Raw genomic sequence first — 56,607 nt, 5'->3', positions numbered from 1 at the left:
CCTGGCGGCGCGCCTGGTCGGCCTTGTCGAACACGCCGATCAGCTTCTGCACGTGATGCCCGACCTCATGCGCGATCACGTAGGCGCGGGCGAAATCGCCGGCGGCGTGGAAGCGGTTCTGCAACTCCTGGAAGAAGTCCAGATCAAGGTAGACCTTCTGGTCGCCCGGGCAATAGAACGGCCCGACCGCAGTCGACGCTGCACCGCAGGCAGTCTGCACGCTGCCGCGGAACAGGTGCAGCTTCGGCTGCACGTACCGGGCGTTGTGTTCGGCGAAGATCTGGCCCCAGGTGTCCTCGGTGGCGCCGAACACGCGGCAGACGAAATCGATCTGCTGGTTCGCCGGATTGTGGCAGTCCACTGCCGTGGTGGACTGGATCTGGCCGCTGGTCTGCTGGGATGCGGTGCCATCGCCGGACAGGAACGGCGTGATCAGGTCGCGCTTGAAGACCAGGCTGAGGATGACCAGCACCACCAGCCCGCCGAGGCCAAGCCGGCCGCCGCCGCGCGGGGAGAGCCCGCCGCCACCGCCGCTGCCCTGCTCCACGTTGTCGCTCGAACGTCCCTTGCCCCAGTCCATCGTCCACCCCGCTCCCGCATCGTTGGCGGCGACGATAGCCGCTTGCCACCACACTCGCCACGCCACCGGCTAATGTAGGTGGCGACAGCCCTGATCGGACACCACCCCAGCATGCTCGCCCAATTGCCCGCCCTCGTGACCTTGCTCAACGTCCTCCTGCTCTCCGCCACCGCCTTTGCGGTGGGCAAGGCCCGCGCCACATACGGCATCAAGGCGCCGGCCACGACCGGCCACGAGGGCTTCGAACGCGCCTACCGCGTGCAGATGAACACGCTGGAGCAGACGGTGATGTTCCTGCCGGCGCTGTGGCTGGCCGCCACGCACGGCTTCGCCGGCTGGGCGGGCGTCGCCGGACTGGTCTGGATCGTCGGTCGCGTCTGGTACATGGCGGGTTATCTGCGCGACCCGGCCAAGCGCGAGGGCGGCTTCGCCGTGGGCATGCTGGCCTGGCTGGCGGTGCTGGTGCTCGCCGGCATCGGCGTGGTCCGGGCGATGCTGGCCGGCTAAGCCGCCGGCCTCGCCTAGTCGGCTGCAGGCACCACCCGCAGGCGGCCGATGCGGGCCCCGTCCATCGCCACCACCTCGAAGCGCCACCCGTCGGCAGTCACGCTGTCGCCCACCTCCGGCAGGCGGCCAAGGCGCTCGAGCACCAAGCCCGCCAGGGTGGAAAAACTGTCGTCCACCTGCAGGCGCCTGCCCAGCAGTTGCTCGGCGCGACGCACATCCAGACCCGCGTCGAGCAGCCAGGCACCGTCCTCGTCCTGGCTGGCCGCGGGGTCTCCCCCCAGCGCATCCGGGAACTCGCCCGCGATCACCTCCAGCACGTCGCTGGGCGTGACCAGACCGAGCAGGCTGCCGTATTCGTCCACCACCAGCGCTACCTGCAGCGGCGCACGCCGGAACTCCTCGATCAGGCGCAGCACGCTCAGCGACTCGAGCACCATCAGCGGCTTGCGCACCACCGGTTCCAGCTCGATGCGACCGTGGTCGAGCAGGCAGCCGAGCAGGTCCCGCGTGGACGCCACGCCCAGCAGTTCGTCCAGGTCGTCGTGGGCCAGCGGCAGCCAGTCGTGGCCGGCCTCGGCCAATTCGCGGCGCACGGTGTCGACATCGTCGCGCGGATCGATCCAGCGGATCTCCGGTCGCGGGGTCATGATCGAACGCACCGGGCGCTGGGCCAGGTCGAGCACGCCCTGCACCATCGAAAGCTCGTCCTTGCCGAACACCGCCACCGCTGGCGCGTCCTCGTCCATGCCGGCGGACGGCTTGGCCGGCTCGCCGTCTTCTTCCACGCCACCGGCGCCGAGCAGCCGCAGTACCGCCTGCGCGGTACGGTCGCGCAGATGCCGTGCGCTGCCGAGCAGGCTGCGCTGGCGGTTGCGGCGCATGGTCTGGTTGAACACCTCGATCATGATCGAGAAGCCGATCGCCGCGTACAAATATCCCTTCGGGATGTGGAAGCCGAAGCCCTCGGCGACCAGGCTGAAGCCGATCATCAGCAGGAACGACAGGCACAGCACGATGACCGTCGGTCGCGCGTTGACGAAGGCGGTCAGCGGCTTGCTGGCGCTGATCATCAGCACCATCGCGGCGACCACCGCGATCATCATCACCGACAGCTGGTCGACCATGCCGACCGCGGTGATCACCGAGTCCAGGGAAAACACCGCGTCCAGCGCCACAATCTGCGCGACCACCAGCCAGAAGCGCGCAGGTGGGCGGCTGCCGTGCTCGCTGATGCCGCCGGACTCCAGCCGCTCGTGCAGCTCCAGCGTGGCCTTGAACAGCAGGAAGGCGCCGCCGAGCAGCAGGATGATGTCGCGCCAGGACAACGCGAAGCCGTGCCACTGGACGATCGGCGCGGTCAGCTTGACCAGCCAGCTCATCACGCCGAGCAGCACCAGCCGCATGACCAGGGCGATCGCCAGGCCGCTCACCCGCGCCCGGTCGCGCTGCCCCGACGGCAGCCGGTCGGCAAGGATCGCCACGAAGACGAGGTTGTCGATGCCCAGCACCACCTCCAGCACCAGCAAGGTGAGGAGGCCGGCCCAGGCAGTGGGGTCGGCAAGCCAGTCGAATGCGAACATGGGAGGCGCGCGGGCGCCCGGGTCCTCCGTACAGGGAATCCACACTATACAGGCAGGGTCGGGGCGGCCATGACCGATGGCAGGGATTGCCGGAGCACGAACCGTCCAGCTAGCTTGGTCCCGTCCATGATCACCCCGGAAAGCCATTCGTGAATGCCGCCGCCGACGCACTGGCAGCCCCGCCGCCGTTGCCGCCGCACCTGTCCCGCCCCGTGTGCGCCCCGGGCGTGGGCGAGGCCCTGGCGCTGCTGGCGCTCTATTTCTGCCTGCAGCTGGTGATCGGTTTCGGTGCCGCTCTCGTCGCCGGCCTGGCGCTGGGAACGGGCCAGGGCGTGCACGTCGGCAGCCCGCTGCAGTCGGCCATGGCAAACCCCGACGTGCGTACGGCGGTGACCGCGGTCACCCTGCTGCTCGCCGCCGGCATCACCTTGTGGCTGGTACATCGGCGCTGGCCGAGCCAGTGGCGGCTGGCCCTGGCCAGGCAGGGCTTCGGCTTTGCGCCCAGCACCCATCCGGCGTTCTATTTCGCGGCGCTGGCGCTGGGCGTTGGAGTGCCGGTGATCGGCGGCCTGCTTACCCACTGGCTGGCCGGCGACCATCCGGTCACCCAGACCATCTCGCAGATGGGCCACGAGGCCGCGCTGCCGGGCCGGATCGCGCTGGCGGCGCTGGCCGTGACGCTCGGTCCGCTGGTGGAGGAGACGATGTTCCGCGGCGTGCTGTTCTCCTCGCTGCTGGGTTTCCGGCAGCGCAGGTCGACCCAGCGCGACCTCGGCGGCGCGCGCATCGCCGCCGCCATGCTGCTGAGCGCCGCACTGTTCGCCACGGTGCACCTGCCCGACCTGGGCTGGCACTGGTACGCGCTGCCCAACCTGGCCCTGCTCGGGCTGGGCTGCGCCTGGCTGCGCCTGCACTCCGGCTCGCTGTGGCCGGCGGTGCTCGCCCACGGCATCAACAACGCGCTGGCCGTAGCCAGCTGGTTTATCGTGCTTCACCCGGCCGCCTGAGCGCCGGGCGAAGCCTCAGGCACCGAAGCGCGCCAGCAGCCGGGCGGTCTCGAACACCGGCAATCCCATGACACCGGAGTAGCTGCCGTCCAGATGTTCGACCAGGGTCGCACCGCGCCCCTGTATGGCATAGGCGCCCGCCTTGCCGAACGGCTCGGCGGTGGCGACGTAGGCGGCAATGGTGGCTTCGTCCAGCTCGGCGAAGCGCACGCGTGACACGCACAGCTCGCTGTCCTCGTGCCGCTCGCCGACCAGCCACACCGCCGAGATCACCTCGTGCGTGCGTCCGGACAGCCGGCGCAACATGGCTGCGGCATCGGCGGCATCGGCCGGCTTGCCGAACACCTCGTCGTCCAGCACCACCTCGGTATCACTGCCGAGCACGATTGCCTGCGGGGCGCCGACTCGGACCAGCCCCGCATGCGCCTTGTCGCGCGCCACCCGGCTGACGTAGTGCCGTGGCGACTCCTCCGGCGAGCGCTGCTCGGGCACGTCCACGTGCACGACTTCGAAGGCGACGCCGAGCTGCTCGAGCAGCTGGCGGCGACGCGGCGATTGCGAGGCGAGGTAGAGCACGAATAGTCCGGACCGCCCGGGGGCTCAGAGGGTGAAGCCGTACTCGCAGAACTGCGTGTCGCGCACCCAGCCCAGCGATTCGTACAGCGCCTGCGCCGGCGCATTGTCCAGCGCGGTGGACAGGCTCAGGCTGGCCGCGCCACGCGCCCGCGCCTGCGCCGCGGCCTGCTGCAGCAGCGCCCGTCCGGCGCCGCTGCGGCGCGCCGAAGGAGCCACGAACAGATCGTTGAGCAGCCAGGTACGCACCGTGCGCACGGAGGAAAACAAGGGATAGAGCTGGGTGAAGCCGATCGCCTCGCCGTCCAGCTCGGCCAGCAGTACCAGCGACTCCTGCCGGGCCAGGCGCTCGGCGAGGAAGTCGCGCGCCCGCGCCAGATCGGCCGGCTGGCGGTAGAACTGGCGGTAGGCGTCGAACAGCGGCGCCAGTCGATCGAGATCGCGGGTGTCGGCAATACGGACAGAGAGCGTCATCGGCGGAAGGTCGTCGAGGAAACCGGCAGCATAGCCGCCCGGCGCCCGGCCGGCCTAGGCACGATGGTAGGGGTGTCCGGCGACGATGGTGGTGGCCCGGTACAGCTGTTCGGCCAGCACCAGCCGCACCAGCATGTGCGGCAGGGTCAGCGGACCGAGCGACCAGCGCTGGTCGGCCCGTGCCAGCACGTCGGGCGCGTGGCCGTCCGGGCCGCCGATCAGGAAGGCCAGGTCGCGACCGGCCATGCGCCATTGCTGCAGCTGGGCGGCGAGATCCTCGCTGGACCAGGTCCTGCCCCGGCCGTCGAGGGCCACCACGTGGGTGTCCCGACCGATCGCAGCGAGGATCGCCGCGCCCTCATCAAGGATCGCCTTCGCATCGTCGCGGCCCTTGCCGCGCGCCCCGGGCTTGAGCTCGACCAGCTCCAGCGGCAGCTCGTGCGAGAGTCGCTTGCGATATTCGGCGAAGCCCTCGGCTACCCAGCCGGGCATGCGCTCACCGACGGCGATCAGCCGCGCGCGCATCGATGCGGGGAATCAGCCGACGCTGGCGGCGCCGGCATCGGGCTCGCGATCGCCCACCGTCCACAGTCGCTCGAGCCCGTAGAACTCGCGGATGCGCGGCAGCATCACGTGGACGATCACGTCGCCGAGATCCACCAGCACCCACTCGGCCTCCTGCTCGCCTTCCACGCCCAGCGGCATCACACCGGCCTTCTTGGCGAACTTCACCACTTCGTCGGCAATGGACTTCACGTGCCGGGTGGAGGTGCCCGAGGCGACCACCAGCAGATCGGCGATCGAGGTGCGGCCGCGGACGTCGATCTCGCGGATGTCCTTGGCCTTCAGCTCCTCCAGCGCCTGGAGCACTTGCTGGCGCAGCCTGGAGGTGGAAACCGGTTTGTCGTTGCGGGCGGAATTAGCCAAGAGGAGAGGCCTCGGTGCGGAGAGCAGCGCGGGATCGCGCGCCGTCATTATAGCGCCCCGTACTGGCCGGGATCGGCCTCCGGCCCGGAATCGTCGGCCCCGGTGCGGTGCGGCTCGCCGGCACCCGCCCGGGGCCGGACACGTCACATGCCGCCGCCGCTCATGGCGTCGTCGTGCTTCATCGAGTCGTGCTTCATCGAGTCGCCCTTCATGGCGTCGTGCTTCATCGAATCGTGCTTCATCGAATCGCCCTTCATGGCGTCATGCTTCATCGAGTCGTGCTTCATCGAATCGCCCTTCATGGCGTCGTGCTTCATCGAGTCGTGCTTCATCGAGTCGCCCTTCATGGCGTCGTGCTTCATGCCGCTGTCCTGGGCCATGCTGTCCTGTGCGAATGCAGAGCTGGCGAAGCCTCCGGCGAGGCCGGCGAAAGCGAGACCGAGGGCGAGCTTGGCGAGAATTTTCATGCGACGTTCTCCTGGAAATGGATGTGCGACCGATGTCGCACATCGACCTTTCGCCAGAAGCCCGCCCGCGGTTACCTCGCAGCGATCGAACGACGTGGACGCAGCAACCGCCCGCCGCAAAGTGCATTCACGCCGATGACCAGCCCCACCGCCAGCGCATGCACCGCCAGGTCGGTCGCCGCCGCATCGAACTCGTGGCAGATCTCCAACAGGCTGGCCGAGCCGGCCGCGCTGGCCACGCCGATCATCGCCGCGGTCAGCACCGGGCGCAGTGGATACGCGCGGCGCAGCCACACCACCAGCACCGCCGACAAGGGCAGCGAGAAGGCCAGGATGAACTCCAGGCAGCCGCGCGCACCGGCCATCGTGGCGACCACCGTGTCAGGCGCCACCCAGCTGCGCAGGCAACCCACACCGCTGGCACCGATCCACAGCAACGCCGGCGGCAGTACCAGCCAGGCACGCGATACCGGTCGTCCCGGTACGCCCAGCGAGAACGCCACCCAGCCGGCCACCAGCGCGGTGAGCACGGCACCGACGCCGGCCCAGGCCAGGTCGGGCGCACCGCGCCAGCGGGTCAGCATCGGCGTGAGCCCGTAATGCCAGACCAGCAGTGCGGCCATCGCCGCCAGCAGCAGCGTCCAGCCCAGCGTGCGCCACAGCGGCGGACGCAGGCGCCGGACCGGCGCCAGGTCGGCACCCAGCGCGTGGATCAGCGACTGGTGGTTGGGCGCATCGGCCACGTCAGTGGTCTCCGTGGAGTCGGTTGCGCAGCGCCTTGAGAGCACGGTGCAGGTTTACCTTCAGGGCGCCGGTGGATCGCCCGGTCAAGGCCGATGCCTCGGCCAGCGTGTGCTCGTGCAGCCCGAGCTGCTCGACGGCCTCGCGCTGGCCCGGCGGCAGCGTGGCGATGGCCTCGCGCAGCGCAGCCGCGCGCTCGGCCTGCTCGGCGGCATCGTTGGCCTGCCGTTCGTCGGCGTGCTGTTCGACGGCCAGCGGCTCGTGCAGCTCGCGGCGACCGCGCCGGCCGCTCTGGCGCAGGCTGTCGATCGCCCGGCGCGTGGCGATGGCCGACAGCCAGGCATGGTACGAACGGGCCGGGTCGTAGGTGTGCCGAACCCGATGGATGGTGATCAGGGTCTCCTGCACCACGTCATCTAGCAGATCCGCCGGCACGCCCTGGCGCCGTGCCACCGCGCGCACCACCCCGACCGATTCGCCCAGCACGCGCTCGTACGCCAGGCGGTCGCCCGCCTGTGCAGCCGCCATCCAGGCGGCGCGGCGCAGATCGGCCTGCTGGTTGTCGCTGAGCGAAGAATCGTCCACGGCGCGGACGGCGTCCTGACACAAGGCAAGAACGCCATCTACGCCGATCACGAGGGCATTGGTCAAGATGGCGGACATCCACGGGCTCTTCGGACGGATCTTCGTGCGATTCGCTGCATCGCCCCGCGCGGTTACCGCGTACAGCACCGGCGTAACTTGCCCTCCGGCCCGGACGAATGGCCGGGGTACCCGTCCTGTGCCGGAGAAGCGCCGCATGTCCTCAACCCGGGAAATCGTGATGATCGAGCGCCGCCGCCTGCTGCGGATGGCTCTGGCCGGTGGTGCGCTGGCGACGATCGCCGGGCTGGCCGCGGTCCCGCGCCTGTTCGCCCGCGAGCGCAGCCCTGCCGCCGGCACCAGCCCCGGCAGCGCCAAAGAGATACGCCTGCAGTGCTTTGCCGACGATGGACGCGCGCTTGGGGCATGCACCGTGCAGCGGGTCGTCCTGAGCGATGCAGAATGGCGCCGCCGGCTGTCACCGATGGCCTACTACGTGCTGCGCCAGGACGGTACCGAGCGCGCCTTCAGTGGCGACCACGAAAAGCCCGCGCGGCCCGGCCTGTTCCGCTGCGTCGGCTGCGCCACCGCGCTGTTCGATGCCGCCACCGAATTCGACTCCGGCACCGGCTGGCCCAGCTTCTGGCAGCCGATCGCCGCGTCCAACGTGATCGAAAAGCGCGATACCAGTTTCGGCATGGTCCGCACCGAAGTGCGCTGCGCCCGCTGCGATGGCCACCTTGGCCACGTCTTCGATGACGGCCCGCGCCCGACCGGGCTGCGCTACTGCATGAATTCGGTGGCGCTGAAGTTCGTGCCGCATACTGCGTAGTCACCTGCGCCACACCCGCACGGGCGCGCGTGACCAGCTGCAGCCAGCCGTACTGCTCACCGGACCGCCGCAACCCATCAGGAAATCGCCGATCGCCCGGCCCACGGGCCGCAGGTACGGGCGATACCTGATCAGGAGCGCCAGCAGTATCGGCAGCAGCACTCCGGTCGGCTGGATCTCGAGCAGCCGCCGCGGGCCATCGACGCCGAATGCATCGATCATAATGCCGAGAGAGAGCCGCTCCGGATGCGCGCCCCAGGCCGACAGCAGGATCACGGCGACCACTACCAGCGCGTGGCGTCGCCACATCCTCGCATCCGCTTGCTTCATCACCGGCCGCTCCCTGGGTGGCAAGGGCATCACGTTGTGACACCAACCGGCTGACTTCCAGTGACACCCGCCAGCCCGGGGACCGTCGATAGACATCAAGCCATCCCGGCACGTCGAACACCCCCTCCGGCAGCAGATAGCGCGGCACCCGGCCCGCGGCCAGCAGGCGGCGGATGCGCGTGACGGACATCTCCAGCGGCGTCACCTCCAGCATCAGCGCGGCACCGGCCGAGTCGCCAGCCGGGTCGGCCGGGCGCGCGGCGATCACCGCCCGGAACCCCGACGCGCAAAAAACCCGACATGCACCAGCTCAACCGGGCGCCGGCAGCGATGCGATCCCGGCAGGCCGGCACGGCGATCGCCCCGGCCTCGCGCCGTGCATCGTGTCAAACATTGACGATGAGCTCGGGATCGCACCACATAGCGAGATCGGCACGTCGGTGCATTGCCGGGCGATCGCCATTGCTTCTCCACCCTCACGAAACCCTTACGCGCCGATCATGACCGGCGGGCCGCACCAGATCACTATCAGACCCGACGCCCGGATTATCCCGTTCGGGTACATGCGGCATATCATGGGAGCGGTGTCCCGGTGCCAGTGCGCGGAGGATGCAAGCCATGTCTATCGGATCCGACCGTCCCCACGCCATCAACTGGCAGGCCCTGGCTGACGCCTTGCGAGGTCCGCTGCTGCGGCCGGGCGACGCTGATTACGAAAATCGGCGACGGGTCTGGAATGGCGTGATCGACCGCCATCCGGCGGCAATCGCCTGCTGCGCCGATGCCGAGGATGTCTGCACTGCCGCCAGCTTCGCCACCCGGGTCCGGCTGCCGATCACCGTGCGTGGCGGCGGTCACAACGTGGCCGGACTGGCCGTGCGCGACGATGCGCTGATGCTTGACCTTGGCGACATGCGACATGTCGACGTTGACCCCCAGGCCCGCATCGCCCGGATCGAGGGCGGCGCGCTCTGGCAGGACGTGGACGCCGCCACCCAGCCGCACGGATTGGCAACTACCGGCGGCTTCGTATCGACCACCGGCGTCGGGGGTTACACGCTCGGCGGTGGCGTGGGATGGCTGATGCGACGCTGCGGCCTGGCAGTCGACAACCTGCTGGAAGCCGAGGTGGTACTGGCGGACGGTCGCTCGTTGGTGGCCAGCGAACAGCGCCATGCCGACCTCTTCTGGGGCCTGCGCGGCGGCGCGGGTGGGCTGGGCGTCGTTACCCGCTTTACCAGCCGCCTGCATCCGGTCGGCGAGGTGCTGGCCGGCGTGGTGTTCCATCCGATCGAAGCGGCGCCGTGGCTGCTGCGGACCTTCCGCGACGTCACGCCGAAGGCACCGGATGCGCTCACTGCGATGCTGGTAGTCACCAGCGTCCCGCCGCTGCCCTTCCTGCCGGCCTCGGCGCATGGCCAGCGTGCCATCGCACTGGCCTACTGCTGGAGCGGCGCTCCCGAGCAGGGGGCCCGCACAGTCGCCCCGTTGGCTGGATATGGCCAGCCCCTGGGACGGCACGAGGGTGTCGTGCCGTACGCTGTCTGGCAGCGGACTTTCGATCCGGGCGCGCCGGCCGGACACTGCTACTACTGGACCACATCGCAGCTCGACGATCTCGACGACATGCTGATCGAGGTGTTGCTGAGGCATGCGGAGGCTCCGCCCGACCCGCTGTGCGAGCTGCATATCCACCACCTTGGTGGCGCGGTGGCCAACGCACCGTCGACGGCTACAGCCTTTGCCCACCGCGACACCCCGTTCTTCGTCAACGTGATCGGCCATACCGCCGAAGCCGGCCGCTTCCCGGCCGTCCGCGACTGGACCTGCAGCTTCCGCACCGCGCTCGCACCCCATGCGCGCAGGGGCGTGCAGCCGAACTTCGCCGGGGAAACCGCCGACATCGATACCCGTGCCCATGGCGTCGTCGCGCAAGCGCGATTGGCCGAACTGCGCGCCCGTTACGACCCGCTTGGTCTGCTCGCCGCGTGGCGCGGCGGCTGAGCGTTGGCAATTGCGACCAGGGTCATCCGCGCGTCGGCGACGATCTCCTCGAAGCGCGCGGCGGCACCGGCCTGCCATGAGGAGGCGAAGGAAACGCCCAGGCCTTCGCGCACGGTCCGCACAGCCACCTGCTGTGCCTCCCGCCACTGTGGCATCAGCGGCGCGTCGGTCAATTCGCGCACGCGGGCGGCGGCGGCGAGGAATCGCGCCGCCTCCGGCAGGCGGCCGTCAGCGCTGCACAGGTAGGCGGTCCCCTCGACGCAGCCGGCTAGACCACGCCAGTGGCGCAGGCCGGCGAAGGCGTCGAGGTCGGCCAGCCAGTCGCTGGCCGCATCGGCAAACCGGCCCAGATACACGCGCAGCAGGGCCCGGTTGATCAGCGTGTACGCCAGCTGATAGCTGCCGTGCCCCGGTTCGGAAGCCGCCTGCAGCGCTGCGCTGAGGCACACCTCGGCTTCGTCGTGCCGCCGTCCCATGGCCAGCGCGATGCCGCGACCGAGCAGCGCCATCGATGCGAGCCACGGGTCGGCCTGCGCCTCGGCCACCCTGGCCGCCGCGGCCGCGCAGGCCTCTGCCTCAACAGTGTTGCCGCTGGCGGCCAGTTCGAATGCCAGCACCGCCCGCCCCGCTGCCGCCATCCAGTCGTCGCCCCATGCCGCGGCCAGCGCGACGCCCTCGCGCAGCAATGCCTCGGCGCGATCCTGCACCTGCGCGTGGTAATGCAACATGCCGCAGCCGATCAGCGCCTTGGCGCGTTGCCGGGTGGGTGATGGCTCGGCTGCGAGCGCCCGCTCCAGCCAGCCGGCAGGTTCGCGGTAATTGCTGCTCATCCGGAAGTACCAGCAGAGATCGCCGATCAGAGCAAGCGCATCCGCAGCTCGACCCGGCCGGGTCATGGCGTACTCGAAGGCCTCGTGCAGGTTGGCCCACTCGCGGCGGACCCGTTCGCACCACAGTTGCTCCCGGTCGCTGCGGATTTCCGCGTCGACCTGCTGCGCGAGTGCGACAAAGTGGGCCAGATGAGCATCGCGCAACCGGGCTTCATCACCGCGCTCGGCCAGCTGCTGGCTGGCAAACAGTCGCACACTGTCCAGCAGGCGGTAGCTCGGCGGATTGGTCGCGACGTCGACGACCAGCAGGGACTTGTCGACCAGCCCCTCCAGCAGGTCGAGCACTGCCTCGTCGCCCAGACCATAGACCGCGCCGATGGCGCAGGCACCGCCGAGCGTGCTGCCACCGGCGAACACGCTGAGGCCTTCAAGCAACGCACGCTCATGCGCGGACAGCAAAGCGAAACTCCATGCGATCAGCGCATGCAACGTCTGGTGACGCGCTGGCCGGCTGGAGCTGGCGTCCGCCAGGCTGAGCAGTTGTCCGTCCATCCGCGCCAGCAACTGCTGCGGACTGAGCAAGCGCAGCCTCGCCGCAGCGATCTCCAGCGCCAGCGGCAGGCCATCGACACCGCGGCATATCTCTGCCACCGCCGCGGCATTGGCCGGCGTCAAGGTAAAGCTGGATGCAGCCGCCCGCGAACGCACCAGCAGCAATTGCACGGCGGGCACCTGCGCCAGGCGCTCCGCCGCATCTGGCGAAGACCACTCGCCCGCATCGGGAACCGCCAGCGGCGGCAGCCAGCACAGCGACTCTCCAGCACAGTTCAGGCGGTGCTGGCTGGTCACCAGTACGCGCAACTCCGTGCTGGCCGCGAGCAGGGCGACGACCAGTTGCCCCAGCGGCGGAGCAATCCGCTCGCAGTTGTCGAATACCAGCAGCACTCGGCGCTGGCGTAGCAACTCGCACAGGCGTGCGACCAGTTCGTCCACGACTGCCGCGGCGGGCAGATCGAAAACGCCGGCCAGCCAGCGGACGATGCTCTCGCCGTCGGCCTGCAAGGTGCAGTCGAGTAGCCAGATCCCGTCCGGGAAATCCGCCTCGGCCCGACGCGCAACCTCCAGCGCCACCTGGGTCTTGCCGATCCCACCGGCGCCGGCGATGGTCACCAGGCGGCCGTCGCGCAGCAGCCGGGCAACATGCTCGATGGCCTCGTCGCGCCCGATCAGCGTCTCGGTCCGAGCCGGTACGCGCAGCCGTGCCGGCGGGGCGAAGCGCAGCGATGCCGAGGTCGTCGTCACCGCAGCAATGAAGCGGTAGCCCAGGCCGTGCACGGTCTGGATGCAATGCGGCCGGTCACTGTCGTCGTCGAGCGCCCGGCGCAGCTGCGCAATCACCCGGCTCAGCGTGGAGGGAGTCACGCAGCTGTGCCCCCAGACCGCGTCGAGCAGGTCGTCGCGACCGAGCAGTTGCCCGGGATGGGCCAGGAAATGCAGCAGCACGGCGAACGCACGCGGCTCGACGGCGATCTCGCGTCCGTCGCGGAGGATCCGGTGCGCCAGCGGCTCAACCACCACGTCCGCGAACGCATACGTCGCGGGTGGTTCCGTGTGCGCCAGGTACCTGCCGTCCACCATGCCCGGCCCCCGCCTGCATCGACTCACGGTGCTCCGCGCCGGGTCGATTCTCCCGATTCCCTCACCGAACCATCATGACTCGCCCCGCTCCCCGGGCACAGAGTCTACATGCCGGGCGGACCACACGCGCCACGCCCGACGCCACTACGGGAGGAACACCATGAGCACTCGCCTGAAAACCGCCGCCGCGCTGATCGCGCTCGGCCTCGTCGCCGTTACCGCCAGCCAGGGCGCGCGCGCTTGCGCACTTGGCGACATGCACCCCTGGAACAGTTCCCGCTGGGCGACGCCGCCCAGTCAGGCAGGACACCCGGCGGCCGGGCCGCAGGGTTCCCGCACCAGCACCAACCTGCTGCAGAGCCTGGTGCCGATCACCGGTCTGTACCGATTTACCTTCACGTCCCGGGGCAATTCGGGAATCCCCGACGGAGCCGTCATCGACCAGGGTTTCGAGATCTGGCACGCCGACGGCACCGAGATCATGAACTCCGGACGCCCCCCGATGACCCAAAGCTTCTGCATGGGCGCATGGGCCCAGACCGGACCGCGCAGCTATCACCTGAACCACTGGGCACTGAGCTGGGATGCTACCGGCACGTCCTTTGTCGGGCCGACCAACATCCGCGAGGACATCAAGCAGGCTGCCAGCGGCAATGCGTTCTCCGGCAGCTTCAGCATCGACCAGTACGGCACCGACGGCAACACGCTGCTGGGTAGCGTGAAAGGCACGGTATCCGCCACGCGGGTAACCGCCGACGCCAACTGACCATGAACTTCCCGCTTGCCCGGTCCGGGTCGCTCAACGGTGACCCGGACGCCGGTACGGGGCCAGCAGGGAGGGATCGTCAAAGACACCGCTGGGCAGCAGGTAACGTGGCTCCCGTCCTGCCGCGAGCAGCTCACGTACGCGCGTGGCGGACACCTCAAGTGGCGTAACCGGCAGTGCGACCACGCACCCGGCCGGACGACCTGACAGCATCGCCGGGTCGGCGACCCGGCGATGCGTAACGATGTTGGCCAGCGCATCGGGCCAGGCAGGCTCGTCGCCCGGCCGGGTGAGCACACCCAGGTGCGCCAGCTCGAACAGCTGTTCCCAGCGATGCCAACTGGTCAGCCCGGCAAAGGCGTCCTCGCCCAGCAGCAGGACAAGCGGCCGGGAGCCTTGCTCGGCGCGCACGACGGCCAGCGTATCGACGGTATAGGAAGGCCCTTCGCGATCCAGTTCACGGGTATCCAGCACCAGGCGCGATTGCCCCCGCAAGGCCACCCGCAGCAACGCAACGCGCTCGTCGGCGCCGGCTACCGGGGACGCGCGATGTGGCGGCACGCGAGCCGGTACCAGGCGTACCTCGGCATCCAGCAGTGCGGCCGCTTCCCAGGCCGCATTGAGGTGGCCGATATGCACCGGATCGAAGGTACCGCCGAGGATCGCCAGCGGTTTCATGCCAGCGCGGCGGCGGAACGCGGCTCGGCCATTGCGGCGATCAGCCGCTCGGCCTCGCGCCAGGCATCGCCATGCTCGCGGCCCTTGGCGATGCGGTCGATGCGCGCGGCCCGCGCCAGGCACTTCAGCCAGTGCTCGCGCGGCGCGCGGCGCAGCGCCTGGCGGAACAGCTGCTCGCGCGACTGCCACAGCCGCTCGGCCTTGGCCTGGGCGCCGAAGTCGCGGGCATTGGCCAGCCGTAGCGCCAGCTGCAGCTGGTTGACCACCCAGCCCATCAGCGGGATCAGGTCTTCACCCTCGGCACGCAGCCCCGCCAGGACGCGCAGCGCACGACCGCCGTCGCCGGCCAGCGCGGCATCGGTGAGCTTGAAGGCGTCGTAGCGGGCGCTGTCGGCAACCAGTTGCTCCATCTCGGCCGCATCAATGCGGCTCTTGCCGTCGTGCAGCACCACCAGCTTGTCGATCTCCTGCGCGGCGGCGAGCAGGTTGCCCTCCACGCGCTGCGCGAGCAGGGCCGCGGCGTCCGGTGTCGCGGCGAGCCCGCGCGAAGCGAGCCGCGCGCCAATCCAGCCGGCCCATTCGTGCGGGCGCGGCGCGTTGAACACCACCATGGCGCCGGCGGCATCGACCTTCTTGGTCCAAGCACCTTCGTGCTTGCTGCTCCACTCGGTGGCGGTGATCAGCAGGGTGACATCGGGGGGCAGATCCTCGCAGAACGCGCCGATCGCCTTGGCGCCCTCGACGCCGGGGCGGCCTGTCGGCAGGCGCAGGTCGAGCAGGCGCCGCGTGGCGAACAGCGACAGGCCGGCGGCGGAACGGGCCAGGTCATCCCAGTCGAAATGCTGGCCGGCCTCGAGCACCTCGCGCTCGGTGTAGCCGAGCTCGCGTGCGCGTGCCCGCAGCGCATCGGCCGCCTCCAGCACCAGCAGTTCCTCGCCGGCCAGCAGGTAGACACCCTGCAGCCGGTCGGCCGCCAACGCCTTGTGCCACTGAGCCGTAGCCAGCGGCATCGTTCAGGGCTTGCTGCTGCCGTCGGCGGCGGCAGCGTCCACATGGCGGGCTGCCGCCTGCAGGCGGAACAGGATCGACTGCACCATGTCGTCGACCAGGCTGCGCTGGATCTCCTCCACCTGTGCATCGTTGCCGATCGTGTTGGTGGCGTCGTAGCTGTATTCGCGCGACATCTGCACGGTCTGCTCGGGCAGCAGGACGTTGCCCGTGGCGTCGGCCACGCTGAACTTCACCGTGTACTGCACTGAATACTCGGTGATACGCGCGCCGCCGCTGATGCTGAGCGTCTGGGTGCGGAACGCCGCCACCGGCACCACCAGTTCGGCGATGCCCGGGCCGGAACCATCCTCGATGGTGATGCCGGAGTTGCGCAGCGCGCGAGCCAGGTTGCGCTGCAGATCACCGCCGTTGTTCACGGCGAGGTGGATGTGCTGCATCGAGGGCGGCAGGGCCACGCTCTGGCGCAGATGGAAGCCGCAGCCGGCGAGCAGCGCGGCCAGCCCCAGCAGCAACGACAGTTTCAGCAGACGGCTCATGCGATTCATCCCGCGACGATGTTGACGATCTTGCCGGGCACCACGATCACCTTGCGCACGGTCAGGCCCTCAAGATACGCGAGGACCTGCGGATGCGCGCACGCCATCGCCTCGGCCTCGTCCTTGCCGGCACTGGCCGGCACCTCGATGGTGGCGCGCAGCTTGCCGTTGACCTGCACCGCCAGGGTGAGCGAGTCGCGCACCAGGGCGGACTCGTCCACCGCCGGCCACGGCAGCGTCTCCAGCACGGTTTCCGGATGGCCGAGCACCTGCCACAGCGCGTGGCTCAGGTGCGGCGTGACCGGGTTGAGCAGCAGCACCATCGCCTCCAGCACCTCGTGGCGCACGGCACGGCCCTGGTCGCTCATGTCGCCGAACTTGCCGACTGCATTGAGCAGCTCCATCAGCGCGGCGATCGCGGTGTTGAACGCGTGGCGGCGGCCAAAATCGTCGCCGACTTTCTGGATCGTCTCGTGCAGCTGGCGACGCAGCGCCTTCTGGCCGGCGTCGAGCGCGGCCGGATCGACTACCGGATGATCCGGCTGCGACGCATGCGTGGTGACCTCGCGCCAGAACCGGCGCAGGAAGCGCGCCATGCCCTCCACGCCGGCCTCGCTCCACTCCAGCGACTGCTCCGGCGGCGCGGCGAACATCGAGAACAGGCGCACCGTGTCGGCGCCGAACTTGCCGACCATCGACTGCGGGTCCACGCCGTTGTTCTTCGACTTGGACATCTTCTCGATGCCGCCGATCGCCACCGGCTGGCCGTCGGCCTTCAGCAGCGCGCCGACCACGCGCGCCTTGTCGTCGCGCTGGATCTCCACGTCGGCCGGGTTGATCCAGTCCTTCGAGCCGTCGGCGTTCTCGCGGTAGAAGGTCTCGGCGATCACCATGCCCTGGCACAGCAGGTTGGTGGCCGGCTCGTCCGACTGCACCAGGCCCGCGTCGCGCATCAGCTTGTGATAGAAGCGGAAGTACAGCAGGTGCAGGATGGCGTGCTCGATGCCGCCGATGTACTGGTCCACCGGCAGCCAGTAGTTGGCGCGTGCGTCCACCTGCTCGGCCGCACCCGGCGAGGTGTAGCGCGCGTAGTACCAGCTCGACTCCATGAACGTGTCGAAGGTGTCGGTCTCGCGCTCGGCCGCACCACCACACTCGGGGCAGCTGGTCTTGCGCCATTCCGGATCGGCCTTGATCGGCGACTGCACGCCCGAGAACGCCACGTCCTCCGGCAGCAGCACCGGCAGCTGGTCTTCCGGCACCGGCACGTCGCCGCACTTTGCGCAGCGGATCACCGGGATTGGGCAGCCCCAGTAGCGCTGGCGGCTCACGCCCCAGTCGCGCAGGCGGTAGTTCACGCGGCGCTCGCCCTTGCCGTCCTTGCCCAGCACCTCGGCAATGGTGTCGAAAGCCTCGCGGTAGTTCTTGCCGTCCAGCACGCCGGAGTTCACCACGCGCATGTCGGCGCGGGTCTTGTCGCCGTACCACTCCTGCCAGTGGCTCGCGTCGTAGCTCTCGCCGTCGACCGCGATCACCTGCCGGATCGGCAGGCCGTACTTGTTGGCGAATTCGAAGTCGCGCTCGTCGTGGCCCGGTACCGCCATCACCGCGCCGGTGCCGTAGCCCATCAGCACGAAGTTGGCCACCCACACCGGCACCTTGTCGCCGGTGACCGGATGGATCGCGAACAGGCCGGTAGCCATGCCGCGCTTTTCCTGGGTTTCCAGCTCGGCCTCGGAGACGCCGCCCTGGCGCAGCTCGCTCAGGAACGCGGCCAGTTCGGGGTTGCTCTCCGCCGCCTTAACCGCCAACGGATGCTCGCCGGCGATCGAGACGAAGGTGACGCCCATCAGCGTGTCGGGGCGCGTGGTGAATACGGTCAGCGGCTCGGCCTCTCCCTCTACCGCGAAGTGGATCTCCAGCCCTTCGCTGCGGCCGATCCAGTTGCGCTGCATGGTCTTGACCGCATCCGGCCAGCCCGGCAGCGTGTCCAGGCCGTCGAGCAGCTCCTGCGCGTAGTCGGTGATCTTCAGGAACCACTGCGGGATCTCGCGCTTTTCCACCAGCGCGCCGGTGCGCCAGCCGCGGCCGTCGATCACCTGCTCGTTGGCCAGCACGGTCTGGTCGACCGGGTCCCAGTTCACCACGCTGTTCTTGCGGTAGGCGATGCCCTTCTTCATCAGCCGCACGAACATCCGCTGCTCGTGCACGTAGTAGTCCGGGCGGCAGGTGGCGAACTCGCGCGACCAGTCGATCGCGTAGCCCAGCGACTTGAGCTGGCCGCGCATGTGCTCGATGTTGGCGTAGGTCCACTTGGCCGGCGCGGTCCTGTTCTTGATCGCGGCGTTCTCGGCGGGCAGGCCGAACGCGTCCCAGCCCATCGGCTGCAGCACGTTCCTGCCCTGCATGCGCTGGAAGCGGCTGATCACGTCGCCGATGGTGTAGTTGCGCACGTGGCCCATGTGCAGGGCGCCGGACGGGTACGGCAGCATCGAGAGGCAGTAGAACTTCGGACGGCTGGCATCCTCGGTCACCTCGTAGGCGCGCTCGGCGGCCCAGTACTGCTGCGCCGCCGCTTCCACCGCCTGCGGCCGGTAGGCATTTTCGCCCGCCTCGGTGCCAGCGGAAGGGGAACCCTGTTCGTCGTTGTTCTGCATGTGTCCGGTGCCGTGGGTACGTGGTGTGACGAGGCCTGCGGCCGATCCGCGCCGCCGTCGCGATAGCCGGCCAGCCTAGCCCAAGCACCGAGGGCTCGCCAAGCCGGAAACGGTGCGGCTGCACTCAGCCGCCCGGGCAGCGGGCGTCCCCGGCCTCCAGGTCACGCGCCGCCCGGGCGATCTGGTCGGCCAGCCGGCCCAGCGCCTGCTGGTGCCCCTGCACCAGCGCGTCGTAACCCGCGCCTACCGGCTGGTTGAAGCGGCTGGCGCAGGCCAGGCTGCGCGGGGCGCCGTCCCCGTCGAGCAGGCGCAGGCTCCAACCGGCTTCCAGCAGGGCGTAGCCGCCTGGCTGCGAATCGAAACGGCGCACGTCGACCTTGATGCGGACCACGGGCTGCCCCTGGCGGGCCAGCCCGGACACGTCCGGATGCCCCAGCGCCCTGGCGATTCCGGCCGACAGCGCGCCGCGGATCTCGTCCGCCAGCGGCGCAATCCAGCGCTCGCCCTGCAGCAGCGCCACGCCCTGTCCACCCTGGCGCACCACCAGCTGCGGCTGGTCGTCCTGGGCGGGGATGCTCACCGGCAACAGCTCGAACGCCGGGCCCGAGCCGCCCTGCTCCGGCGCGGCGGACGCTGGCGGCACCAGCGTGTAGTAATGCGTCGGCGCGGAGGCGCAGGCACCGAGCGCCAGCACGGCGCCGAGCGCCACGAGGCGGCCGGACAGGTTGCGCAGGCGCGTCATGGCTTGCTCCCTTGCTTGGATGGTTGGGCTTCGGTCGGCGGCTTCGAGGGGGCCGGGTCGCTCTTGCGCCCGCGGATCAAGGCTTCCGGGTGGGTCCCGAGGTAGTCGCTGAACACCCGCAGCGAGCGCGCCATGCGCTGCAGCTCCTGCAGCGTGCCCTGCAGGTTCTGCTGCAGCGGCGAATCCGGCGAGAGCGCATTGTCGGTGGTACCCAGCGTCCGGCGGGCATCCTTGAGCGTGCCCTTGAACTCGGGCAGCACCTGGCCATTGACCTGCTTGAGCGTGCCGTCGAGATCGGCCAGGGTCTGGTCCAGGTGCTTGCCGATGCTGTCGAACGGGATCTTCTGCACCTTGTCCACGATCTCCGCGAGCTGCTCCTGCAGCTTGTCGAAGCTGCCCGGAGCGGTAGGGATCTGCAACGGGCGGACCGTCGGGTCGAAGGCGACCTTCGGCGCCTTCGGCAGGAAATCCATCGCGATGTAGAGCTGGCCGGTCAGCAGGTTGCCGGTGCGCGCCTGCGCGCGCAGGCCATGGGCGACCAGCTTGCCCATGATCGGCGCCAGGTCGGGACTGCCGTTCTGCTCCTGCGCCTGGGCCACCAGCTTGTCGTAGGCGCGACCGAGCCGCTGCGGATAGACCACGGCGCCCACGGTCACCGGGAAACTCTCGCGCTTGGCGTCGTAGTCCATGGTGATCGACACCACCCGGCCGATGTTGATGCCGAGGAATTCCACCGGCGCGTCCACCGCCAACCCGCGCAGTGACTGGTCGAAGCGCATGCGGATGTACTGCGGCGGACCATCCGGCGGCGCCATCGCGGTGGCCTTGTCGTCGAACAGCCGGTAGGACGCTCCCTCCTGCGCCGGGGTGGCATCGTGCGGACCGGCCGGATCCTGGAACGCCACGCCACCGGCCAGCACGGTGGCCAGCGACTGCGTGTTCACCTTCAGGCCGTTCGCCCCCAGCGAGACATCCAGGCCGCTGGCGTTCCAGAAGCGCGACGAACGGGTGACGAACTGGTCGTAGGGACCGTCTATGAAGATGGTGAAAGTGACGCCCTTGCCGTCCTTGTCCAGCTCGTAGGACGCCACGCGGCCCACCTGCACCCGACGGAAGTACAGCGGCGAGCCGATGTCCAGCGAGCCGAGGTCCTCGGCGTGCAGGACGAAGCTCTTGCCCGGCGCCCCATAAGTGACCGCCGGCGGGTTCTCCAGCCCCTTGAAGTCGTAACGCGTCTCGTCCGATGTACCGACATCGGCGCCGATGAAGGCGCCGGACAGCAGCGTGTCGACCCCCGATACACCGCCCAGCCCGATCCGCGGACGCACCACCCAGAAGCGGGTGTCGGCGCGGGCAAAGCCCTCGGCACTCTTGTCCAGCGCCACCTTGACCAGCACCTGGCTTCGATCCGGGCTGAGCCGGATGTGGGTGACCTTGCCGATCACCACGTTCTTGTACTTCACCGTGGTCTTGCCGGCGTCCAGGCCCTCGGCGGACTGGAAACTGATGGTGATCGACGGCCCGGCCTGCATCCAGCTGTGCACCACCAGCGACAGTCCCACCACGGCGGCGAGGATCGGCACCAGCCAGATCAGCGAGGCACCCAGCCGGCGCCGGTGCACTACCGGCTGCGGCAGCTCGTCGCCCGCGGGATTGGTTTCTTCAGTCATCGTTGTCCCTGCTATCCCAGATCAGGCGCGGATCGAAACTCATCGAGGCGAACATCGTCGCCACCACGGTCAGGCCGAAGTACACCACTCCCGGCAGCGGCTCCACCTGGCTCAACACGTTGAAACGCACCAGCGCGGTCAGCAGCGCCACCACGAACACGTCGAGCATCGACCAGTAGCCGATGAACTCGACCAGCCGGTAAAGCATCGTGCGCTGGCGCTGTGCCCACATGCTGCGGCGCTGGACGGATACCAGCAGCGTCCCCAGCACCAGGAATTTCAGCATGGGTACCACGATGCTCGCCGTGAAGACGATGACCGCCAGATCCGGCGAGCCCTTGACCCACAGCTCGACCACGCCGCTGAGGATGGTGTTGTCGTCCACGTCGCCCAGGCTCACCGTGCGCATGATCGGCAGCAGGTTGGCCGGAAGATAGAAGATGAACGCGGTAATCAGCCACGCCCAGGTGCGGCTGGCGCTGGCCGACTTGCGCCGGTGCAGGCGCGCGCCGCAGCGCGGGCAGGCCTGGTCGTGCACATGGCCGTCGCGGCATACCAGGCCGCACACGTGGCAGCCGATCAGGCCCAGCTCGTCAGCCCGCGGCAGCGCGCTCACCGCGACCGCTCCCGCGTCACGTCCCACAGCTGACGCAGGTCCACCGTGCCAAATACCGTGATCAGCAGCATCAGCGCGCCGTAGGCGAAGATGCCCGGATCCGGCACTACGTGGAAATACACCCGCGCCTTGACGATGGCGACCATCGCGCCGAGCACGAACACCTCGCTCATCGTCCACGGCCCGAGGTAATGCAGCACGATCATCGCGCTGCGGAAACCCGGCCCGCGCTCACCGCGCCGGGCGAACCAGAACACCCAGCCGAACAGCAGCATCTTCGCCATCGGGAAAAAGAACAACGTGAGCGCGGCGAGCACCGCGACCACTTCGGCATGCTGCTGCCACATCGTGACGATGGTGCCCCACAGCGTGGCGCTGCTCGGCCGGCCGTTGAGCTCGAGGGTCACGATGGGCCAGATATTGGCCTGCACGAAGACCACCATGGCGGTGAAGGTGAGCGCGAGCAGCTGGTCCGGCCCCAGCCGGGCATGCCGCTCGAGGATGTTGTGGCAGCGCTCGCAGCAGGCCACCTCGCCCCGCGACAGCGGGCGCCGACGGTACACCGTGTCGCAGTGCTCGCAGATCAGCAGCCCTGCCGTGGTGGATGGCGTGTTCGCGCCCATGCGTATGGTGCTGTTTCCCAGGCTGGTCATCGCGGGATTCTCGCAAATCTCGGCGCATGGCGCTGAACCGGCCTCGACCGCACCGGCCGGTCTCCATGCTCTTGATATGCTGCCGTCGGGCCCAGATCTGGGGCGCCATTGACCACCGGAGCGATACCGTGACCGACACCGCCCATCCACACGTCTTCGAAGTCACCGAGAGCAACTTCGAAAGCGACGTCCTGCAGGCCTCGCTCGACACCCCGGTGCTGGTGGATTTCTGGGCAACCTGGTGCGGCCCGTGCCGCACGCTGGGCCCGATGCTCGAGAAGCTGGCCGGCGAGTTCAACGGCGCCTTCCGACTCGGCAAGGTCGACGTGGATGCCAACCAGCAGCTGGCGGCGATGTTCGGCATCCGCTCCATCCCCACGGTGATGCTGGTCAAGGACGGGCAGATCCTCGACGGCTTCGCCGGTGCCCTGCCGGAAGGTCAGCTGCGCGAGTTCCTTGCCCGCCACGTGCAGCCGCTCGACGGCGAACCCGTCGCTGGGGGCGACGAGGCCGTTGCGGCGCCGACCGAGTCGCCGACCGAGGCGGTCAACCGCCTGCAGCAGGCGATCGCCGCGGCCCCCGACCAGCCGCAGCTGAAGCTCGACCTGGCGGTGGCACTGATGCGGCTGGGCAACGTGGACGCCGCGCAGGCCGAGCTCGATGCCCTGCCCGCCAACCTCGCCACCGACGCACGCGCCGTGCGCCTGCGCCATCAGCTCGATCTGGCTGGCGCCCTCGCCGGCGCGCCGACGATGGAGGCCCTGCGCCAACGGATGGCCGCCGATCCGGCCGACTGGGAAGCGCGCGACCTGCTCGGCGTACGCCTGCTGATCGAGGACGAACCGGCGGCCGGGCTCGAGCAGTTCCTCGTCATCCTGGAGAAGGCCCGCGACTGGAACGACGGCGCCGCGAAGAAGCGCCTGATTGCCGCCTTCGCCACCCTCGACGACGCCGAACTGGTGGGCCGCTACCGGCGCCGCATGGCTTCGCTGCTGTTCTGATCGCTGCACGCCGGATCGCACCGGCCCACGCGTGGGCCGATGCAAGGGCCCGCAGATCAATGCGGCTTGGCGGCCCCGGCGGCAGCACTTCCGATATTGCGATCGAGGAATCCGACCACCTTCTGGAACAGGCTGGCGCGGTGGTCCTCGCCGTAGAAGCCATGCCCCTCACCGGATTCGTACAGCCACTCCGGCTCGTTGCCGGCCTTCTGCAATGCCACGCGCATGGCCCGCCCCTGATCCGGCGGCACGCGGGTGTCCTGCCCGCCCACCACCAACATCACCTGCGCCTTGATCTTTGCCGCCTGGGTGTCGGGCGAGATGGCCGCCAGCTTCGCCGGATCGCTGCCCAGCACTCCGCGGAAGAAGCTTTCTCCGGCGGATGAATCGGTCGCGTCGCTCCAGCGTTCCAGCTTCGCCAGGTCGTAGACGCCAACGTATCCGATCGCGCAACGGTAGAGCCCCGGCTCCTTCGCCACACCTTCCAGCGCAGCGTAGCCACCGTAACTGCCGCCGAAGATGCAGATCCGGCCCGCATCGGCAATGCCCTGGGCAATCGCCCATTTCGTGGCATCGGTGACGTCGTCCTGCATCGCCCCACCCCACTGCCGGTAGCCGGCCACCTGAAACGCCCCGCCGTAGCCTCCCGAACCACGGTAGTTCACCTGCAGCACGGCATATCCATGCGTCGCAAGCATCTGCACGTAGGGATCGAACCCCCACCAGTCGCGGATGCCGAACGGACCGCCATGCACGAAAACCACCATCGGCAGGTGGTGCGCCTGTTCCTGCCCCGGGGGCGTGCTGAGGTAGCCGTGGACGGTCAGTCCGTCGCGGGCCTTGAACGACACCGGCTGCATTTCCGCCATGCGGTTCGGGTTGATCCATGAGCGGCTTTTCAGCAGCGGGGTGGTCTTGCCGCTCTTGCGGTCCCACAGGTAGTAGGTGCCCGGGTCCATGTCCGAACTGGCCAGCAGGATCGCCTTGCTGCCGTCCCGCGTGGTCGATTCGATGGAGACGCTCTCACCTGGCAGGGCCTTCGACATCGAGCCGATCAATGCGATGCTGTCGGCATGCGGCGCAATGGCCTGCACCATCGGCAAGCCCGGCATCGAGGCCACGCCGACGAGGTCCTTGTGGTCCAGGCTCCTGATCAGGTGGTAGAGCTCCACCGTGTCGCTGCTCCACACCGCCGGCTGCATGGCCTCGCCGTCCACCTTCCAGGGGCACAGCGCGTCGACCTTGCCCGGCGCGCCGCAGTGCATGTAGACCAGACGATCGTCGCCACTGAAGACGAGCGGCGTCGGCGCAAACGAGCCCAGCGGTGCATCGAACAGCAGCTTCCAGGGCTGGCTTTCGCCGGTGCGGTAGTACACCTGCCGATGCGCGTGCGCGTCGTCGCCGATGGCGAACCGCGCCACGCCATGGTGGTCGACCACAAATGAAGCATCACGCACCGGCGCAGTGCCTGCCGGCCGCATCGTGCCGTCCATCACGTTCATCACGTTGAGCTGGGTGAACGCGCCGTCCTTGTAGCTGTACCAGGACCAGACCCCGACCAGCACATGCCGGTCGTCGCCAGGAAGCGTATCGACCATCTCTGCGCTGGCCAGCTCGGACTGCGGTTTCTGGATATGGGTGGCGATGGACGATCCGCCGGCGCGATAGCCGAACAGCAGCTTGGCGCCCGTACCGTCGGCGTTCACCCCGAACAGCTCTCCGGTCGCAAAGGGCGCGTCCCACCCGGCCAGGTCGGTGGTCTCGTTGTAGATGATCCGCTGGTTGTTGGCCCACCACAGCTGGTAGACCTCGTTCCCGTCGCGCGGCTTGACGACGACGCCCTTGTGGGTGACCAGGTCGACGATCGCCAGCACCGGCTTGCCGTCGACCACGGCCTTCGCCGCGACATGCTGCCCATCGGGCGAGATCCGCAGGTCCGAGTATTCGGCATGACGCGCCAGATCCGCGAACGACACTGCCTCCGCCCCCGCCGAGCCCGCGGCCATCACCAGCAACACGCCCAGCATCCACCTGCCGATCCTTTCCATGATTTTCCCCTGTGGGCGCCTTGCACGCCGAGTGCGCGGAGTATCTCCACGCCGGGGCATTTCGCCAAGACAGTCGCCCACCCAGACCATACCTTTACGTATGGTTGCTGTAAGCTGCCGATCCCCTCCACTCCCCCGCCCCGGTGCATGCGCCCGAACACCTTCCGTCGCCTCATCAACCTGTGGCCCCCGTTCCTGGTCAACAGCATCCGCGTGCAGTCGATCGCGCAGGACTGGAGCGAAGCGCATGTGCTCCTGCGGCTGCGGCCATGGAACCGCAACTATGTGCGTACGCAGTTCGGCGGCAACCTGTTCGCGATGAGCGATCCGTTCTGGATGCTGCTGGCGATGCACCGGCTGGGACGCGACTACCTGGTATGGGACAAGGCCGGCGCGATCGACTTCGTGGCGCCCGGCCGCGCCGACGTCCACGCGGCATTCCGGATGCCCGACGCCGTGGTCGACGAGCTGCGCTCGGCGGCGGCCGGCGGCGACAAGGTGTTGCGCTGGTTCGAGACCGAGATCACCGCCTCGAACGGCGAGGTGGTGGCACGTGTCCGCAAGCAGCTCTACGTGCGGCTCAAGCCGGCCGTGCGCGGGCAGCGCGATGCAACGGCATGAGGTCCCGACTTGCCTGACCTCGAAAATGCAGGCCGGCTGAAAACGTCCTGAAAGAGTAGACGGACACAGTGGGAGGCTCTCCGGCAGGACGCCCCCACCCACCGTGGCCCATCCGACATGCTGAGTGCCCGCCCCGGCATTTCCCCGCAACGCGCGGTGCCGGCCCACGCCGAACGTGCCGGCCTGCTTTCGCTGCTCGTCACCCTGTTGTGGGGCGCAGCATGGATCGCTGGACTCATGCGCAGCGGCCTGGGCGAGCCGGACGAGGGCCGTTACGCCGAGGTCGCGCGGGAGATGCTCGCCAGCGGCGACTGGATCACGCCGCGCCTCGACGGCTTCCTGTTCTTCGACAAGCCCCCCCTGCACTACTGGGGAACGGCGGCCGCGTACGCACTGCTCGGCACCGAGCCCTGGGTGGCACGGTTGTGGGGCGCGCTGGCCGGCCTGCTGGCGATCGCCGCGGTGGCCTGGGCCGGGTGGCGGGTGTGGGGGCGCGCGGCCGGCTTCTACGCCGCGACGATCCTCGGCAGCAGCCTCTTGTTCGCGACGAGCGCGCACGTGGGTACGCTGGACCTCGGCGTCGCCGCCTTCCTGGCACTGGGCATGGCCTGTTTCGTGGTGGCGCAGTTCGATCCGGCGTCGGCGTCACGCCGCACGGCGCTCAACCTCGGCATGTGGGCGGCGCTGGCACTGGCGGTGCTTTCGAAGGGACTCATCGGCGTGGTGCTGCCGGGCATGGTGCTGGCGGTGTACATGCTGTGGCAGCGGGACTGGCGTGTGCTCGGGCGCGTCTCGCTGCTGCCGGGCCTGGTCCTGCTGCTGGCGGTGTCGGCCCCGTGGTTCATCGAGGTGACTCGGCGGCACTCGGAGTTCTTCGATTACTTCTTCATCCGCGAACACTTCACGCGCTTCCTCACCTCGGCCGACAACCGCGGCAAGCCGCCCGGCTTCTTCCTGCCGGTGGTGTTGCTGGGGCTGTTCCCGTGGACCGCGCTGGTGCCGTTCAGCCGCAGCGGCTGGCGGGCGATGTGGAGCGGCGCACCGGTGGACCGGCTGCTGCTGGCCTGGGTCGGCGTGGTGTTCGTGTTCTTCTCGATCTCGCACTCGCAGTTGCCGTTCTACATCCTACCGCTGTTCCCCGCAGCCGCCCTGCTGCTCGGCCGTATCGCCGCCCGACTGCCGCATGAGGCGCTGGCGCGGCGCATGCGCGTGACCGCCTGGGCGGCCGCCATCGCCGCGGCCGCCGCGCTGGCCGTGGCGCTCGCGCAGCGCCACGACCCGGCGCACGCGGGCATGCCGTCCGCGCTCGGCGGACTGGCCGCGGGCCTGGCGATCATGGCGCTCGCGGCGGGCTATGCGACCGGCCGGCTGACCCGGCACCGCCACCACGATGCGGCGATGCACGCGCTGGCCCTGGCCGGCATCGTCGGCTGGACGATCACCCTGCTGGCGTCGCAGGCCTGGGTCGGACCGCGCTCGGGCGAGCCGGTGGCGCGGCTGATGGCGCCGGCGCTCACCGTGGACACGCCGGTCTACATGGTCGGCGGCTTCGTCCGCGGCCTGCCGTTCTACCTGGAGCGCCCGGTGACCATCGTGGCGCAGGACCGCGACGATCTCACGCCCTTCATCGACTCCCGCCCCGGCGGCTACCTGCCGACGCTCGAAGCCTTCGAGGCACGCTGGCGTGCCTCCGCCCACGGCGTCGCCCTGGTCGACGCGCGCGCCATGGCGGTGCTGCAGCAACACCGGCTGCCGTACGTCTTGCTCGGCCGCCTGCCCACGGGGTTCGTCATCGCCCGCCAGCCCGCCCGGTGAGCGCGGTGCGTTCGCATGCAGGCCCGGCGTCGCCGGCCCCTGCCTTCCCGTCGAACCGCCGCCTGGCCGGATGGCTGGCGCTGTGGTTCGCCGTGGCGCTGGTGGCGATCTTCCAGCACGGTCCGGTGCCGATGTACTCCACCCGCACCCTCGCAGTGGCGTGGGAGATGTGGCAGCGGCACAGCTTCCTGGTGCCCTACCTCAACGGGGCGCCCTACAGCGACAAGGCGCCGTTGCTGTTCTGGCTGATCCACGCCGGCTGGGCACTCGTTGGCGTGAGCGATGGCTGGCCGCGCCTGCTCGAAGTGCTGCTCGGCGCAGTCCAGTTGTTGCTGTGCATCCGGCTCGCGCGGCGGCTGTTCCCGGCGCAAGCAGCAATCGCGTATGCCGCGCCGCTACTGTTGATGAGCTTCAGCTACGCGTTCGAGTTCGGGCTGCAGTCGATGTACGAGGTGCTGCTCGCCGACTGCGTACTGGCGGCCCTGCTGGCACTGCGCCCCGGCCCCGGCGAGGAACGACCGAACCTTCCCGGATTCGCTGTCGCCGTGGCGCTCGGGCTGCTGGCCAAGGGACCGGTGATGCTGCTGCATGCCGGGCTGCCGTGGCTGCTCGGCCCGCTGTGGCAGCCGTGGGCATCGCGCTACCGTGCACGCTGGTACGCCACCGGTGCGCTGGCGGTGCTGGCTGCATTGGCCGTGCTGCTGGCCTGGGCGCTTGGCGCCAGCGCGGTGGGTGGCGAGGTCTATCGACAGCAGTTGCTGTTCCACCAGACCGCTGGGCGGGTGGTCGATGCGTTCGCACACCGGCAACCGCTCTGGTGGTACCTGCCGGTGCTGCCGGCATTGGTGTTCCCGTTCGTGCTGTGGCCGCGCCCCTGGCTCGGCATCGTCGCGCTGCCGCTGAATCGGGACGACGGCCTGCGCTTCCTCGCCGCCTGGCTGGCGCCGGTGCTGCTCGGCTTTTCGCTGGTGTCCGGCAAGCAGGCGTACTACCTGCTGCCCGAGTACGCCGGCTTTGCCCTGCTGCTGGCGGCAGCGCTGGCGTACGCCCCGTCGAATAGCCCGCGCGGACTCGGGCCGTGGCCGCTGGCCCTGTTCACCCTGCTGCTGGGGATCGGGCTGCTGGCGCTGCCCACGTTGGTGGCACGCGGCGTGGTGCAGTCGCCGATGCTGCATTCCTTCGCCACCCACAGCCGCGGCTTCGGCGGGCTGTTCGTGCTGCTGGCCGCGCTGCTCGCCACCCGCGGGGCGGAGCTGGAGAAGATCGTGCTCTCGGCCCTGCTCGGCGTGCTGGCGATCAACACCCTGTTCACCCTGACCTGGTGGCACGCCTTCGACCTGCGCGAGGCCTCCGCAGTGCTGGCGAGAGCCGAGGCGGAGCATCGGCCGATCTTCAACAACGAGGGCTACAACGGCCAGTTCACCTTCGCCGGCCGGCTGACCCGGCGAATCGACGAGGCCGCCGGTCCGGTGGCGCTGCGGCGGTGGGCAGTGGCGCACCCGCAGGGTGTGGTGGTGACCTACCCCAGGACCGAAGCCGAGGCCCGCGCCTGCCCAGCGCTGCATGTGCAGCGCTTCCGCGGAGTATGGCTGGCGATCCGGGCGGCGTCGGCATACCTGCCGCAGTCCGCGACGCCCTGCCCCTGAGATCCACCGCAGTCCCGACGCCATCGCCTGCGAAGGGGCGATCCCAGCCGGCCCGCCTGCAGCGAAGAGGGCCCGGTGCGCGTGCGGCACGGGCCGCACGCCCGAGGGGCGGGAGAACGCATCAGCCGTTTTCCCGCTCGAAGCGGATCACCGCATCCAGCTCGGCCTCCGCCCGTTGCACCGCCTGGCCGGCGGCCTGGTTCGCCAGCCACCGCAGCAGCCCCAGGCGACGCAACACGAGGTAGGCCACGCCAACCACCGCCAGCGAGATCACCGCCGACAGCACCAGCCACGTCACGAACCCGGGACGGACGTGGTCCCACAGGCTCACGCCGGCGCGGTCGCCCGCGTATTGCGCGAGCATCAGCAGGGCGGGAATCCAGATCATGCTGCCCAGCACCGCGAACACCGGCGCCTCCACCTTGACCCGCCATGCTCGGAGATCGGCGATGCGCCGCTGGATATCCAGCACCGGCGCGGCATAGTCGATGCCCTGCACCAACGCCAGTGTCCGCGCCGCAACGATCACCGCCAGCGTGCCGAACACCTGCATGGCGACACCGCAGGCGATGGAGCGTACGTCGCCCCGATGCCCGGACCAGAAGCTGATCCCCCACAGCATCAACGCGATGCCCAGCGGCAGCTGAAACACCAGGCCCCAGGCCAGCGGCCGCAGTCGTCGCTGCACACGCTCCATCCCGCTGTCGCGATACAGCTGCAGGGACAGCGTCTGCTGCCGCGCCAGACGCTGGTCCAGCACCTGCCAGGCCTGCTTCATCTCATCCAGTTCCATGCTCATGCTCCGGTGGGGATCGCGGCGGTCATCCGGCCGCGCAGGGTCTGCTTGATGCGGCCGATCTTGGTGGCCACGTTGGTCTCGCTGATGCCGAGGATCTCGGCGATCTCGGCGTAGGAGCGCTCGTCCAGGTACAGCACGATCAGCGCCCGGTTGAGCGGGTCGAGCCGGGCGATGAAGGCGTGCAGCTCGGCGATCCGACCGTCCGGCTCGGGCGCCGGCTCGCCGGCTACGGTTTCCAGGTGGTGGACATCGAGCGGCTCCAGCTTCGCGCCCTGCACCGCCTCGCCACGGCGCAGGTGGGAAATCGCCACGTTCAACGCCACCCGGTAGAGCCAGGTGGAAAACTTCGCGCGGGCCGGGTCGTAACGGCCGAACGACCGCCAGGCCTGCAGGCCGATCTCCTGCGCCAGGTCGCGTCGATCCTCGGCATGCGGCGCGTAGATCGCCGCGACCTTGAGCACGATGCCCTGGTGTTCGCGAAGCAGGCTCTGGAAGCGGTCGGGGTCGGGACGGGTCATCGGTACGGGTCGGCGGTAGTCTCACGGGGATGATTCGCTGGCGCGGCGGAAAAATCACAGCCGCGTGCCGCCCTACAATCCGGCGTGATCCCGTCCGAGGAATGATCCATGCGACCGCTCCGCGTCAAACGTTATGTCCTGACCGGCCTGCTCACCTTCCTGCCGCTGTGGGTGACCTGGCTGGTGTTCAAGTTCGTGTTCGGCGTGCTCGCCGGGGTCGGCGCGCCGATGGCCACCCTGGTGCGCCGCGCGCTCGGCCTGGCTGCTCCGGATGCGGCGGCGGCGCTGGACCATGGCTGGGTGCTGGCGATCATGGCGCTGGTGCTGACCCTGCTCGGGCTGTACACGGTGGGCTGGCTGGCCAGCCGCATGGTCGGCCGTCGCCTGATCGATGCCTTCGACGGCCTGCTCACCCGCATCCCGCTGGTGCAGACCATCTATGGCGGCACCAAGAAGCTGATGGCGGTGCTGCAGCAGAAGCCCTCCAATACCCAGCGCGTGGTGCTGATCGACTTTCCCCGCCCCGGCATGAAGGTGGCCGGCTTCGTCACCCGGGTGATGACCGAGGAAGGCAGTGGCCGCGAGATGGCGGCGGTCTACATCCCGACCACGCCGAACCCGACCGGCGGTTATCTGGTAGTGGTCCCGGTGGACGAGTTGACACCGACCGACTGGAGCATGGACCAGGCGATGGCCTTCATCATCTCCGGCGGCGCCGTGGCACCGGACACCCTGCCCGCCAGCCGCCCCCTTCCGCTGTAGGAGCGCACCCTGCGCGCGACCGGTTGGCGTTGGCGCATGGGCGACATTGCATTCCGTGGTGCCGCCACCAAGCGGTCGCGCACGGGGTGCGCTCCTATAGTCCAGCCGATATCGCTCTCACCCAGGACGCCTCATGCTCCGACCGATCCTCGCCGGCCTGCTCGGCCTCGCCGCACTAGGCGCCCGTGCCACCGACTGGACCACGCCCGCGGAGGCGACGCACTTCCGCAACACGCCAAGCTATGCCGATACGATCGGCTACCTTGACCGCCTGCAGCGCGCCGCGCCGGACAAGCTGAAGCTGGTGACCTTCGGCACCACGCCGGAAGGCCGTCCGATGACCGCGGTGATCGCCAGTGGCGACGGCACGTTCGACCCGGCCGCCGTGCGCGCCGCGCACAAGGCCGTAGTGCTGCTGCAGGCCGGCATCCACCCGGGCGAGATCGAGGGCAAGGACGCCGGCCTGATGCTGCTGCGCGATATCGCCGTCGCCGGCAAGTGGCCCCACCTGCTTGACCACGTGGTGCTGGTGTACATCCCGGTGTTCAGCGTGGACGGGCACGAGAACACCTCGCCGTACCACCGCATCAACCAGAACGGGCCGGAAAGGCAGGGCTTTCGCGGCCAGTCGCAGTACCTCAACCTCAACCGCGACTACATCAAGGCCGATGCGCCGGAGATGCGCGCCTGGCTGAAGCTCTGGCAGCGCTGGCTGCCGGACTTCCTGATCGACGTGCACACCACCGACGGCGCGGATTATCCCTACGACCTGACCTGGTACACCGAAGACCCGCACAAGCTCGATCCCGGCGTCGCCGCGTGGCAGCAGGCGCTGATGGGCAAGACGCTGCCAGCCTATGACAAGCGCGGCCACCTCGCCTCGATCTACCTTGAATTCAAGGACGGCCGCGATCCGACCAAGGGCATTGCCAACTTCGGCTCCGGCCCGCGCTTCTCCACCGGCTACGCCGCGTTGCAGAACCGTCCCGCACTGCTGATCGAGACGCACATGCTCAAGCCGTACGCGGTACGCGTGCGCGCCGTCTACGACCTGGTGCAGTTGCTGCTGGCGCGGATCGATGCCGATCCGACATCCCTGCTGGCCGCCGATGCCGTCGCCGACGCGCGCGTGATCGCCCGGGCGGGCCAACCCGATGCGCGCGTGCCGCTCACCTTCAAGCTGTCGCCCCAATCCACGCCCTACATCTTCAGGGGCTACGCGTTCACCGTCACGCCCAGCGACATCTCGGGGGCGGGCTGGATCCACTACGACCCCGGCAAGCCGCGCACCTGGACCATCCCGAACTGGAACACGCTGCTGCCGGACCTGTCGATCGCGCCGCCGGCCGCCTACGCGGTGCCGGCGCAGTGGACGGCGGTGATCGATCGCCTCGTCGCCCACGGCATCGCCATGCAGCGGCTCGACCACGCGGTCACGCTGACCGCCGGCGGCTACCAGCTCGACCATCCGGTCTGGGGCGCGTCGCCGTTCGAAGGCCATCACATGCTGCGCTCGGTGGATGCGACGCCGGCCACCCGCACCGTCACCCTCCCGCCGGGCTCGGTGATCGTGCCGATGGACCAGCGCGCGGCCAATGTCGCCATTGAGCTGCTGGAACCACAGGCGCCCGACTCGCTGCTGCGCTGGGGCTATCTGGATGCCGTGTTCGAGGCCAAGGAGTACGGTGAACCCCGAGTGCTGGAAAGACTCGCCCACGACATGCTGGCCCGCGACCCGGCGCTGGCGACCCAGTTCCAGCAACGGCTCGCCACCGACCCGGCATTTGCCGCCAGTCCGCGCGAGCGGCTGGACTGGTTCTACCGCCGCTCGCCCTGGCATGCGGCGCAGGCCGTGGGCGCCTACCCCGTCCTCCGGCTCGACCCCAGCCAGCTGCACACGCTGCGCGGCGCCGGCCTCGACGCCCGGGCGGCCGCCTCCCCCACCCCTGACCTTTGACACTGTCTGGACCATGACTCTTGACCTAGCGTCGAGAGTCATGCCCGGCGGTCCGACGTCGGCGGGCCCGCCGTTTTCCGTTCCATCCGTACACGGATCATCCACAGAGGGAATCCCATGACCAAGCCGTTCCTGAAACCGCTGGCGCTCGGCGTCAGCCTCGCGCTCTCGCTCTCGGCCTGTGGCAAGCACGAGGAAGCGGCCAAGCCTGCCGAGACCGCACCGGCCAAGGCCGCAACGGTCGCCAAGGCCGCCGCCCCGGCCGCGCCCAAGAGCGTGTTCGACGTCGGCGAACTGGGTCCGTCCAGCGAGGCTTGCCAGGACTTCAACACCTTCGTCAATGCCAAGTGGATCGCCGCCAACCCGATCCCGGCCGACCAGACCTCGTGGGGCTCGTTCAACGTGCTCTACGAAAAGAGCCTGGCCGACCAGCACCAGCTCGTCGAGGACGCCGCCAAGAACGCCGACAGTGCCAAGGCCGGCTCGATCGAACAGAAGATCGGCTGGCTGTACTCCTCCGCGATGGACATGGACGCACGCAACAAGGCCGGCTTCGACCCGATCAAGCCGGACCTGGCCGGCATCGATGCGCTGAAGTCGAACAAGGACCTGCCTGCCTGGCTCAACCAGTCCTTCGCCAAGGGCGACGGTGCGGTGTTCGGATTCGGCTCCGGCGCCGACTTCAAGGATGCCAAGATCCAGATCGGCTACGCCGAGCAGGGTGGCCTGGGCCTGCCCACGCCCGACTACTACAGCAACCCGAAGCAGAAGGACCTGCGCGACGCCTACGTGAAGTACCTCGCCAAGCTGTTCGAACTGACCGGTGACAAGCCTGCCGATGCTGCAAAGCAGGCCGACCTGGCGGTGAAGTTCGAAACCGAGCTGGCCGCGCACTCGGTGCCGCGCGTGGAGATGCGCGATCCGAAGAACCAGTATCACTTCGTGACGGTGAAGGAGGCGGACAAGGTCACCCCGCACTTCAACTGGAACGGCTTCTTCAAGGCGCAGGGCGTCACGGTCGACAAGGGCTTCTCGCTGTCGCAGCCGAAGTTCTTCGCCGAGTTCGACCAGTTGCTGGCCAAGGCTCCGCTGGCCGAGTGGAAGGCCTACCTCAAGGCCCGCACGATCTCCGGCGCGGCCTCCGCGTTGTCGCAGCCGTTCGTCGACACGCAGTTCGACTTCTACGGCAAGACCCTGCGCGGCCAGCCGCAGCAGAAGCCGCAGTGGAAGCTGGCGCTGGGGTCGGTCAACGGCGCGATGGGCATGGCGCTGGGCGAACTGTACGTCGCCAAGTACTTCCCGCCGGAGGCCAAGGAGCGCGCCGAGAAGTTGGTCGACAACGTGCGCAATGCGCTGAAGACCCGCATCGAGAATCTCGACTGGATGAGCGCCGAGACCAAGGCCAAGGCGCTGGACAAGTGGTCCAAGTTCCTGCCGAAGATCGGCTACCCGGACAAGTGGCGCAGCTGGGACGGCCTGACCATCAGCAAGGGCGATTACTACGCCAACATGGAAGCGGCGGGCAAGTTCAACTACGACTACGACATCGCCAAGATCGGCAAGCCGACCGACCGCAAGGAATGGGGCATGACCCCGCAGACGGTCAATGCCTACTACAACCCGACCGACAACACGATCAACTTCCCGGCCGCGATCCTGCAGCCGCCGTTCTTCGATGCGAACGCGGACGACGCGATCAACTACGGCGGCATCGGCGCGGTGATCGGCCACGAGGCCAGCCACGGCTTCGACGACCAGGGCAGCCAATTCGATGGCGACGGCAACAACGAGAACTGGTGGAGCAAGGAAGACCGCGCCAAGTTCGATGCCCGCACCGACAAGCTGGTCAAGCAATTCGACGCCTATGCGCCGATCCCCAGCCACCCGGACCTGCACGTCAACGGCAAGCTGACCCTGGGCGAGAACATCGCCGACCTGGGTGGCCTGAACATCGCCTACGACGCGCTGCAGACCGCGCTGAAGAACCACCCCGAGGAAGCCGGCAAGAAGATCGACGGCTACACCGAGGACCAGCGCTTCTTCCTCAACTGGGCGCGCGTGTGGCGTGGCTCGATCCGCGACAAGGCGCAGATGGTCTATCTCAACGCCGACCCGCATTCGCCGGAGAAATTCCGCGCGATCGGCGCGCCGTCGAACATGCCGGCCTTCGCCACCGCGTTCCAGTGCAAGCCGACTGATCCGATGGTTCGCTCCGGCGACCAGCAGGTGAAGATCTGGTAATCGCCCTTGCCGTCCCGTCGGACCGCTTCCCGGCGGTACGACGGGGCGGCTGTCTTTTCCGGTCTTCCGACCGGGTCCCGTTTCCGCCAGAGAGATATCCATGTCCCATTCCTTCCTGAAGCCGACCGCGCTTGCGCTGGCGCTCACCCTGTCCCTCACTGCGTGCGGCAAGCATGAGCAGGCCGCCACGCCGGCCCCGGCCGCTCCGGCCAAGGCCGCTACAGCGGCCACCGCGGCCGCACCGGCAAACAAGAGCGTCTTCGACGTGAGTGAACTCGGCCCGGCCAACGAGGCCTGCCAGGACTTCAACACCTTCGTCAACGCCAAGTGGGTGGCCGCCAACCCGATCCCGAGCGACCGCACCCGCTGGGGCGCCTTTGACAAGCTGGCCGAGGACAGCCTCAACACCCAGCACGAGATCGTCGAGAACGCCGCCAAGAACGCCGCCAGCGCGCCGGCCGGCTCGATTGAGCAGAAGATCGGCTACCTGTACCAGTCCGGCATGGACGAAGCCGCCCGCGACAAGGCCGGTTTCGATCCGATCAAGCCCAAGCTCGAGGCGATCGCCGGCCTGAAGAACGGCAAGGAAGTCGCCGACTACCTGATGAAGAGCTTCGCCGACGGCGACCAGCAGGTGTTCGCGTTCGGCGCCGGTGCCGACTTCAAGCACGCCGAGACGCAGATCGGCTACACCTTCCAGAGCGGCCTGGGCCTGCCGACGAAGGACTACTACCTCGATCCGAAGCACGCCGACGAGCGCAAGGCCTACCTCGACTACATCGCCAAGACGCTGCAGCTGACCGGCGTGTCCGAGGCCGACGCGAAAAAGCAGGCCGACCAGGTGATGGCCTTCGAGACCGAGCTGGCCAAGGCGTCGCTGGCGCCGGTGGATCTGCGCGAGCCGTCGAACCAGTACCACTTCGTCAGCGTGAACGAGGCGGACAAGGTCACCCCGCACTTCCACTGGGAGCAGTTCTTCAAGGACCAGGGCGTGACCATCGACAAGGGCTTCTCGCTGTCGCAGCCGCAGTTCTTCGCCGAGTTCGACCATCTTCTGGCCAAGACCCCGGTGGCCCAGTGGCAGGCCTACCTGCGCTTCCACGTGATCGACGACGCCTCGCCGTACCTGAGCACCGCCTTCCAGGACAACAAGTACGACTTCTACGGCAAGACGCTCTCCGGTCAGCCACAGCAGAAGCCGCTGTGGAAGCGCGTGCTGGGCACGGTGAACGGTGCGATGGGCATGGCGCTGGGCGAGCTGTACGTCAAGCAGGAGTTCACCCCGGATGCCAAGGCGCGTGCGCAGGAGCTGGTCGACAACGTGCGCAACGCGCTGAAGGCGCGCATCGAGAACCTCGACTGGATGAGCGCCGAGACCAAGGAAAAGGCGATCGCCAAGTGGAACACCTTCCTGCCGAAGATCGGCTATCCGGACAAGTGGCGCAGCTGGGACGGCCTGTCGATCACGCCTGACAATTTCTATGCCAACGTGATGGCAGCCGGCAAGTTCAACTACCGCTACGACGTGGACAAGATCGGCAAGCCGACCGACCGCAAGGAATGGGGCATGACCCCGCAGACGGTCAATGCCTACTACAACCCGACCGACAACACGATCAACTTCCCGGCCGCGATCCTGCAACCGCCGTTCTTCGACGCCAAGGCGGACGACGCGATCAACTACGGCGGCATCGGCGCGGTGATCGGCCACGAGGCCAGCCACGGCTTCGACGACGAGGGCAGCCAGTTCGATGGCGCCGGCAACAACGTGAACTGGTGGACCAAGGAAGACCGCGCCAAGTTCGACGCCCGCACCGACAAGCTGGTGGCACAGTTCAACGCCTACACACCGATCAAGGACAAACCGGACGCGCACGTCAACGGCAAGCTGACGCTGGGCGAGAACATCGCCGACCTGGGCGGCCTGAACGTGGCTTACGACGCCCTGCAGCAGGCGCTGAAGCAGCATCCGGAGGAAGCCGGCAAGAAGATCGACGGCTACACCGAGGACCAGCGCTTCTTCCTCAACTGGGCCCGCGTGTGGCGCGGCAACATCCGCGAGAAGGAAGCGCTGCTGCGCCTGAACACCGATCCGCATGCCCCGGCCTCGCTGCGTGCGATCGGCGCGCCGTCGAACATGCCGGCGTTCGCCACCGCGTTCCAGTGCAAGCCGACCGATCCGATGGTCCGCTCCGGCGACCAGCAGGTGAAGATCTGGTAATTCCCCACCGGGCCACGGCCCGGCCTGGTTGAGCCACACGGCCCCGCACGCGAGTGCGGGGCCTTTTCTTTGTCATCATTACGAATATTGTTGCAAATCATTCTCATTTAGATAACATGGAGGCATCCGCGCACAGCCCGCTCCACGGTCGCCAGCGCACCACACCGCCCCGGTCTCCGATGCCTCCTCGATGAGTTCATCGGACGGCGACGCCTTGCCCGCAGCAGCCAACCGGACCGGCGAACCGAAGCAACAAGGACATTGGCATGGCTTTCATCACCGCGCGCAAGCACACCCTTCCCACCGCCGCCGCTCTGCTCGCCGGCATGGCGGTCGCCCAGACCGCCGGCGCCGTCGACACCGACGCGCAGATCGCCCAGGCCCGCACCCTGCCCGGCCTCAAGGTCGAGGCCAACCGCGCGCCGGACTATCGCGTCGATACGCTGTCCTCGCCCAAGTTCACCCAGCCGCTGCTGGACACGCCGCAGACCATCGCCGTGATCAGCAAGGAGCTGCTGCAGGAACAGGGCGCGACCACGCTGACCGAGGCGCTGCGCAACAGTCCCGGCGTGGGCACGTTCTACGTCGGCGAGAACGGCTCGACCAGCACCGGCGACGCCATCTACATGCGCGGCTTCGACACCTCCGGCAGCATCTTCGTCGATGGTGTGCGCGACCTCGGCTCGATCTCGCGCGACGTGTTCAACATCGAGCAGGTCGAAGTGACCAAGGGACCGGACGGCACCGAGTACGGCCGCACCGCCCCCACCGGCGCGGTCAACCTGGTCAGCAAGCAGCCGGAGCTGGGCCAAGGCGTGACGGCTTCGGTCTCCTACGGCAGCGGCCAGCAAAGGCGCAGCACCGCCGACTGGAACCAGCAGACCGGTGAGCATTCGGCCTTCCGCCTCAACGTGATGGGCCAGAACAGCGGCGTGCCGGGCCGCGACCGGGTGAAGAACGACCGCTCGGGCGTCGCGCCCTCGCTCGCCTTCGGCATCGGCACCCCGACCCGGGTCTATCTGGATGCGCTGCACGTGAAGCAGACCAACGTCCCCGACGGCGGTGTCTCCACCATCGGCCTGCCCGGCTACACCAGCCCAGACCCGTCCCGCCCCTTCATCGGTGACGCGCCGAAGGTCGACCCGGGCAATTTCTACGGCACCTCGCAGGACCACGACGACGTCACCGCGGACATGTTCACCGCGATCGTGCAGCACGACGTCTCACCGGACGTGGCGCTGAGCAACACCACCCGCTGGGGCCGCACCCGGCAGGACTACCTGCTGACCTCGTTCATGGCCTCGGCGGCCAACCTGCTCACCCCGGACCCGGCCGATCCGTCGACCTGGACGGTCGCCCGCAGCAACCCGACGTTCAAGCACCAGGCCAACCGCATCCTGGCCAATCAGACCAATGTCACCGCGCACTTCGACGGCGACACCGTGGCGCAGGACCTCAGCGCCGGCGTCGAGCTGTCGCAGGAGAAGGCCACCACGATCGGCGTCGCCACGATCGACGGCAGCACCTGGCCGGCGGCCGATCTCTACCACCCCGATGCCGGCGTCGGCGGCCTGCGGTATGCACGCAACGGTGCGTACAGCTCCGGCAAGACCAACACCGTGGCCGCCTACCTGTTCGACACGTTGAAATTCGGCCGGCACTGGCAGGTCAACGCCGGCGCGCGACTGGATCGCTACGGCACCGACTTCTCCAGCATGGTGGTCTGTGGCGGACGTCGCGGCCCGGCCTGCGGCAGCCTGCCGGCGGGCAGCATCGTGCCCGGCGTGGATGCCCGCAAGCGCGGCACCCTGCCCAACTACAAACTCGGCGTGCTGTACAAGCCGACGACCAACAGCAGCGTCTACCTCAACCTCGCGCAGTCGCAGGAGCCCCCGGGCGGCAGCACGCTCACCCTGAGCGGTTCGGCCAACAGCCTGGACAACCCCAACCTCGATCCGCAGAAGGCCCGCACGATCGAACTGGGCAGCAAGTGGAACCTGCTCGACGGCCGCCTGCTGGTCACCGGCGCGCTGTATCGCACCACGGTGAGCAACGAGCTGGTGCAGGACCCGGTCGACACCTCGGTCTACTACCAGATCGGCAAAAAGCAGGTGCAGGGCGTGGAGCTGACCGCGGTCGGCGAGATCACCAGGAACTGGGCAGTCAGCGCCGGCCTCACCACGATGGACGCGACCGTGCAGAACGGCGCCGCGGTGGCCGAAGACGGCTCCGATGCACTGGCCTACACCCCGAAGAGCGCGTTCACCGCGTGGACCACCTACCACCTGCCGTTCGGCCTGACCGTCGGTGGCGGCGCCCGCTACTCGGGCAAGCTCAAGCGCGGCAGCGACGGCGCGATCGGCACACCCGCCTACGCCGATGCCTACTGGGTGGTCGACGCGATGGCCAGCTACCCGGTGAGCAAGCACCTCGACCTGCAGTTGAACCTCTACAACCTGTTCGACCGCTCCTACGTCGCCGCGATCAACAAGAGCGGCTACCGCTATACCCCGGGTGCACCGCGCTCGGCGATGCTGACCGTCAATTTCCGCTTCTGATCCGGACGAGGCCCCCCATGCTTCTGCACCTTCCCGGCGTATTGAGCGCAGCGCAGGTCGTCCATTTGCGACAGGCGCTGGAAGCGGCCGACTGGACCGATGGTCGCGAGACCGTCGGTGCCCAGGGCGCCCGGGTCAAGCGCAACGAGCAGCTGCCGGACAGCTCGCCGCTGCGCCATGAACTGGGCGCGGTGGTGCAGGCGGCGCTGGCCCGGCATCCACTGTTCCACGCCGCCGCGCTGCCGGCGCGTCAATTGCCACCCCGCTTCAACCGCTATCAGGGCGGCGGCGAGTACGGCTTCCACGTGGACGGGGCAGTGATGGCGCTGGCCGATGGCAGCCAGCTGCGCAGCGATGTGTCCTGCACGGTGTTCCTCAACGAACCGGAAGACTACGACGGCGGCGAGCTGGTGGTCAGCGACACCTACGGCGAGCACGCGGTGAAGCTGCCCGCTGGCGACGCCATCCTCTACCCGTCCAGCAGCCTGCATCGGGTCACCCCGGTCACCCGCGGCGCGCGACTGGCAGCCTTCTTCTGGATCCAGAGCCTGGTCCGCGACCTGGCGCACCGGCGCACACTGCTCGAGCTGGACCAGGCCATCTCGCGACTGCGGGCGGCCGGCGGCGACGAGGTCGCGGTGCTGCAGCTCACCGGCGTTTACCACAACCTGCTGCGCGAGTGGTCGCAGACCTGAGGAGGGCCCGATCAATCCCGGCGCAGGGGTCACCGGCCTCTGCGGTTTGAATTCCCGGAGGAGGTGATGTGCGGAAGGTCTTCGCGTCGCCCGGCGCGCCTCGCCTGGAGGGACGGCTCAGGCGGCACCGCAGGCGCCCCGCTGCAGGCCTTCTGGACATCATGCCGCCTGCGCCGGGGTTGATCGAACCGTCCCTGGACGCGTTCCGCTGTTCCCTGCACGCGACAAGGGGCGGATAATCGGCGCCCTTTATCGATGCGCGGTTTCTCAATGTTCGTACCCGGTCAACGCTGGATCTCCACTGCCGAGCCGGAGCTCGGCCTCGGCACCGTGCTGCGCGTCCAGGGGCGCAGCGTGCAGGTGCTGTTCGCCAAGGCCGGCGTGCTCAGGCCGTATGCGATGGAGTCCGCGCCGCTGGTGCGCGCCGAATTCCGTCCCGGCCAGCGCATCGCCGGCAAGGGGATCTCCTTTCTGGTCGAGCGCGTGGACGTGCGCGAGGGCCTGCTGGTGTACCGCGGCGAGGGTCGCGAGATGGAGGAAGGCCAGCTCGACGACGAGCAGGCCGTCAGCCAGGCCGACGACCGCCTGATCGGCGGCCGCACCGATCCGGTATCCCATTTCGAGCAGCGCCTCGATGCGCTGCGCCGGCGCGCCGAGGCCCGCCGCTCGCCGAGCTGGGGGTTGGGTGCGGCACGTGTCGGACTGGTCCCGCACCAGCTGCGCGTGGCCGGCATCGCCTCTGCGCGCCGGCCGCCCCGCGTGCTGCTGGCCGACGAGGTGGGCTTAGGGAAAACCATCGAGGCCGGCATGATCCTCGCCCGCCAGCTCGCCACCGGCCGCGCGTCGCGCGCCCTGGTGCTGCTGCCGGACACGCTGGTGTACCAGTGGTTCGTCGAGCTGCTGCGCCGCTTCAACCTCAGCTTCGCGATCTACGACGAGGAGCGCTGCGAGGCACTGGAGCAGTCCGAGCCGGGCAGCAACCCGTTCGAGGACGAGCAGCTGGTGATCGCCGACTTCGCCTTCCTGGCGTCCTCGCCCAAGCGGGCGCAGCAGCTCATGGACGCCGGCTGGGACCTGCTGGTGGTGGACGAGGCGCACCACCTGGAGTGGACCCCGGAAGCGGCCAGCCCGCGCTACAGCCTGGTCGAGCAGCTCGCCGCCAAGACCCCGGGCGTGATCCTGCTCACCGCCACGCCCGAGCAGCTCGGTCGCAGCGGCCACTTCGCCCGCCTGCGCCTGCTCGACCCGCAACGCTACAGCGACCTGGACGCCTACCTGGCCGAATCCGAAGGCTTCCAGGCGCTGTCGCAGGTGGCCGACCGGCTGACCCAGGGCCTGCCGCTCACCGTGGAGGACCGCAGCCTGCTGGCCAGCGTGCTGGCCGACGACGCCGAGCTCACCGGCAAGCTGGCCGAGACGTTGGCACCCGAGCACGCCCGCGCCATCCTCGCCGCCTTGATCGACCGCCACGGCACCGGCCGCGCGATGTTCCGCAACCGCCGCGCCGGCATCGGCGGCTTTCCGCAGCGCGTGCCGGCGTGGCACCTGCTCGATGCAGACATGCTGGACGACAGCCAGCGCCAGGCGCTGCTGGCCGAGTTCCACGCCGACATCCAGCAGCCGCCGCCGGCGCTCACGCTGGACTACGCCGAGGACCCGCGGCTGCAGGCGCTGGTCGACCTGCTCGAAGCGCACCCGCAGGCCAAGTTCCTGCTGATCTGCCGCAGCCAGGCCAAGGTGCTGGCGCTGGAGGAAGCCCTGCGCACGCGCACCGGTGCCGGCATCGCCCGCTTCCACGAGGGCCTGGGCATCGTGCAGCGCGACCGCAACGCGGCGTTCTTCGCCCAGCCGGACGGCGCGCGCCTGCTGCTGTGCTCGGAGATCGGCTCGGAAGGCCGCAACTTCCAGTTCGCCCACCACCTGGTGTTGTGGGACCTGCCACTGGACCCGGACCTGCTCGAGCAGCGCATCGGCCGACTGGACCGCATCGGCCAGCGTCACGACATCGCGATCCACGTGCTGGCCGTGGAAGGCAGTGCGCAGCATGTGCTGGCTCGCTGGTACGACGAGGGCCTGGATGCCTTCCGGGTCAGCCCGTCCGATGGCCGCGAGCTGCTGCGCCGCTACGGCGAGCCGCTGGCGCGGCTGGCCGACGAGCACGCGCGCAGCGCCGACGGCCGCGACCAGGAGCTGGACGTGCTGATCGCCGAGACCCGCGCCAGCCACGAGGAACTCGCCGCGCTGATCCGCGAGGGCCGCGACCACCTGCTGGAACTGGCCGCCAGCCGCGACCTGCACGCCGAGGAACTGGCCCAGGCGTTCCGTCGCGAGGACATCGACCCGGCCCGCGACACCTTCATCCAGCGCCTGCTGGAGCAGTTCGGCATCCACGCCGAGGAGCTGGGTCCGAAGGTGCTGCTGCTGGATCCGCAGTACCTGTCCACCGATGCCCTGCCCGGCTTCGCGGAAGGCCCGATCTCGGTCACCTTCGACCGCGACACCGCGCTGGCCCGCGAAGAGCTGCCGCTACTGCGGCTGGACCATCCGCTGGTGCTCGGCGCAATGGACCTGGTGCTGTCCGGCGAACAGGGCAATGCCGCGTTCATGGTGGACGACGCGCTGGGGCCACGCAGCGCCCTGCTGCAGGCAGTGTTCGTGCTCGAGTGCGTGGCCGACCGCGCACTGGACGCCGAGCGTTTCCTGCCGGTGCTGCCGCTGCCGGTGACCATCGACACCCGGCTGGCCGAGCGACCCGACTTCCAGCCCAGCGAGATCGCGCTGCGCAAGGCCGCCGACCGCAACATCGAGGTGGCTCGCTACCGCAAGTTCCTCAACAAGCTGGTGCCGCCGATGCTGGAGAAAGCCGAAGCCGTCGCCGCCGCGCAGGCGCAGGAACGGGTGGCCGAAGCCACAGCGCTGGCCGGTGAGACGCTGGACGCCGACCTGGCCCGGCTGCAGGCGCTGCGGGCGGTGAACCCGTCGATCAGCGCGGCCGAGATCGCCCTGGTGCAGGCCGAGCGCAACGCCCTGCTCGACGCGCTGCCCAAGGCACGCCTGCGGCTGGATGCGGTGCGCTTCGTGGTCAGCGCGGACTTCCTCGCGCTGCGCTGAGCGATCCGTCCGTGCACCACGAAAAAGGCGGCCACCCGGCCGCCTTTTTCGTGTCCCGGCGAAACCTCACCACATCAACCGTCGCCGTGGCTTGATCGGCAGCTTGCCGCGCCAGTACTGGATCAGCACCCAGCCGCCGAGCATGCCGCCGAGATGGGCGAAGTGCGCCACGCCCGGCATCCAGCCGAATACGCCCGACAAAAGCTCCAGCCCGCCGTAGAGGATCACGAACAGCCAGGCCGGCATCGGGATCGGCAGCAGGATGAAGTAGACCTTCTCGTGCGGATAGAACATGCCGAAGGCGAGCAGCAGGCCGAAGATCGCCCCGGACGCGCCCACCGTCGGCGTCTGGAAGTCGTGCATGAACCAGCGCAGCACCACCAGTTGCAGCAGCGAGGACACCACCAGGCAGGTGAAGTAGTACACGGTGAACTGGCGCGAGCCGAACAGCCGCTCGATCTGGCTGCCGAACATGTACAGCGCCAGCATGTTGAACGCGATGTGGGCGAAGCCGCCGTGCAGGAATCCGCCAGTGACGATCTGCCACGGCTCGAAGTACCCGCTACCCAGCGGCCACAGCGCCAGCCAGCCGGCGATGCCGGGCATCACCATCTGCAACAGGAAGATCGCCACGTTGGCGATCAGCAAGTTCCGGGTCACCGGGGCAAGCGCGAGGGGCATCGATGGGTTTCCAGTCGGGGGACGGGCGTGGCACGGACCGCGCCACGCCGCGGCGGTTCCGGACTCAGCCGACGAAACGCGCCGGCTGCAGGATCTCGATCCAGTAACCGTCCGGATCCTTGATGAAGGCGATGTGCTTCATGCGCCCATCGGCCAGGCGCTTCTGGAACGGCACGCCCAGCGCCTCGAAGCGCTCGCAGGCGGCATGCACGTCCGGCACCGACACGCACAGGTGTCCGAAGCCGCGCGGCTCGCCGTTGCCGTCGTGGTAGTGGAACGCCGGGTCGTCCTCGGTGCCATGGTTGTGGGTCAACTCCAGCACGCCGGGCTGGCCCAGCACCCACTCCAGCCGCTCGGCGTCGTCGTCGGGGATCGCCGCGCGGTCGGCACGCAGCATCAGGTAGTAGATGGTGAACTTCGCCTCCTCGAACACCTGCCGGTGCACCGGCGTGAAGCCGAGCACCCGGGTGTAGAAGTCCAGCGAGGCCGCGACGTCCTTCACCCGGATCATGGTGTGATTGAAAACGTAGCCATGGGTCGCGGCCTCCGGCCGGGCGGTCACGCCGGGCAGGTCCAGCAGGGTCGACAACGGCATCGCAGGGGCTCCTCGGGAGTGGCGGGTACAGACCGATGAGATGGGGGCCGGGCGACAGGGCACAACACCCTGGCCCGAGTCGGGGCAACGGCGCCCCGACCGCAGGCAAAAAGAAGCCGCCATGCGGCGGCTCTGTCGGATCATGCTTTGGATCGTGGCTCAGCTCTTGCCGGGCACGGGGCTGATATCGGCCAGCCCTTCGGGGCGCGCGGCACCGGCGAAGTGCCGGGCCCAGTAGGCATCGGCCAGATTGTCCACACGCACGGTCTGCCCGTGCGAGGGCGAGTGGATGAACCGGCCGTTGTCGAGATAGATGCCCACGTGCGAGATGCGACCGCGCCGACCGGCGGTGCGGAAGAACACCAGGTCACCCGGCCGCATGTCCTTGCGGTTGACCTTGAGCCCGGCGAGGAACTGCGCGGCAGCATTGGCCGGCAGGTTCATGCCGACGGCCTGGGCGAACACGTAGTGCACGAAGCCACTGCAGTCGAAACCGGTCGACGGGGTACGCCCGCCGCGGACGTAGCGGATATGGCGCAAGGCCATGGCCAGGCCGATCAGCGACTGGCGCAGGCTGGTCGCTTCCGTGCCGGCATTCGTGGTGCGGTCATCGCTGGCAGCAAGCAGGGCCGACGGGTCGGTGGGCAGCACCGCCAGTGCGAGCTTCGAGGCAGGGTCGGGCAGCGGCAATACCTGGGTCAGCGGAGCGACCACCGGGGTCATCGACGGTGTCGGGACCGCGGCGTCGGCGGCATGCACCGGAGCGGCGAACATGGCGATGGCCATCGCAGCGAGCGCGGTCAGCGGCTTGATCGTCATGCGGGAGAGCCCCTCGCGGAAGGTCGGAATCCCGACCAGCAACACGCGGACCGGGGACAGCTGGCGAAAGCTATCAAAGCGGGCTGACGGGTTTGTTGGATTGGGGTTAACTAAACCCCGGAGGTCAGCATTCCCCCCCGCGATTCGCGGTGCGGGTCGCAGAAACGCGGCTCAGCCGGCCATGGCCGGCCGCGCGCCGAAGATCGCGCTGCCGATGCGCACCTCGGTCGCGCCTTCGGCGATGGCCAGGGCAAAGTCGCCGCTCATGCCCATCGACAGCCGCGGCAGATCGTGTCCCGCGGCCGCCATCGCATCGCGCAGCTCGCGCAGCTGGCGGAAGCAGCGGCGCACCTCGGTCTCGTCGTCGGTATGCGTGGCCATGGTCATCAGGCCGCGCACGCGCAACGTGTCGAAGCGGCGCAGGTCGGCCAGCAGGGCGGACAGCTCCGCCGGAGCGAGGCCGTGCTTGCTTTCTTCCGGCGAGGTCTTCACCTGCACCAGCGCATCGATGGCGCGGCCCTCGATCTGCAGACGGTGATCCAGCGCCTCGGCCAGTTCGATCCGGTCCAGCGTCTGCACCTCGTGCGCGAGACGCGCCACGTCCTTGGCCTTGTTGGTCTGCAGTGGGCCGATGATCACCCACTCGATGGCGCAGTCGGCGAGCTGCGGCGCCTTCTCGCGCACTTCCTGCACGCGGTTCTCGCCGAAGCGGTGCTCGCCCAGCGCGAACGCCGCACGCACCGCCTCGGCATCGAAGGTCTTGCTGACCGGCAGCACCCGCACACCGGCGGGATCGCGGCCAACCGCAAGGCAGGCCGCGTCGACCCGCGCGCGCACCGCCGCCAGGTTGGCGGCAAGCGCAGCCGGATCGACCGTCCCGGACACGCTTACTTGCCCTGCTTTTCGTAGTGCCTGGCCACCACTTCGGCCACCACCATCGACACTTTCTTGCCGGTGGGAATGTGCAGGAACTCGTTCGGGCCGTGGGCGTTGGAGTGCGGACCGAGCACGCCGGTAATGAGGAACTGCGCCTGCGGGAATTTCTCGCCCAGCATGCCCATGAACGGAATGGAGCCGCCCTCGCCCATGTACGCCGCCGGCGCACCGAAGTAGTGCTCGGAGGCCTCCTTCACCGCTTCGGCCAGCCACGGCGAGAGCTGCGGCGCATTCCAGCCGCTGCCGTCCTTCTCCACCTTGAAGCTAACCTTGGCGCCGTACGGCGGGTCCTTCTCCAGCAGTTGCTTGACGAATTCGCCGGCCTTGGCACCGTTGAGCGTCGGCGGCACGCGCAGGCTCAGCTTCAGCGCCGTCTGCGGGCGCAGCACGTTGCCGGCACTCTCCAGCGCCGGCAGGCCGCCGGCGCCGGTCACCGCCAGTTGCGGGCGCCAGGTGCGGTTGAGCACCAGCTCGACCAGGTCGTCGGTGACCGGCTGCATGCCCTCGACGAACGGGAATTTGTCGTAGATCGCCGTGCCCAGCACTTCGGTGGAGGCCTTGGCCTGCGCGATGCGCTCGGCGGGGATGTCCACGTACAGCTCCTGCGGCAGGATCTTGCCGGTGGCCGGATCTTCCAGCCGCGACAGCAGTTCGCGCAGGATGCGGAAGCTCGACGGCACCACGCCGGAGGCGTCACCCGAATGCACGCCCTCGTCCAGCACCTGCACGGTCAGCTCGCCGCCGGTCATGCCGCGCAGCGAGGTGGTGAGCCACAGCTGGTCGTAGTTGCCGCAGCCCGAATCCAGGCAGACCACCAGCGACGGGTTGCCGATGCGCTCGGCCAGGTGGTCCACGTAATACGGCAGGTCGTAGCTGCCGGACTCCTCGCAGGCCTCGATGAGGATCACGCAGCGGCTGTGCGCGATGCCCTGCTCGCGCAGCGCCAGCAGCGCGGCGAGCGAACCGAAGATCGCGTAGCCGTCGTCGGCGCCACCGCGGCCATACAGCTTGTCGCCCTTGATCACCGGCTTCCACGGGCCGAGGTCGTCGGCCCAGCCGGTCATCTCCGGCTGCTTGTCCAGATGGCCGTAGAGCACGACGGTGTCGTCGCCCTCGCCCGGCACCTCGATGTAGATCAGCGGCGTGCGCCCTTCCAGCCGCACCACCTCCAGCGTGGCGCCGGGTAACGCGGCCAGCTTGCCGCGGGCCCAGCTCGACATCAGCTCCACGGCCTGGTCCATGTAGCCGTGGGCGACCCAGTCCTTGTCGAACATCGGCGACTTGTTGGGAATGCGGATGTACTCCACCAGCTGCGGCACGATCTCGTCGTCCCACAGGCCGCTGACGAAACGGGAAAGGCGGGTGGTATCCATCGGCAACTCCGTGATGCTGGCAAAGGTTGCCATTGTAACAGCGCCCACCCGGTGTCCTCCCGGCTCCGACAACAGCATCGGGGCATGCCCACAGCCTCGGCCGGCCAGCCCCGGGGGCCGAATGCAGTCCGCACCGGCATCGCTGCTGCCGCGGTTGGCGCACAGTGCTCCACGGCCCGATTCGGCCCCTGTCCCGCTTTCACGGAGGAAACGCCATGCTTCGCACCCTGCTCGCCGCCACCCTCGCGCTGGCCATCGCCCTGCCCGCCATCGCCGCCACCCCGGTCAACATCAACAAGGCCGACGCGGCCACCATCGCCAGCTCGCTCGACGGCGTGGGCGCGGCCAAAGCCAAGGCCATCGTGGCTTGGCGCGAGGCGCATGGCCCGTTCAAGACGTTGGACGACCTGGCCCAGGTCAAGGGCATGGGCCCGGCCACGCTCAAGCGCAACCAGCAGGCCATCCAGTTCAGTGGCAATGCCGCCGGCGCGCCGGCCAAGGCCGCCAAGGTAAAGCACAAGGCCAGCGCCAAGTAATCCCCCATAAGGGACTCCCCGACCCATGGATGGGGCGGCGTGGCGGGTCGCTGGCGGCCCGCCACGCTTGCGCTACACTCCGCCGCGCCCGATCCGGGCCCCGAGTGCCGTGCTTTCCATGATCCTTCCGCGTTACCGCATAGCCGCCTCCACCATTGGCGGTGCCGGCCAGGGCCTGTTCCTCGACGAAGCGGTTCGCGCCGGCAGCATCATCACCGCGCCCGACGCGATCGACCGCACCTGGCGTCACGACGAACTGGAAAACCATCCGGAACTCGCCGCTCTGCGCCACGCCAGCGCACGCTGGTTCGAGGACCGCTACACGGTGTCGCCGGACTGGCCCGACGAGTGCTACGTCAACCACAGCTTCTCGCCCACCGGCCTCTGGCATCTGGGTTTCATCTTCGCGCTGGCCAACCTGCCGGCCGGTACCGAGGTGACCGTCGACTATCGGCATCTGCTGCCGCCCGGCGAGGCGGAGGATTTTGTGGATTCGATCACAGGTGAGAGAATCGTGGGCTTGGCTTGGGAGGACGCCCTGGCCTCAAGTACGCAAGCGCTCAGCCGACTGCTGGATAGCGGTCGCTGAAAACCGAATGGCCATGTCCAACATCCCCACCATCGAAACGGCACGTCTGCGCCTGACCGCGCTCACCGAGCGGCACTTCGACGACTACGCCGCCATGCTAGCCGACCCCGAGAGCACCCGCTGGATCGGCGACGGCCAGCCGCTGGACCGCACCAACGCCTGGCGCTCGCTGGCGATGCTGCTGGGCCACTGGCAACTGCGCGGCTGCGGCATGTGGGCGCTGGAGCTGAAGGAAACCGGCGAGTTCCTCGGTCGCGCCGGGCTGATGTACCCCGAGGGCTGGCCGGACCTGGAGATGGGCTGGATGCTCAAGCCCGAGTATCGCCACCACGGCTATGCCACCGAGGCTGGTGCAGCCATCCTCGACTTCGCCTGGAACACCCTGCACGCCAGGCGCGTGATCAGCCTGGTCCGCATCGGCAACGAAGCTTCCGACCGTGTCGCCGAGCGACTGGGTGGCGAGCACATCGAGGACATGGACTTCTACGGCAGCAACACGCACGTGTTCGCCTATTACCCGCCGTTCCGCGAGCCCCGTCGCGCCTGGGCATGAACGCCGGCCCGGTCACGTTGCGCACGCTGCCGGCAGTGCCGGATCCCAGCGGCCACACGGCCGGCATCGAACTGGCCTCGGCGGACCATCATCGCCATGCCGTTTCGCCATGGCGGCTGCATCTCCAGCACCTCGGGCCCGGGACCCATTCCGCGTTTCGCGACGACGCCCCGACCCAGCTCGCAACCCTCGATGCGCCACTGGCGCTGGATGCTGCCGATGGCCTACAACTGCTGCGACTGCAGGTGACGGGCGTGCAACCAGGGCAGACACTGCATCTGCACGAGCCCACGCGCATCGTCCGCCTGGAACGCGACCACCCTGAAAGCGCCGAACTGATCGCACGCCCGCTGCAGGGCCCCATGCTGCTTCCCACGACCGGCCAGGGCTGGCTGGCATGGCTGCTTGCTGGCCGCGCCACGGTGCAACTGGGCACGTCGGACTGGGAGCTTGCCACCGACGTACCGGCCTGGCTTCCTTCCGGGACGGGCCAGCGCTTGCGGCTGGAGGGTAGTGGCGAGTTGGTGCTGGTGCGCTTCCGCACGATCCCGGCCGACTGAGCGACCGGGATCGTCGGCACTCAGCGCGTCGGCGAGAAGCCCCCACGGCGTGCGGGCACCAGCGAACCGGCCACCCGCGCCAGCGCGAAGACCCTCGCCGCGTGCATCCATCCGGTCACCGCGACCGTGACCTGGCTGATCGCCAGCGCGAGCAGGAAGCCGCCCAGGCCGATCGCCGGCGTGTGTGCGCGCCAGACCCCCAGCGCCAGCGCGATCGCCAGGCCGATGGCGCTGATCACCAGGTAGCTCAGCAAGGTGCTCAGCGGGCGCCGCAGCAGCTGCGTCACGCCACGGCCGAACGCGCGCGTGGCCGAACGCAGTCCAAGGTCGGCCACGAAGGCGGCACGGGAGGACTCGACGATCGCCTGCGCCAGCACGAAGAGCACCAGAGCCGTCCACAGTGCGGCATGCCTGGCGGCGTCGGCCTGCGACTGCAGCACATCGGCGCGGGCATGCTCGCCGGCGACCTTCATCGCAAGGGCCGACATGCCCAGCGCCACCGCATACGGCAGCAGCGACCACAACATCAGCCGGAACATGCGACCGTATTCGATCAGGCCACTCTGCAGCAGGTGGCCGAAGCCCAGCGCGCGACCGGCTCGCCCCGAAGCCACCACCATGCCGTGCAGCAGCGGAAGCAACACCATGGCCACGGTCATGCCGGCCAGCGCGGCACCACCGAGCCAGCCGCCGTTACGGCCAAGCTGTGACGCCACGTCGCCGAACATCATCGCGTGGAAGGACTGCGCCCACTCCGGTACATGCACCGAGTGATCGAGCAGCTCGCCGAGCGACTTCCACAGCGGCAGCACCAGCACCGCGGTGGGCAGCAGCAGGAGTACCACCCAGAGCAGCAGCAGGCGCCACTGCATCGCGGCGAACGGGGCGGCAGCGACCGAGCCGAAGTCGACCCGGCGGGAGTTTTTCCAGGCCATCACAGGGTCCCCAGCAAGGAATACAGGTTCTGCAGCAGCGCCGCGGCATCGGCCGCCCAGCGCCGCGAGGCGGCGCCATTGGCCTTGGTGGCATAGCTGTCGTTGAGCTTGTCGGCATCCAGGTAGACGGTGTGCTGCGGGTCGAGCTCGGCCGACACCACGGTGCCGTCTCCGATGAACTCAAAACGCTTCCAGCGCCCCCTGCCATCCCAGTTCACGTCTGCGTGCTTGCCTCCACTAAAGGTGACTCGCAAGGTCTGCGGCACTGGAGCACCGAATCGGCGCACCGTCACTGTGCTGCGCCAGCGGTAAGGCCCCTGGCCAGAGGCATCGTCCGGATGCTTTTTCTTCCAGTCGGCGCGCGCCTTGGCGATGTTCTTTTTCAGCGCTTCGGCATCGACCTCGATGCGCTTGCCATCAACAACTTCCGTGCCCGCCTGCGGCAGCATCTCTTCGTTGTCTATCGAGGTCACCGCGTCATCGACCCAGGCGGTGCCGTACACGGTCTGGTCGAACACCTGGTTCACGATCTCCGGCTTGCCGGAGACGTCGATCAGCGCCGCGCGCAGGTCGGCGGCCGACGGATGGCGGTAGCGCCAGCGCTTGTAGTACTCGCGGAACGCCTTTTCCATCACCGGCCTGCCGAGCCGCTCCTCCAGGTCGTGCATGGCGGTCGCCGTGCGCGAATACACACTGCCGTAGCTCGAGGAAGAAAGACGATCCCAGGCGTTCTCGCCGATCGGATCGGGGGGCCGGCGAAGTCCGGCCGTCAGGCGCTCCACCGTGAACCCGCTCATCTGCGGCACGATCCCCAGCCATTTCATCAGCGGCGAGGCAAGATCGATGTCCTGGCCACGCTCGCGCAGCATGCGCTGGTCCCAGTACTCGTTCAGACCCTCGTCGAGCATCGGCTCCTCGAACTCGTTTGAGGCCAGGATCCCGTAGAAATAACCGTGACCGAACTCGTGGATGGTCACGAAGTCCAGCGCGAACTGGGTGAGCGTACCCGGCTCGACCTCCTTGTAGCCCTCGGCGGTAAAGAAGGTCGGGTACTCCATGCCGCCGGCCTCCCCGGCGTTATAAGGCGGCACGACGGCCGTCAGCGTCTTGTAGGGATAAGCGCCCAGCGTCTTCGAGAAATAGCCCAGCGAGTCGATGCTGGCCTTCAGCACCGGCGTGGCGCTGGCCACGTATTCGGGCGGGTAGATCACCCGCACCGCCACCTTTGGACTACCCGGCCCTTCGTAGGTGCCGTCCAGCGTCCGGTAACCCTTCGCGGCGACCCAGGCGAAATCGTGCACGTCGCCCTGCACGTAGTGATAGGTGGTCTTGCCGTCGGCGGTCTGCGGCGGGCCATCGAGCTGGCCGACCGCACCCACGGTGTAATCCGAAGGCACCGTCAGCCGGACGTCGTACAGGCCGAAGTCGGCGTAGAACTCGCTGTCGAAATGGAACTCGTGGCAGTTCCAGCGCACTTCGGTGGCCCCACGCTCGCCCGGCAGCTCCAGCACGCCGATCTTCGGGAACCACTGCGCCACCAGGTTGAAGTCGCCGAACCAGCCGGTGCGCTCGACCACCCGCGGCAACTGGCTGAGGAAGTCGATGTCCAAGGTCAGCTCGCCCCCCGGCGGCACCGGCTGGGCCAGGTCCACGCGGACCACGGTATGGTCGGTGGCCGGACCGTGGTCCGGATGCACGAAGCTCCACTTCAGGTCGGTATCGGCCTGGCGCACGCTGTTCAGGTCGATCCAGCCCCACTGTCCTTTTTTCAGGCTGGCGTTGCCGCGCGAACTGCCGTGCGCGGTGAGTACCTCGCGCTCGGTGAAGAAGGTGCTGCCCTCGTTGGCGAACGCGTTCAGGTACAGGTGCATGTAGATGCTGCGCACCTCGCGGTCGCTGCGGTTGCGCCACTGCAGCTGCTCCTTGCCGTGCACCGCATGTTTCGCGGCATCCAGCTCGGCGTCGATGTGGTAGCTGACCACGCGGTCGGAGAGCGTCGGCTCATTGCCGGTACGCTCGCCCCCCCAGGCATTCGGCCCGCTCGGCGTACTGACCGCCGCGGCGTCCGGAGCGGCCAGCGGAATCGGCACGTATGGCGTGGTGGAAGTAGCCGCCGCTGCGGGCACATCGGCCGCAGGCGCCGTTGGCGCGGTCTGGCGGGCCAATGCCCCAACCGGCCACGCCAGGACAAACAGGACGGGCAACCACCCGCCGGATCGGAACGAAGACCGCATGACTCCCCCTGTGGTACGGCAACACCCCAGACTGGAACAATCAAGCGGCGGCGGCAAGACTGGGCGCGACGTGTCGCCTTTCCGGGGGTGTGCAAGGCATCATGTACGACTGCAACTACCGGCGGTGGACATTGTCGTAGCCCGCGCCGACTCCCCCGCCCCAAGGTGTCCCATGCGCATCCTGATCGCCGAAGATGACCCTGCCATCGCTGCCGCCATCACCGATGCGCTGCGCCAGGGGGGCCATGCCGTCGATCACGTGGCCAACGGGGCGCAGGCGGATATCGCGCTGCGCGACAGCGCCCACGACCTGCTGGTGCTCGACCTGGGCCTGCCGGGCCTCGACGGCAGTGAGGTGCTGCATCGCCTGCGCCAGCGTGGCTCAGGCGTGCCGGTACTGGTGATCACGGCCCGGGAGGGCCTCAACGAGCGCGTGCGCGTGCTCGACCTGGGCGCCGACGACTACCTGGTGAAGCCGTTCGCCCTGGCCGAGTTCGAGGCCCGCGTCCGCGCCCTGCTGCGTCGCTCGGCGAGCAAGGGCAGCACCGAGGTCCGTATCGGACGGCTACGCCTGGACCTGCCCGGCCATCGCGCATGGATCGATGACGCGCCGCTGGAGCTGACCGCGCGCGAGTTCGGCCTGATCGAGGCGCTGGCCAGCCGCCCGGACCGCATTACCAACCGCGCCCAACTGGTCGAGGCGCTGTGCAACTGGGACCAGGACCTCACCGACAACGGGCTGGACATCGCCATCCATCGCCTGCGCCGCAAGCTGCACGGCAGCGGCGCCAACGTGCGCACGGTGCGCGGCCTCGGCTATCTGCTTGAGGAAACGGCCGATGAGTGAGGCCGCCGGCCAGCGCCGCCCCAGCCTGCGGCGCCGGCTGCTGTTCATCCTGCTGTTGCCGATGCTGTTGCTGCTGGTCATCGACGCGGTGATCACCTATGGCGTGGCACTCAACTACTCCAACCGCGTGCACGACGCGGATCTGGCCAACGACGTGCGCACGCTGGCGCAGATGTTCCGCTCCGGCGAGGTCTCCAGCGACCTGCCGCAGGAAGCCCGCTTCCTTATCGAATACGAGCCGGACGGCCATAACTACTACAGCGTCCGCTCCAGCAAGCGTGGGCTGCTGGGCGGCAACGGCGACTTCGAGCAGCCACCGCCGCCGGCGGCCGACGCCAGTCCCGAACTGTTCTATTCCCGGCTCGCCGGTCGCTCCCTGCGCGGCGCGGCACTGAGCCTGCGCTCGCCCGCCGATCCCTCCGACGTGCTCACGGTGACCATCGCCGAGACCCTGCGCGACCGCCAGCACCGTGCACGGCAGATCCTGCTGTTGGCCATACCGCTGCAGACCGGGCTGATCCTCAGCGTGCTGTCGCTGGTCTGGCTGGGTGTGACGCGCGGACTGCGCATCCTGCATCCGCTGACCCGGCGCCTGGCGATGCGCGAACACGAGCTGGAGCCGATCACCGGGGCCGACGTCCCGGTGGAGATCCTGCCGCTCACCCGCACCATCGACGGCCTGTTCGAGCGCTTGCGCACCGTGCTGTCGCTGCAGGAGCGCTTCATCGCCGATGCCGCGCACCAGTTGCGCACGCCGCTGGCCGGGCTGCGCCTGCATGTCGACCGCGCCCGGGGCAGCAGCGACCCCGCGGTGGTACGCGATGCACTGGAGCACATCGAACAGCTGACCGAGCGCACCGCCCGTACCTCCACCCAGCTGCTCGCGCTGACCCGTGCGCAGAGCCCGTGGAAGGAACGCTCGACCACCGGCGACGTCGACCTCGCCAAGCTGGTGCCCCGGGCCGTCGAAATGCGCATCCCGGAGGCGCTGCGCGCGGGGATCGACCTTGGCTACCAGGGCCCCGACCACCCTGCGGTGATCCACGGCGACGCCGCCGCGCTGCAGGAACTGCTGGACAACCTGATCGACAATATCCTGCGCTATGCCGGCCAGGGCGCCCGGGCCACCGTGAGCGTGCTGCCCTTGCCCGACCAGGGGGTGCTGCTGCAGGTGGAGGACTCCGGCCCCGGCGTCCCCCCGGAAGCGCTCGAGCGCCTCGGCGAGCGCTTCTTTCGCGTGGCAGGCACCCAGGCATCGGGCACCGGCCTGGGCCTGGCGATCGTGCAGCAGATCGCCCAGCAACATGATGCGCGCCTCGGTTTTGGCGCGGCCGTCGGGGGCGGACTCAGGATCGGCCTGCAGTTTCCGTCGCCATCGAAAAGTTGATGAAACCCATATCGTGGAATCTTTCGCAATGACCCGCCCAGCGCTCCTCCCCGCCACGTTTTTCTCCTTCTGCTGCACCTCCGGCCCGGACCGGGCAAGCTCCCGGGTCGACACGATCCGGCGCTGACATGCGCTTCACCCATCGGTTTGCGCGCGCCACGCTGGCCG

The 56,607-nt window shown here is 68.8% G+C and carries 53 protein-coding genes (2 of these 53 cut by a window edge); 24 read left to right on the top strand and 29 right to left on the bottom strand.

Annotation, left to right across the window (positions count from 1 at the left end; translation table 11 throughout):
- On the bottom strand, nt 1-580 hold the 5' portion of the coding sequence (gene ypfJ, locus NC595_RS10495) for a KPN_02809 family neutral zinc metallopeptidase (protein WP_253566258.1). Its footprint begins 302 nt before the window's first position; only the first 580 of its 882 coding nucleotides appear in the window; it begins with the start codon at nt 578-580; its stop codon lies off the left edge, out of view.
- Between the two features lie 111 nt (nt 581-691).
- Between ypfJ and NC595_RS10490 the strand changes: the two genes are divergently transcribed.
- Nucleotides 692-1,087 carry an MAPEG family protein gene (locus NC595_RS10490; RefSeq protein ID WP_253566817.1) on the top strand — a complete coding sequence of 132 codons (396 nt, stop codon included), beginning with the start codon at nt 692-694 and terminating at the stop codon, nt 1,085-1,087.
- A gap of 14 nt (nt 1,088-1,101) precedes the next feature.
- Here the strand turns inward: NC595_RS10490 and NC595_RS10485 are convergent, their stop codons facing one another.
- A complete protein-coding gene (locus tag NC595_RS10485) occupies nt 1,102-2,667 on the bottom strand; it encodes a TerC family protein (protein ID WP_253566257.1) in 1,566 nt (521 codons plus the stop codon).
- Between the two features lie 149 nt (nt 2,668-2,816).
- Between NC595_RS10485 and NC595_RS10480 the strand changes: the two genes are divergently transcribed.
- A complete protein-coding gene (locus tag NC595_RS10480; protein ID WP_253566256.1) occupies nt 2,817-3,674 on the top strand; it encodes a CPBP family intramembrane glutamic endopeptidase in 858 nt (285 codons plus the stop codon).
- 15 nt (nt 3,675-3,689) lie between these two features.
- Here NC595_RS10480 and NC595_RS10475 read toward each other — a convergent pair whose 3' ends face one another.
- The 7 genes from NC595_RS10475 to NC595_RS10445 all read right to left on the bottom strand — a co-directional run bounded on the left by NC595_RS10475 (nt 3,690) and on the right by NC595_RS10445 (nt 7,519).
- Nucleotides 3,690-4,250: a Maf family protein gene (locus NC595_RS10475; protein WP_253566255.1), complete on the bottom strand. Its 561-nt coding sequence runs from the start codon at nt 4,248-4,250 to the stop codon at nt 3,690-3,692.
- Between the two features lie 24 nt (nt 4,251-4,274).
- Entirely contained in the window at nt 4,275-4,721 is a 447-nt protein-coding gene (locus NC595_RS10470; protein WP_253566254.1) for a GNAT family N-acetyltransferase, read from the bottom strand.
- A gap of 54 nt (nt 4,722-4,775) precedes the next feature.
- Nucleotides 4,776-5,246 (bottom strand): 23S rRNA (pseudouridine(1915)-N(3))-methyltransferase RlmH, encoded by a 471-nt coding sequence (gene rlmH, locus NC595_RS10465; RefSeq protein WP_253566253.1) that lies wholly within the window; start codon nt 5,244-5,246, stop codon nt 4,776-4,778.
- A gap of 12 nt (nt 5,247-5,258) precedes the next feature.
- Nucleotides 5,259-5,696 carry a ribosome silencing factor gene (gene rsfS / locus NC595_RS10460; RefSeq protein ID WP_425493103.1) on the bottom strand — a complete coding sequence of 146 codons (438 nt, stop codon included), beginning with the start codon at nt 5,694-5,696 and terminating at the stop codon, nt 5,259-5,261.
- Between the two features lie 95 nt (nt 5,697-5,791).
- On the bottom strand, nt 5,792-6,115 hold the full coding sequence (locus NC595_RS10455; RefSeq protein ID WP_253566252.1) for a pentapeptide MXKDX repeat protein: 324 nt from the start codon (nt 6,113-6,115) through the stop codon (nt 5,792-5,794).
- 71 nt (nt 6,116-6,186) lie between these two features.
- On the bottom strand, nt 6,187-6,858 hold the full coding sequence (locus NC595_RS10450; protein ID WP_253566251.1) for an NrsF family protein: 672 nt from the start codon (nt 6,856-6,858) through the stop codon (nt 6,187-6,189).
- Between the two features lies 1 nt (nt 6,859).
- Entirely contained in the window at nt 6,860-7,519 is a 660-nt protein-coding gene (locus NC595_RS10445) for a sigma-70 family RNA polymerase sigma factor (protein WP_253566250.1), read from the bottom strand.
- A gap of 136 nt (nt 7,520-7,655) precedes the next feature.
- On the opposite strand from NC595_RS10445, the gene msrB reads away from it, so the two are divergent.
- Nucleotides 7,656-8,270, top strand: coding sequence for a peptide-methionine (R)-S-oxide reductase MsrB (gene msrB / locus NC595_RS10440; RefSeq protein WP_253566249.1), 615 nt, complete (start codon nt 7,656-7,658; stop codon nt 8,268-8,270).
- Here msrB and NC595_RS10435 read toward each other — a convergent pair whose 3' ends face one another.
- Entirely contained in the window at nt 8,271-8,600 is a 330-nt protein-coding gene (locus NC595_RS10435; protein ID WP_253566248.1) for a hypothetical protein, read from the bottom strand.
- 173 nt (nt 8,601-8,773) lie between these two features.
- On the opposite strand from NC595_RS10435, the gene NC595_RS10425 reads away from it, so the two are divergent.
- Both NC595_RS10425 and NC595_RS10420 read left to right on the top strand, forming a co-directional pair.
- A complete protein-coding gene (locus NC595_RS10425) occupies nt 8,774-9,271 on the top strand; it encodes a hypothetical protein (protein WP_253566247.1) in 498 nt (165 codons plus the stop codon).
- A complete protein-coding gene (locus NC595_RS10420) occupies nt 9,219-10,604 on the top strand; it encodes an FAD-binding oxidoreductase (protein ID WP_253566246.1) in 1,386 nt (461 codons plus the stop codon). The genes NC595_RS10425 and NC595_RS10420 overlap by 53 nt, the downstream gene beginning before the upstream one ends.
- Here the strand turns inward: NC595_RS10420 and NC595_RS10415 are convergent.
- A complete protein-coding gene (locus tag NC595_RS10415) occupies nt 10,562-13,072 on the bottom strand; it encodes an ATP-binding protein (RefSeq protein ID WP_253566245.1) in 2,511 nt (836 codons plus the stop codon). The genes NC595_RS10420 and NC595_RS10415 overlap by 43 nt on opposite strands.
- A gap of 160 nt (nt 13,073-13,232) precedes the next feature.
- On the opposite strand from NC595_RS10415, the gene NC595_RS10410 reads away from it, so the two are divergent.
- On the top strand, nt 13,233-13,838 hold the full coding sequence (locus NC595_RS10410) for a hypothetical protein (protein ID WP_253566244.1): 606 nt from the start codon (nt 13,233-13,235) through the stop codon (nt 13,836-13,838).
- A gap of 33 nt (nt 13,839-13,871) precedes the next feature.
- On the opposite strand, the gene nadD is transcribed toward NC595_RS10410, so the two are convergent.
- The 8 genes from nadD to NC595_RS10370 all read right to left on the bottom strand — a co-directional run bounded on the left by nadD (nt 13,872) and on the right by NC595_RS10370 (nt 22,371).
- A complete protein-coding gene (gene nadD / locus NC595_RS10405; protein WP_253566243.1) occupies nt 13,872-14,516 on the bottom strand; it encodes a nicotinate-nucleotide adenylyltransferase in 645 nt (214 codons plus the stop codon).
- Nucleotides 14,513-15,526 (bottom strand): DNA polymerase III subunit delta, encoded by a 1,014-nt coding sequence (gene holA, locus NC595_RS10400; RefSeq protein WP_253566242.1) that lies wholly within the window; start codon nt 15,524-15,526, stop codon nt 14,513-14,515. Before holA ends, nadD begins: the two co-directional genes overlap by 4 nt.
- A 3-nt stretch (nt 15,527-15,529) precedes the next feature.
- Nucleotides 15,530-16,063: an LPS-assembly lipoprotein LptE gene (locus tag NC595_RS10395; protein WP_253566241.1), complete on the bottom strand. Its 534-nt coding sequence runs from the start codon at nt 16,061-16,063 to the stop codon at nt 15,530-15,532.
- Nucleotides 16,064-16,068: 5 nt separating this feature from the next.
- On the bottom strand, nt 16,069-18,720 hold the full coding sequence (leuS, locus tag NC595_RS10390) for a leucine--tRNA ligase (RefSeq protein WP_253566240.1): 2,652 nt from the start codon (nt 18,718-18,720) through the stop codon (nt 16,069-16,071).
- Nucleotides 18,721-18,844: 124 nt separating this feature from the next.
- Complete coding sequence (locus tag NC595_RS10385; protein WP_253566239.1) at nt 18,845-19,462, bottom strand: PqiC family protein; 618 nt, start codon at nt 19,460-19,462, stop codon at nt 18,845-18,847.
- A complete protein-coding gene (locus NC595_RS10380; RefSeq protein WP_253566238.1) occupies nt 19,459-21,132 on the bottom strand; it encodes a PqiB family protein in 1,674 nt (557 codons plus the stop codon). The genes NC595_RS10385 and NC595_RS10380 overlap by 4 nt, the downstream gene beginning before the upstream one ends.
- Entirely contained in the window at nt 21,125-21,748 is a 624-nt protein-coding gene (locus NC595_RS10375) for a paraquat-inducible protein A (RefSeq protein WP_253566237.1), read from the bottom strand. Before NC595_RS10375 ends, NC595_RS10380 begins: the two co-directional genes overlap by 8 nt.
- The gene (locus NC595_RS10370; protein WP_253566814.1) at nt 21,745-22,371 is read right to left on the bottom strand and encodes a paraquat-inducible protein A; all 627 of its coding nucleotides are present in this window, start codon (nt 22,369-22,371) and stop codon (nt 21,745-21,747) included. Before NC595_RS10370 ends, NC595_RS10375 begins: the two co-directional genes overlap by 4 nt.
- A 158-nt stretch (nt 22,372-22,529) precedes the next feature.
- Here NC595_RS10370 and trxA point away from each other — a divergent pair, with 158 nt between their 5' ends.
- Nucleotides 22,530-23,402: a thioredoxin gene (trxA, locus tag NC595_RS10365; RefSeq protein ID WP_253566236.1), complete on the top strand. Its 873-nt coding sequence runs from the start codon at nt 22,530-22,532 to the stop codon at nt 23,400-23,402.
- A gap of 56 nt (nt 23,403-23,458) precedes the next feature.
- Here trxA and NC595_RS10360 read toward each other — a convergent pair whose 3' ends face one another.
- Nucleotides 23,459-25,450, bottom strand: a complete 1,992-nt coding sequence (locus NC595_RS10360; protein WP_253566235.1) for an alpha/beta hydrolase family protein — start codon at nt 25,448-25,450, stop codon at nt 23,459-23,461.
- A 147-nt stretch (nt 25,451-25,597) separates the two neighbouring features.
- On the opposite strand from NC595_RS10360, the gene NC595_RS10355 reads away from it, so the two are divergent.
- From NC595_RS10355 to NC595_RS10345, 3 genes are all read left to right on the top strand, one after another.
- Nucleotides 25,598-26,071 carry a DUF4442 domain-containing protein gene (locus tag NC595_RS10355; protein ID WP_253566234.1) on the top strand — a complete coding sequence of 158 codons (474 nt, stop codon included), beginning with the start codon at nt 25,598-25,600 and terminating at the stop codon, nt 26,069-26,071.
- A gap of 117 nt (nt 26,072-26,188) precedes the next feature.
- Entirely contained in the window at nt 26,189-27,886 is a 1,698-nt protein-coding gene (locus tag NC595_RS10350) for a glycosyltransferase family 39 protein (RefSeq protein ID WP_253566233.1), read from the top strand.
- 5 nt (nt 27,887-27,891) lie between these two features.
- A complete protein-coding gene (locus tag NC595_RS10345) occupies nt 27,892-29,532 on the top strand; it encodes a glycosyltransferase family 39 protein (protein ID WP_253566232.1) in 1,641 nt (546 codons plus the stop codon).
- A gap of 121 nt (nt 29,533-29,653) precedes the next feature.
- Here NC595_RS10345 and NC595_RS10340 read toward each other — a convergent pair whose 3' ends face one another.
- Together NC595_RS10340 and NC595_RS10335 are read right to left on the bottom strand one after the other, a co-directional pair.
- Nucleotides 29,654-30,325: a hypothetical protein gene (locus tag NC595_RS10340; protein ID WP_253566231.1), complete on the bottom strand. Its 672-nt coding sequence runs from the start codon at nt 30,323-30,325 to the stop codon at nt 29,654-29,656.
- Between the two features lie 2 nt (nt 30,326-30,327).
- Nucleotides 30,328-30,849, bottom strand: coding sequence for an RNA polymerase sigma factor (locus NC595_RS10335; RefSeq protein ID WP_253566230.1), 522 nt, complete (start codon nt 30,847-30,849; stop codon nt 30,328-30,330).
- A gap of 108 nt (nt 30,850-30,957) precedes the next feature.
- Here NC595_RS10335 and NC595_RS10330 point away from each other — a divergent pair, with 108 nt between their 5' ends.
- The 7 genes from NC595_RS10330 to rapA all read left to right on the top strand — a co-directional run bounded on the left by NC595_RS10330 (nt 30,958) and on the right by rapA (nt 44,394).
- Complete coding sequence (locus NC595_RS10330) at nt 30,958-31,611, top strand: DUF502 domain-containing protein (protein WP_253566229.1); 654 nt, start codon at nt 30,958-30,960, stop codon at nt 31,609-31,611.
- A 133-nt stretch (nt 31,612-31,744) separates the two neighbouring features.
- Entirely contained in the window at nt 31,745-33,568 is a 1,824-nt protein-coding gene (locus NC595_RS10325) for a M14 family metallopeptidase (protein WP_253566228.1), read from the top strand.
- Between the two features lie 117 nt (nt 33,569-33,685).
- Nucleotides 33,686-35,809 carry a M13 family metallopeptidase gene (locus NC595_RS10320; RefSeq protein ID WP_253566227.1) on the top strand — a complete coding sequence of 708 codons (2,124 nt, stop codon included), beginning with the start codon at nt 33,686-33,688 and terminating at the stop codon, nt 35,807-35,809.
- A gap of 100 nt (nt 35,810-35,909) precedes the next feature.
- Nucleotides 35,910-38,030 (top strand): M13 family metallopeptidase, encoded by a 2,121-nt coding sequence (locus NC595_RS10315; protein ID WP_253566226.1) that lies wholly within the window; start codon nt 35,910-35,912, stop codon nt 38,028-38,030.
- Nucleotides 38,031-38,296: 266 nt separating this feature from the next.
- Entirely contained in the window at nt 38,297-40,588 is a 2,292-nt protein-coding gene (locus NC595_RS10310) for a catecholate siderophore receptor Fiu (RefSeq protein WP_253566225.1), read from the top strand.
- Between the two features lie 17 nt (nt 40,589-40,605).
- Nucleotides 40,606-41,283: a Fe2+-dependent dioxygenase gene (locus NC595_RS10305; RefSeq protein WP_253566224.1), complete on the top strand. Its 678-nt coding sequence runs from the start codon at nt 40,606-40,608 to the stop codon at nt 41,281-41,283.
- A gap of 270 nt (nt 41,284-41,553) precedes the next feature.
- Complete coding sequence (rapA, locus tag NC595_RS10300) at nt 41,554-44,394, top strand: RNA polymerase-associated protein RapA (RefSeq protein ID WP_253566223.1); 2,841 nt, start codon at nt 41,554-41,556, stop codon at nt 44,392-44,394.
- Nucleotides 44,395-44,460: 66 nt separating this feature from the next.
- Here rapA and NC595_RS10295 read toward each other — a convergent pair whose 3' ends face one another.
- The 5 genes from NC595_RS10295 to NC595_RS10275 all read right to left on the bottom strand — a co-directional run bounded on the left by NC595_RS10295 (nt 44,461) and on the right by NC595_RS10275 (nt 48,798).
- Nucleotides 44,461-45,075, bottom strand: a complete 615-nt coding sequence (locus tag NC595_RS10295) for a rhomboid family intramembrane serine protease (protein WP_253566222.1) — start codon at nt 45,073-45,075, stop codon at nt 44,461-44,463.
- Between the two features lie 64 nt (nt 45,076-45,139).
- Nucleotides 45,140-45,670 carry a lactoylglutathione lyase gene (gloA, locus tag NC595_RS10290; RefSeq protein WP_253566221.1) on the bottom strand — a complete coding sequence of 177 codons (531 nt, stop codon included), beginning with the start codon at nt 45,668-45,670 and terminating at the stop codon, nt 45,140-45,142.
- Between the two features lie 159 nt (nt 45,671-45,829).
- The gene (locus NC595_RS10285; protein WP_253566220.1) at nt 45,830-46,489 is read right to left on the bottom strand and encodes a C40 family peptidase; all 660 of its coding nucleotides are present in this window, start codon (nt 46,487-46,489) and stop codon (nt 45,830-45,832) included.
- Between the two features lie 171 nt (nt 46,490-46,660).
- A complete protein-coding gene (locus tag NC595_RS10280; protein ID WP_253566219.1) occupies nt 46,661-47,374 on the bottom strand; it encodes a YggS family pyridoxal phosphate-dependent enzyme in 714 nt (237 codons plus the stop codon).
- 2 nt (nt 47,375-47,376) lie between these two features.
- Nucleotides 47,377-48,798 (bottom strand): M20 family metallopeptidase, encoded by a 1,422-nt coding sequence (locus NC595_RS10275; protein ID WP_253566218.1) that lies wholly within the window; start codon nt 48,796-48,798, stop codon nt 47,377-47,379.
- Nucleotides 48,799-49,013: 215 nt separating this feature from the next.
- Here NC595_RS10275 and NC595_RS10270 point away from each other — a divergent pair, with 215 nt between their 5' ends.
- The 4 genes from NC595_RS10270 (at nt 49,014) to NC595_RS10255 (ending at nt 51,036) form a co-directional block, all read left to right on the top strand.
- Nucleotides 49,014-49,334, top strand: coding sequence for a ComEA family DNA-binding protein (locus NC595_RS10270; protein WP_253566217.1), 321 nt, complete (start codon nt 49,014-49,016; stop codon nt 49,332-49,334).
- Nucleotides 49,335-49,452: 118 nt separating this feature from the next.
- Nucleotides 49,453-49,923 (top strand): SET domain-containing protein-lysine N-methyltransferase, encoded by a 471-nt coding sequence (locus tag NC595_RS10265; RefSeq protein WP_253566216.1) that lies wholly within the window; start codon nt 49,453-49,455, stop codon nt 49,921-49,923.
- Between the two features lie 13 nt (nt 49,924-49,936).
- Entirely contained in the window at nt 49,937-50,476 is a 540-nt protein-coding gene (locus NC595_RS10260) for a GNAT family N-acetyltransferase (protein ID WP_253566215.1), read from the top strand.
- Nucleotides 50,473-51,036 carry a hypothetical protein gene (locus tag NC595_RS10255; RefSeq protein ID WP_253566214.1) on the top strand — a complete coding sequence of 188 codons (564 nt, stop codon included), beginning with the start codon at nt 50,473-50,475 and terminating at the stop codon, nt 51,034-51,036. Before NC595_RS10260 ends, NC595_RS10255 begins: the two co-directional genes overlap by 4 nt.
- A 20-nt stretch (nt 51,037-51,056) precedes the next feature.
- Here NC595_RS10255 and NC595_RS10250 read toward each other — a convergent pair whose 3' ends face one another.
- Together NC595_RS10250 and NC595_RS10245 are read right to left on the bottom strand one after the other, a co-directional pair.
- Entirely contained in the window at nt 51,057-51,971 is a 915-nt protein-coding gene (locus NC595_RS10250) for a hypothetical protein (protein WP_253566213.1), read from the bottom strand.
- Entirely contained in the window at nt 51,971-54,136 is a 2,166-nt protein-coding gene (locus NC595_RS10245) for a M1 family metallopeptidase (RefSeq protein WP_343214901.1), read from the bottom strand. The genes NC595_RS10250 and NC595_RS10245 overlap by 1 nt, the downstream gene beginning before the upstream one ends.
- A 241-nt stretch (nt 54,137-54,377) precedes the next feature.
- Between NC595_RS10245 and NC595_RS10240 the strand changes: the two genes are divergently transcribed.
- From NC595_RS10240 to NC595_RS10230, 3 genes are all read left to right on the top strand, one after another.
- Complete coding sequence (locus NC595_RS10240; protein ID WP_017462456.1) at nt 54,378-55,052, top strand: response regulator; 675 nt, start codon at nt 54,378-54,380, stop codon at nt 55,050-55,052.
- A complete protein-coding gene (locus tag NC595_RS10235) occupies nt 55,045-56,439 on the top strand; it encodes a sensor histidine kinase (protein ID WP_253566211.1) in 1,395 nt (464 codons plus the stop codon). Before NC595_RS10240 ends, NC595_RS10235 begins: the two co-directional genes overlap by 8 nt.
- A 128-nt stretch (nt 56,440-56,567) precedes the next feature.
- On the top strand, nt 56,568-56,607 hold the 5' portion of the coding sequence (locus tag NC595_RS10230; RefSeq protein ID WP_253566210.1) for a TolC family protein. 1,373 nt of this gene lie beyond the right edge of the window; the window shows 40 of its 1,413 coding nt (coding positions 1-40); its start codon is at nt 56,568-56,570; its stop codon lies beyond the right edge, outside the window.

It is taken from the genome of Dyella lutea, assembly GCF_024158035.1.
GTDB classification, from domain to species: Bacteria; Pseudomonadota; Gammaproteobacteria; order Xanthomonadales; family Rhodanobacteraceae; genus Dyella_A; species Dyella_A lutea.
This window is presented reverse-complemented; position numbering and strand designations above follow the sequence as displayed.

Coding starts and splice junctions, on each gene's coding strand:
- NC595_RS10490 (WP_253566817.1), top strand. CDS start 692: ATGCTCGCCCAATTGCCCGCCCTCGTGACCTTGCTCAACGTCCTCCTG.
- NC595_RS10485 (WP_253566257.1), bottom strand. CDS start 2,667: ATGTTCGCATTCGACTGGCTTGCCGACCCCACTGCCTGGGCCGGCCTC.
- NC595_RS10470 (WP_253566254.1), bottom strand. CDS start 4,721: ATGACGCTCTCTGTCCGTATTGCCGACACCCGCGATCTCGATCGACTG.
- rlmH (WP_253566253.1), bottom strand. CDS start 5,246: ATGCGCGCGCGGCTGATCGCCGTCGGTGAGCGCATGCCCGGCTGGGTA.
- rsfS (WP_425493103.1), bottom strand. CDS start 5,696: ATGACGGCGCGCGATCCCGCGCTGCTCTCCGCACCGAGGCCTCTCCTC.
- NC595_RS10455 (WP_253566252.1), bottom strand. CDS start 6,115: ATGAAAATTCTCGCCAAGCTCGCCCTCGGTCTCGCTTTCGCCGGCCTC.
- NC595_RS10445 (WP_253566250.1), bottom strand. CDS start 7,519: ATGTCCGCCATCTTGACCAATGCCCTCGTGATCGGCGTAGATGGCGTT.
- msrB (WP_253566249.1), top strand. CDS start 7,656: ATGTCCTCAACCCGGGAAATCGTGATGATCGAGCGCCGCCGCCTGCTG.
- NC595_RS10435 (WP_253566248.1), bottom strand. CDS start 8,600: ATGAAGCAAGCGGATGCGAGGATGTGGCGACGCCACGCGCTGGTAGTG.
- NC595_RS10425 (WP_253566247.1), top strand. CDS start 8,774: ATGCGCGTGACGGACATCTCCAGCGGCGTCACCTCCAGCATCAGCGCG.
- NC595_RS10420 (WP_253566246.1), top strand. CDS start 9,219: ATGTCTATCGGATCCGACCGTCCCCACGCCATCAACTGGCAGGCCCTG.
- NC595_RS10415 (WP_253566245.1), bottom strand. CDS start 13,072: ATGGTGGACGGCAGGTACCTGGCGCACACGGAACCACCCGCGACGTAT.
- NC595_RS10410 (WP_253566244.1), top strand. CDS start 13,233: ATGAGCACTCGCCTGAAAACCGCCGCCGCGCTGATCGCGCTCGGCCTC.
- nadD (WP_253566243.1), bottom strand. CDS start 14,516: ATGAAACCGCTGGCGATCCTCGGCGGTACCTTCGATCCGGTGCATATC.
- holA (WP_253566242.1), bottom strand. CDS start 15,526: ATGCCGCTGGCTACGGCTCAGTGGCACAAGGCGTTGGCGGCCGACCGG.
- NC595_RS10395 (WP_253566241.1), bottom strand. CDS start 16,063: ATGAGCCGTCTGCTGAAACTGTCGTTGCTGCTGGGGCTGGCCGCGCTG.
- leuS (WP_253566240.1), bottom strand. CDS start 18,720: ATGCAGAACAACGACGAACAGGGTTCCCCTTCCGCTGGCACCGAGGCG.
- NC595_RS10385 (WP_253566239.1), bottom strand. CDS start 19,462: ATGACGCGCCTGCGCAACCTGTCCGGCCGCCTCGTGGCGCTCGGCGCC.
- NC595_RS10380 (WP_253566238.1), bottom strand. CDS start 21,132: ATGACTGAAGAAACCAATCCCGCGGGCGACGAGCTGCCGCAGCCGGTA.
- NC595_RS10370 (WP_253566814.1), bottom strand. CDS start 22,371: ATGGGCGCGAACACGCCATCCACCACGGCAGGGCTGCTGATCTGCGAG.
- NC595_RS10360 (WP_253566235.1), bottom strand. CDS start 25,450: ATGGAAAGGATCGGCAGGTGGATGCTGGGCGTGTTGCTGGTGATGGCC.
- NC595_RS10355 (WP_253566234.1), top strand. CDS start 25,598: ATGCGCCCGAACACCTTCCGTCGCCTCATCAACCTGTGGCCCCCGTTC.
- NC595_RS10350 (WP_253566233.1), top strand. CDS start 26,189: ATGCTGAGTGCCCGCCCCGGCATTTCCCCGCAACGCGCGGTGCCGGCC.
- NC595_RS10340 (WP_253566231.1), bottom strand. CDS start 30,325: ATGGAACTGGATGAGATGAAGCAGGCCTGGCAGGTGCTGGACCAGCGT.
- NC595_RS10335 (WP_253566230.1), bottom strand. CDS start 30,849: ATGACCCGTCCCGACCCCGACCGCTTCCAGAGCCTGCTTCGCGAACAC.
- NC595_RS10330 (WP_253566229.1), top strand. CDS start 30,958: ATGCGACCGCTCCGCGTCAAACGTTATGTCCTGACCGGCCTGCTCACC.
- NC595_RS10325 (WP_253566228.1), top strand. CDS start 31,745: ATGCTCCGACCGATCCTCGCCGGCCTGCTCGGCCTCGCCGCACTAGGC.
- NC595_RS10320 (WP_253566227.1), top strand. CDS start 33,686: ATGACCAAGCCGTTCCTGAAACCGCTGGCGCTCGGCGTCAGCCTCGCG.
- NC595_RS10315 (WP_253566226.1), top strand. CDS start 35,910: ATGTCCCATTCCTTCCTGAAGCCGACCGCGCTTGCGCTGGCGCTCACC.
- NC595_RS10310 (WP_253566225.1), top strand. CDS start 38,297: ATGGCTTTCATCACCGCGCGCAAGCACACCCTTCCCACCGCCGCCGCT.
- NC595_RS10305 (WP_253566224.1), top strand. CDS start 40,606: ATGCTTCTGCACCTTCCCGGCGTATTGAGCGCAGCGCAGGTCGTCCAT.
- rapA (WP_253566223.1), top strand. CDS start 41,554: ATGTTCGTACCCGGTCAACGCTGGATCTCCACTGCCGAGCCGGAGCTC.
- NC595_RS10295 (WP_253566222.1), bottom strand. CDS start 45,075: ATGCCCCTCGCGCTTGCCCCGGTGACCCGGAACTTGCTGATCGCCAAC.
- gloA (WP_253566221.1), bottom strand. CDS start 45,670: ATGCCGTTGTCGACCCTGCTGGACCTGCCCGGCGTGACCGCCCGGCCG.
- NC595_RS10285 (WP_253566220.1), bottom strand. CDS start 46,489: ATGACGATCAAGCCGCTGACCGCGCTCGCTGCGATGGCCATCGCCATG.
- NC595_RS10275 (WP_253566218.1), bottom strand. CDS start 48,798: ATGGATACCACCCGCCTTTCCCGTTTCGTCAGCGGCCTGTGGGACGAC.
- NC595_RS10270 (WP_253566217.1), top strand. CDS start 49,014: ATGCTTCGCACCCTGCTCGCCGCCACCCTCGCGCTGGCCATCGCCCTG.
- NC595_RS10265 (WP_253566216.1), top strand. CDS start 49,453: ATGATCCTTCCGCGTTACCGCATAGCCGCCTCCACCATTGGCGGTGCC.
- NC595_RS10260 (WP_253566215.1), top strand. CDS start 49,937: ATGTCCAACATCCCCACCATCGAAACGGCACGTCTGCGCCTGACCGCG.
- NC595_RS10255 (WP_253566214.1), top strand. CDS start 50,473: ATGAACGCCGGCCCGGTCACGTTGCGCACGCTGCCGGCAGTGCCGGAT.
- NC595_RS10250 (WP_253566213.1), bottom strand. CDS start 51,971: ATGGCCTGGAAAAACTCCCGCCGGGTCGACTTCGGCTCGGTCGCTGCC.
- NC595_RS10240 (WP_017462456.1), top strand. CDS start 54,378: ATGCGCATCCTGATCGCCGAAGATGACCCTGCCATCGCTGCCGCCATC.
- NC595_RS10235 (WP_253566211.1), top strand. CDS start 55,045: ATGAGTGAGGCCGCCGGCCAGCGCCGCCCCAGCCTGCGGCGCCGGCTG.